The organism is Streptomyces sp. NPDC107559, from assembly GCF_055657365.1.
Map to the genome: position 1 here is coordinate 740,082 of NZ_JBVKBD010000002.1, position 57,671 is coordinate 797,752.

Genomic DNA, 57,671 nt, shown 5'->3' on the forward strand with positions numbered 1-57,671 from the left:
CGATCGGGACGGCGCCGCGGAACGCGGGCGGCATCGCGTCGGAGACGTGGACCACCCCGCGGGTCTCGTCGAGGCCGTGGATCACCACCAGGTGCGCGGCGTGCACGTCTCCGTACGCGGGCCGGAACGGCAGGTGGTAGTTGTCGACGGCCGCGATGACCAGACGGTCGTCGGCCAGCGCCTCCCGCACCTCCCGCCAGACGTCGTTCTCGTCGGCGGGCTGCCACCAGCGCGCGTGCAGTTCGTGGTGGGGTGCCAGCGCGGCACCGAGGTCGGTGCCGCCGGACGCGTCGGCGGGGCACGGGTAGTAGAACTCCTCGGACCTGACGTCGCCCGGCAGGTGCAGGAACCGCCACCCCGCGCCGAGCACGGCCAGCGGGTCGGCCCCCTCCCGGAGCAGGACCGAACCGAAGGTGGACTGCAGGCAGCTGACGAGGTCGCGGTACCACCACTCCGGTTCGGGTCCGGTGATCATGTAGGTACGTGTCGTCGTGTCGACGGTCATGTCAGGTCTCCGTCCGCTGGAGGGTGACGGCGAAGACATGCACCGCGACATTGCGGGGCAGCAGGATGCCGGTGAGGCCGGCCCGCCGGGTGACCGGCACGCGCTGCGCCCACATCACCGCCGGAACACCGCGTTGCACATGGTGCGGGTAGTGCATGACGAGGCTCTCGAACGCCTTGACCTCGCCGAACCATGCGGGTGCCGCCCAGAAGTCGGAGACCCGCAGCGGTTCCGTGTCCACGGAGCCGTCGGCGAAGCTCAGCTCCACGGTGTCCTCGCAGCGCCGTTCGGACGCCGCCAGGACGTGGATCCAGTCGTAGCGGCCCTCGGGGACCCGGATGAACTGTCCGGAGCAGCGGATGTTGTCCGGCCCGTCGCAGACCGGGGGGAACTCGAAGGGGACACCGTCCACGTGGACGAGGCTCCCGCCCGCGGGCAGGTATTCGGCCGCGAAAGAGTTTCTCCATACATTGAACGCGCCCGCCCTGGTCTCCGTCGCCGCGGAGATGGCCGTGTTGTTGCGATGACCGGAAACGTCGACCGGTTCGTAAACTGCTGTTCTGACACTCACTGAAACACCGCCTTACATTCCATACGTAGCCCGGTCGTTCACATTTTTCGTCCGCACCGTAACCACCCTGAATACCCGAATCGCCGTCACGTGCACTCGCCGGGTAATCATGGTGACTATTGCGCTCCGAGCGGTCACGGCCGGAGCGCGACGGCGCGCAGCTTCTCGTAGTACGGCTGGTGGTGGTCGCGGTGGGCGCGCAGCACCGGGTCCGCCGCGACCGCCTCGGCGCTGCCGCCGCCGCTCCGGGTGAAGCCGGCGGTCTCACTGGTCGACCTGTGCCATCTGCCGGTCGACCGCCACTCCGAGCGCATGCCCGGCTGCCAGCTCAGCGCGTCCGGCAGGAACGGGATGCCCACGGCCGCGCAGTACGCCCGTACGGTGTCGGCCGGCCGGTCCAGCAGGTCGTCGGAGTCGATCACGACCGGCGTGGTGCCGGTGGCGGCCTGCACGGCGGCGAAGATCTCGTACAGCCGGGCGAAGCCGATCTCGTCGCGGCCGAGGTCCGGGTTGAGCGCATGGTGCGAGGCGATGGCCTCGGCCGGGTCGCGGATGATGAAGGTGTGTGTCGCGACCGAGAGGAAGTCCTCGTCGGCCAGGAGCGCCGGGTAGTGGAAGTCCGTGGTGTCCTTGAAGAACACCGGCCCCTCCGTCGCGATGGCACGCAGCGCCGCGAGCACGTCCTGCTCGTCGCGCGCGATCCGGCCGCCGACCTCCACCTCACCGAAGTCGACCACTCGGGAGAACGGTTCGTGCACGACGGCGCGGTCGCCCCGCTCCGTCATCATCCGTGCGAACGCGGTGGAGCGGCAGCGCGGCGCACTCCACAGGGCGAGCACCGGGATCCGCTCCGATTCGTGTCCCACAATTCCCCCTCTTCTCTGACAGCGGTGAACTATTGCGGAAGGTATTCGAATCCGTTCAAGAGTGGCACGGCGACCGTCGCGGACAGGTAATCAGAATTCGCAGCCCCGGCGGGAGGAGCCAACACGGCGAGCACCCGTGAATAAACTTCCCGCGGACGTCCGCGAGCTCGCTCCGCCCATAGTTTCCTTTCTGTACGGAAGGCCGGTCATGCCGTCCTACCAACCACTGGTTCTCATACGGAGGTCACGTGTCAGCGACACCGGAGCGCCCAGGTGACCGCAGGATGGCGGTGCTCGCCAGCAGGGTCGGCGCGGACGAGAAGAGGCTGTTTGACGCGTTCGACCGGCGAGGTGTCCCCTTCGACCATGTCGACACGCGCCGGCAGTGGTTCCTGGCCGGCCGGCGTGAGCGGCCCTGGAGTCTCGCGCTGAACCGGGAGATCGGTCAGGTCCGGGCCGCGTACGCGGCCCGCTGCCTCACCGCCGCGGGAGTCGACGTGGTCAACAGCGCGCACGCGACCGAGGTGTGCGGCGACAAATGGCTCACCACCACCGCCCTGGAGGCGGCCGGGATACCGACTCCCCGCACCGCTCTCGCCCTCACCCCGCAGGCCGCGCTGGCCGCCCTGGACTCCATCGGCTACCCGGCGGTGATCAAACCGCTGGTCGGCTCATGGGGCCGGCTGGTGGTCCGGCTGCCCGACCGCGCCGGTGCGGAAGGGGTGCTGGAGTACGCCGCCGCGCTGCCCGGCCCGCAGTCGCACCTCGTGTACGTGCAGGAGCTGATCGAGAAACCCGACCGGGACATCAGGGTGATCGTGGTCGGCGGTCAGGTGCTGGGCGCCGTCTACCGGACCGGCGAGACCCTGCGCACCAATGTGGCCCTCGGCGGGCAGACCCGGCCGTGCGAGGTGACCCCGGAGATCGACAAGCTCTCCCTGGCCGCGGCCGCCGCCGTCGGCGCCGACATCGCCGGTGTCGATCTGATCGAGGACCGCGACGGCCGGCTGCTGGTCCTGGAGGTCAATCACCGGGTCGAGTTCTCCGGCTTCCAGTCCGCGCTCGCCGACCGGGTCGACGTCGCGGACCACATCGTCGACCACCTACTGGAACGAGCGCAACGATGAACTGGGCGTTCACTTCTTCCGGCGCCGTCACCGAGACGTACGCCGCCGGACTGCTGCGCGAGATGCTGGAGATCCCCTCCTCCTCCTACCAGGAACACCAACTGGCCGACTACCTGGCCGAGGCGATGACGGACCTGGGCTTCCGGGCGCACATCGACGGCGTCGGCAACGTGATCGGCGTGATCGAACGCGGTCCCGGCCCGACCCTGATGCTCCTCGGGCACATGGACACCGTCCCGGGCCAGTTCCCGGTCCGCTCCGAGGACGGCAGGCTCTACGGCCGCGGCGCGGTGGACGCGAAGGGACCGCTCGCGGCGATGATCTGTGCCGCGGCCGGCGCGGTGGACTTCCCCGGCCGGATCGTGGTGGTCGGCGTCGTCGAGGAGGAGACCCCGCGCTCGCGTGGCGCGATGGCGATCCGCGCCACCCATGCCCGGCCGGACGCGCTGATCATCGGCGAACCCAGCGGCTGGTCGAGCGTGGTGCTCGGCTACAAGGGCAAGCTGGACCTGCGTTACACCGTCAAGTGTCCCGCCACCCACCCGAGCAACCCGGTGCCCAAGGCGTCCGAACTGGCCGTCGCCTGTTGGGACGCGCTGGTCGAGCTGCTCGGGCCGGACGCGAGCCACGGTGTGTTCGACCGGCCCGGTGCGACCCTGTGCCGGCTCAACGGCGACCTGACCAGCGCGACGGCGGATCTCAGCATCCGCATCCCCCCGGGATTCGACGTCGACGAGCTGGTGAACGGGCTGCGTGACCGGCTCCCGGCCGGCCACCTCGACGTGCTGAACTCGGTGGCGGCCTGCCGGGTCGGCCGGGCCGACCCGGTGGTGCGCGCGCTGGTGTCCGGCATCCGGCAACTGCACGCCAGGCCGCGCCTCGTGGTGAAGACGGCCACCTCGGACATGAACACCCTCGCCGAGGTCTGGGACATCCCGATGGCGACCTACGGGCCGGGCGACAGCAGCCTCGACCACGCCGACGACGAGCACATCGTGCTCTCCGACTACCTGCGCGGCATCGACGTACTGGCCACTGCCATCTCCGAGTTGGCCCACCTGCCCGTGCGCTCGGACGACCGGACCGGCGACGCGCCGCAGCCCGTGAGGAGTCTCAGGTGACCGACATGACCCGGCGCCTCGCCGCGCTGCCCGCACCGCGCCGCGCACGGTTCCTCGCCCGGCTGCGGGAACACGCTCAGGCCGTGGCGGGGCGCGGCCCCACGGCGCGCGGCACCACCGGTCCTGCGCCGCTGACACCCGCCCAGCAGACCCTGCGGTTCCTCGACCAGGCGGCGCCGGACAGCCCCGACTCCGGCACGCCGCTGTGCCTGCGGCTGCGGGGCGCACTGGACCCGGACGCGCTGCGCTCGGCGCTGGCCGCGGTCGTGGCCAGGCACGAGGCGCTGCGGACCGCGATCGTGCCGCGCGAGGGCACCGTGCTGCAGGTCGTCGCCACCGAGGTCCCGGTCGAACTGCCGGTGGTCGAGGTGGCGGGCGGCGACCACGACCAGCGGCTGGCCGCCGCGCGGGCGCTGATCGCGGGCCGGGTCGCCGAACCCCTCGACCCGGCCCGGACGCCGATGTGGCGCGCGCTGCTCGTCCGGGTGGCGCCGGACGACCACCTGTTCCTGTTCCACGTACCCGCCGTCGTCTGCGACGCCCGCTCGCGCGGGGTGCTGCGGCGTGACCTCGCCGAGTTCTACCGGTCCTCGCGCGACGGCGACGTACCCCGGCTGCCCGCCCTCGCGGTGCAGTACCCGGACCACGCGGTGTGGCAGCGCGACCGGCTCGGCGGCGCCGAGCTGGACGAACTCGCCGCGTACTGGCGGGAGAAGCTGGCCGGGGCCGAGGTGCTGGAGTTCCCGACCGACCGGCCACGGGGCGAGATACGGACCTTCGCGGGCGACACGGTCCGTGCCACCGTCGGGCACGAGGCCCTGGAGCGGGCGGGGGAACTGGCCCGGCAGGAGGGCGTGAGCCCGTCCGACGTCCTCGTCGCCGCCTTCTTCGCGCTGCTGCACCGCTACTCGGGCCTGGACGACCTGGTGATCGGCTCGCCCGACGCGAACCGGCGGCACGACGCCGTGGACTCGGTGATCGGTCTCTTCGCCGACCTGCGGATGCTGCGCGCGGACGTCTCCGGCGACCCGACCTTCCGCGAGCTGGTCCGGCGGGTCGGGCGGGTCGCGGCCGAGGCGTCCGAGCGGGGCGGTCTGCCCTTCGACCAGCTGATCGACGCGGTGGACCCGGTCCTCGACCCCTCGCGCTCGCCGCTCTTCCAGATCGTGTTCGGGGTGGAGAGCCCCGGTGCGCAGAGCCCGGACACCACGACCGGCCTGCCCGGTGTCACCCTCTCGCACGAGGACGTCCCGACCGGCACCTCCCGGTTCGACATGAGCTGGAACCTGGTGGAGCCGGCGGCTCCCGGAGCCGACGCCCCCCTCGCCGTCGAGTTCGGCACCGACCTGTTCGACGCCGGGAGCGTCGCCCGGTTCGCCCGGCACTACGACGGGCTGCTGCACACCCTGACCGCCGCACCGGACGCCCCCCTGTCCACCGCCGAGGTACTGAGCGCGGCGGACCTGGAGTTCCTGGACGGGGCCGGCCAGGGCCCGGTGCGGCCGGTCCGCGAGTCGACGGTCGTGGCGGAGTTCGAGGCACGCGTCCAGGAGGCGCCCGACAGCGTGGCGGTCGTCGTCTCCGGCGTCGGGACCGGCTACGCCGAGCTCAACACCCGGGCGAACCGGCTCGCCGCCCTGCTGCGCGGGCGCGGCGTCGGACCGGGCGACCGGGTCGGCCTGTGCCTGCGCAGGAACGTGGACGTGCCGACCGCGATCCTCGCGGTGCTCAAGACCGGCGCGGCCTATGTGCCGCTCGACCCGGCACATCCCTGCGGGCGGGTCGCGGAGATCGCCGCCGACGCGGGCGTCCGGACGGTGATCGCGCACGCCGGGACCGGCCGGGCCCTGAGCGAGGTCGACGCGCCCGTCGTGACACTGGACGACGTCCGCGAGGAACTGGCGGCGCTGCCCGGCCACAACCCCCCGCTCGCGGCGCGGCCCGGCGACGTCGCGTACGTCATCTACACCTCCGGCAGCACCGGCAAGCCGAAGGGGGTGCTGCTGGAGCACCGGGGCGTGGTCAACTTCATCGACTCCACACGGGAGTTGTTCGACCTGACCGCGGCCGACCGGGTGCTCGGGTTCGCCTCGACGACCTTCGACGTCTCCGTGTTCGAGACGTTCTCGGCGCTGCTGACCGGCGCCCGGCTGTGCGTGGCGACCGACGACGAACGGCTGTCCGTCGAGCGGCTCCAGTCGCTGATGGAGCAGGCCGGCATCACCGTCATCGACCTGCCCCCGACCGTGATGCCGCTGCTGGCACCCGAGCGGTTCACCGACCTGCGGATCGCGTTCGTCGGCGGCGAGGCGTTCAGCGGCGAGCTGGTGAACCGGTGGAATCCGGGCAGGCGGCTGTTCAACGGCTACGGCCCGACCGAGTGCACGGTGACGATGATCGTGGAGGAGTGTCCGGGCAGCTGGGACGCCTCACCGCCGATCGGTCTGCCCATGGCCAACCATGTGGCGCACGTGCTCGACCGCGACCTGCGCCGGGTGCCCGTCGGGGTGCCGGGTGAACTGGTCATCGGAGGCGCCGGGTTGGCGCGCGGCTATCTCAACCGGGATGAGCTGACCGCGGAGAAGTTCATCGCCGACCCGTTCGGCACCGCGCCCGGCGGACGGCTGTACCGGACCGGGGACCTGGTGAAACGGCTGGCGGACGGACGGCTCGTCTTCCTCGGCCGGATCGACCAGCAGGTCAAGATCCGCGGACTGCGGATCGAACTGGGCGAGGTGGAGTCGGCGTTGACCGGCTTCGACGGCATCGGGCCGGTCAGCGTACGCGCGTGGACCGACGACAACGGGGACAAGCACCTGGTCGGCCATCTGACCGGGGTCACCGAGCAGCAGGTGCCCGCGGTGCGTGCGCATCTGGGCACGCACCTGCCGTCGTACATGATCCCGTCGTACTTCGTGGTCCTCGACGAGCTTCCGCTCACCAGCAGCGGCAAGGTCGACTGGCGCAGGCTGCCCGCACCGGACCTGAGCCGCACGGGCGAGGAGGCCGGCGACGAGACGCTCACCGCGACGGAACGCGCGCTGCTGCGCGATGTGCTCGCCCCCCTGCTGCACGACGACCGGATCGGTGTGCGCGACGACTTCTTCCTGGCCGGCGGCAACAGCCTCCAGGCCGTGCAGCTGATGTCGGCGATCAACCGCAGGTTCGGGGTGGAGATCGCACTCGGCGACTTCTTCGCCTCGCCCACCGTCGCCCATCTGGCCGCCACCGTCGACACCGTCCGCGCCGCACGCGGCGACGAGGCGGGCGATCCGCTCGACGCGCTGGAGAGCCCGTCCGGACAGAAGAGCGCGCCGGGCGGTGACCGGGCGCCGGTGGTGATGCGTGCGTCGGGTCCGGCCCAGGCGATCCTGCTGCATCCCTCGGGCGGTGAACTGTTCTGCTACATACCGCTGGCCAGGGCGCTGCGCGAGGACGTCGGGGTGAGCGGCTTCGCCGCCGATCCGCGCGACGCCCTCGTCGCTCCGCAGGACGCGCTGGCGGCGACCGCCACCAGGATCGCGCACGCGCTGCTCGAAGCCGGACCGCCCTCGTCGTACTGCCTGGCCGGCTGGTCCTACGGCGGTGTGCTCGCCTTCGAGGTCGCCCGGCAGATCGAGCACAAGACCGGGCAGCAACCGCCGTTGGTCCTGCTGGACGCCGCCTACGACGAGGACCGTGTCCCCCTCGACGAGGCGACGGTACGGCAGCGGTTCGTGCACGACGTCGCCAGGCTGACGGGACGCGACGGTCCCCGGGTGCGCGCGGTCCTCGACGACCCGGCCGTCGGTGCGGCCGACGTCAAGGAGTCACTGACCCGCCTCGGCGTCGAAACGGGGCTCACCGGGCAGGAGTTGGCCTCCCGCTTCGAGACCTTCCGGTCCTGCGCCCTGTCCATGCAGGCCTACCGCCCGCCGGGTCCGTACGGCGGACCGGTCACCGTGCTCACCGCCACGCCCCACCTCGCCATGGAGGAGCAGTGGCGGACGGTGTGCACGGGCCCGTTCCGGGCCGAGAGCGTACCCGGCGACCACTACACCCTTTTCACGGAACCGGCGTTGAGCCGGGTCGTCGCGGCGATCGAAGAGTCGCTCGCCTCTTGAGGAGACGTCCATGCGGTTCGGATTCACCGAGGATCAACAACGGTTCCGGGCACAGGTGCGCGCGGCCCTGCGCTCCGCCGAGGTGCGTGCCGCGGCGGCGGAGGCCACCGGCGCCGACGGTGTCGAGCCGGACGCCCGTCCGCTCTACCGGCTGCTCGGCAGGCTGGGCCTGCTGGCCGTGCACTGGCCCGTCGAGTTCGGCGGACAGGGCCGCCCGCTGACCGACGCGGCGATCGTCGCCGAGGAGCTGGTGCGCGCGGGAGTGCCGGACACCTTCCATGTCAACACCATCCAGATCGTCGGCCAGTTCCTGCTGATGGCGGGCAGCCACGAGCAGAAACGCCGGTACCTGCCCGCGCTGGCGCGCGGCGAGAGTTTCGCCTCGGTGCTCTACACCGAGCCGGACGCGGCCTCGGACCTCGGTGCGCTGCGGGCCGTGGCCGAACCCGACGGCGACGGCTACCGGATCACCGGCACGAAGGTGTTCAGCCTCAAGACGCGCTTCGTCGACCTGGGACTGTGCGCGGCCCGTACGACGCCCGGTGCCGGGAAGTACCAGGGAATCAGCCTGTTCCTGGTCGACATGGGCGCCCCCGGTGTGACGGTGTCGGTGATACCCGGCGTCGGCGACGAGCACTTCCACCGGGTGGACCTCGACTCGGTCCCGGTGCCGGGCGAGGACCTCCTCGGTCCGCGCGACGAGGGATGGCCGCTGCTCAACGAGGCACTGGCCATCGAACGCACCGGTCTCGACTACCACCTCAAGGCGGAGCACTGGCTCCGGGCCGCGCTGGACGCGCTGGCCGACGGCGACCCGGGCTCCGCGCACGACGACCGACTGGAACAGCTCGGCCGCTGGTACGGCGCACTGACGGCCGACCACGTCCTGGCCTGGGAGGTCCTCACCGGCCTCGCGGCGGACCGGATCGACCAGGTCTCGACGGCCGTCGCCAAGTACCACAGCAGCGAACTCGCCCAGAGCATCGCGGTGTGGGCCACCGGCATCCCCAGCCCCGGGCAGCGGGCGAACCGCAGCAGGGCCGCTCTGACCCTGGACTCCGCCTACCGGGAGGCGCCGGGGCTGACACTGTCGGCAGGTACCTCCGAGGTGATGCTCCAGATCACGGCCGCCGCGTTCGACTCCATCGAACAGGAGGAGCACTGACATGGACCTCACCCCCGATCCGCTCGCCGTCCGGCTGCGCCAGGCCCTGCGTACGGGACTGGCCGGCGTCCCCGCCCGGATGGAGCTGCACGGCGCGCCGGTGACCGACGGAGCTCTCGGGCCCACCAGGCCGGTGCTCGACGAACTGGGCGTGTCGGACTTCGAACGGCCGGCCGCCGCGGGCGGCCTCGGCCTCGGCCTGACGGCCGGGGTGCTGGTCAGCGAGGAGCTCGGCCGCGCGGCCCGCGGGAACTCCTACCGGGCCGACGCGACGGCGGCCGACCTGGGCGGCCCGGCCGGTGCGGCACTGGCGGGCTGGGAGGTGCTGCCGGCCGGCAGCGGGGTCACCGCGGCCCCGCGAGCCGGTGGCTGGGAGCTGACCGGCACGGTCACGGTCGACGACGTGAGCGCGGGGACACTTCTGGTGGCGACCAGGACGGGCGGCGAGCCGGTGGTCGTCGCGGTGGAGCGCACGGCGCCCGGCTGCACCGTCGAGAGCGGGTGCTGGCCGCCGGTCGCCCGGTTCGACGCCACACCGGTCGGCACGGCGGACGTACTCGGGCCGCTGGACGGCTCGCCCGCCGGCCCGCTCGGCCGGGCGCGTCTGCGGCAGGCCGCCTACCTGCTGGGCATCGCCGACGGCGCGCACCGGACCGCGGTGCAATACACCGGCTTCCGGCGGCAGTTCGGCACTCGGCTGCGTGATCTGCCCGCGGTCTCGTTCCCGTTGGCGCGGGCCCTGGTGACGCTGCGCGCGACCAGGGCGGCGGTGTACCGGGGGGCCTGGTCGGTCGACTCGGAGCCGGACGCCGTGGGCACCGCGCCCCTAGCGGCGCTGGCGATGGCCGCCGAGACCGCGCGCGACGTGGTGCGGCTGAGCATGCAGAGCTGCGGGGTCCGCGCGATGACGGCGGAGCTGGGCCTGCACCGGTACTTCCGGCTGGCCGCGGCCGAGTCCGTCCGGTACGGCGATCCCGCCGCGCTGTGGCGGACGGTCGGCGCCGACCTCGTGCGGACGGCGCGGCGCGCTGCGGCCGGCCCGGAACTTCCGGTCGCGGCGGCCGTCCGGCCCTGGGGGATCAACGGCCGTAGGGGATGAGCGGGCCGTAGGGGATCAGCGAGCCTTGGGGGATCAGCTGGCGCGCAGGCTCCCCGCCGACAGCATTCTCTCGTCGCCGAGGGGCCGGCCGGCCGAGTGGGTGAGGCCGGTCCGGTAGGCCAGGGACACGAGTTCGGCGCGGTCGCGGACACCGAGCTTGGTCCGCACGCGGTAGAGGTGGGTGCGGACCGTGGCCTCGCCGATGATCAGCTCGCGGGCCACCTCCTCGGTGGACATGCCGAGCGCGACCATCCTGGTCACTTCCCGTTCCCGCGGGGTCAGCTCGGTCATCTCCGGGCAGGTCGCGGCCTCCTGGGGCTCCGGCTGCGCACGGAACCAGGTGACCAGACGCTCCGCGATGTTGGGCGCGAGCATGGTCTGTCCGGCGGCTGCCGCCTGGATGGCCGTGATCAGCTCCTGCGGGCTCGCCTCCTTGCCGAGCAGACAGCTCGCGCCGGCGTGCAGCACGTCGCTCACCGTCTTGTCGGCGTCGGAGGCGGTGAACACGACGACGCTGGGCGGCTCGTCCTCCTTGCCGAGTCTGCGGATCAGCTCCAGACCGGAGATGGTCTGGAGGTCCAGATCCGTGACCACGACATCGGGCCGCATGGTGCGGACGAGGACGATGGCTTCCATGCCGTTGTGGGTGGTGCCGATCACTTCTATGTCCGGCACCGCGTCGAGGAGGGTCTTGAGACCGTCCGCGATCACGGGCAGCTGATCACAGATGAGCACCCGAATAGTCATGATTTCCCCCTGCTGAGGATTAGGTAGAAGCCTCGCTGTCACGAACGGGATCGCGGCGCCCCGTTATCGCGAGGCTCGCCCCAGAGCAGTGACTCTTCCGGGTGGCTGGACCGGGGGCCGCAACCGGTGGCTGCGGCCCGCCCGGTCAGCCGTTGCCGTTGTTGTCCGTCCCGGACAGGGGCAGGTCCGCCGAGGAGGCCAGGGCGAAGGCGACGGTGCGCTGCTGGGCCGTCGCCGGCGCGGCGGTGTCGGAGGAGGTCGTGAAACCCCCCACGAGCGCCCCGAGAGCGATGACGGAGGCGGCGGCGACAGGGGCGAAGCGCATGGGAGAACTCCTTTGGAGAGGAAGGCCGTTTCGACTCCACTGATGTTCGCGATCCGCCTTCCCGGCGCGTTCCCCTCCGGACACCCGCCCGATCCCCCTGCCCGCGAGCCGGGGGATCCGCGGGGTTCAGCGTGCGTTCTCCGGGACTTTCATGAGGGAGAAGAGGTTGTCCGCCGCGGAGCGGTGCTGCTGCGCCAGCTGCGCGTCCCCCTGGGCCTCGGCGGTACGGCCGAGGCCCCACAGCGCGCAGGCCTCCTCGTAGCGCAGCTCCATCCGGCAGGCGATCTCGTGGGCCAGCAACTGCTGCGCCTGCGCGGTCCCCAGGTCCCCCTGCGCATAGCGAACCCGTCCCACCGAGAGGTGCACGGTCGCCCGGTGGATGTCGTCGGTGCTGCTGGTGGCCTTGGCGAGTGCGTGGTCGGCGCTGTCCGCCGCCTCGTCCAGCTCCCCCATGCGCGCCAGCACGTCGGCTCTGCGGGCGAGCACCAGCGGCAGCACCGAGGGCATGCTCATGCGCTGACATCGCTCCAGCGCCGCGTCGGCCCAGGCGAGCGCCTCCTCGAAGCGGCCGAGGCGCTCGATCGCCTGGGAGAGATTGCTCAGCGCGTCCACGGAGAGCTGGATCTCCTTGATCGAGTCGAAGATGGCCACCGCCCGCTCCGCCGACGCCGCCGCCTCGTCGAACAGCCCGAGCCGCACCTGGACCAGGCTGAGCGTGCTCAGCGAGGAGCCGTCGAGCCGGGTGAAGCCGAGCTCCTGGGCCCGTACGTTGGCCTCCTGGCACAGGTGCAGCGCGCGTTCCAGCTCCCCCATGCTGTTGCAGGCCTGTCCCAACCGGGCCCGGCACTCCGCCTCGCTGTGCACGTCGTCCATCTGCCGGGAGAGGTCCACGGCTTCCTCCAGCCGGACGACGGCCTCGCTCAACTGCCCCAGCCGCCACTTGCCCATGGCCAGATTCATCAGGTTCAGCCGGGTCAGCGAGCGGTCCCCGAGCTGCCGCGACGCGCTGACCCCCGTCTCCAGCGCCGCGTTCGCGCTGGCGTCGTAGGCGCGGATGCTGGAGTGGAAGCCCAGCTCGCGCGGCAGCCGCGCGGCATGCCACAGCAGCCCCTCGTGGTACGCGGCGTCCACCGCCGCCAGCAGGCTCTCGCGGTGCTGGTCGAGCCACTGGAGCGCCTTGTCCTTGTGGTCGAACTGGGCGTGCCCCTGGCCCTGTTCACCGACGTCCTTGAAGGTCCGCCGTCCGGGGAACAGGGTGTCGCAGGCGTGTTCCGCCGCGATCAGGTAATGGTCCATCAGTCGCCGTACCGCCTGCGCGTCCTCCGGCGCCTTCTGGCTCTGCGCGACCCGCTGGACGAAACTGCGCACCAGGTCGTGCAGCGCGTACACGCCCGGCTCCCTGGCCTCCAACAGCCGTACGTCCACCAGTTCTTCGAGCACGTCCTCGGCCGTCAGCACATCGGTGTCCAGCAGTGCGGCGGCCTCCTCGGCGTCCAGATAGCGTCCGGGGTGGCGCCCCAGCAGCCGGAAGGCCGTGCGCTGTTCGTGCGGCATGGACTGGTACGACAGCAGCAGGGCGCCCGCAACTCCCCGGCCCTCGCTGGTGAGTTCGTCCAGGCGCCGGTCGTGGTCCCGCAGCCGCTCGACGAGCCGCTGGACCGTCCACTGCGGGCGGTTCGCCAGCCGGGCCGCGGCGATGCGGACCGCCAACGGCAGCCCTCCGCACAGGCGCAGCAGTTCACGGGCGGCGACCGGCTCTCTCTCGACGCGTTCGGCACCGAGGGTGTTGCGCAGGATCTGGTGGCTCTCCGGCTCCGGAAGGGCGCCCAGGGAGATCCATTCGGCTCCGTCCAGTCCGGTCAGCCGCGGACGGCTGGTGATCAGGACCAGACTGTCGGACGAGGCGGGGATCAGCTCCCGCACCTGCTCCGACGCGGCGGCGTTGTCCAGCACCAGGAGCATGCGACGGCCCCGCATGTACGACTGCCACCGCGCGGCACGTCCCGCCGGCACCGTGGGCAGCTCCTCGCTGGGGACACCGGCGGCGGCGAGCAGGTCCCCCTGCGCCTGGAACGCGCTGAGCGGCGTCTGCCCCGGCGTGAAGCCGTGCAGGTCGATGAAGAGACTGCCGTCCGGATACTGCTCGGCCAGCTGGTGGGCGGCGCGGATGGCCAGCGCCGTCTTGCCGCCGCCGCCCATGCCGTCCAGGGCCAGGACCGTCGGCGCCCCCTCCTGGGCCTTCCCGGCCGCGTCGCAGACCCACTCCAGCTCCGCGCTGCGGCCGGAGAAGTCGGGCACGTCGAACGGCAGTGCGTGCGGGACCTCCGCCGCCTGGCGCGGGGCACGGGACACCACCGCGCGTTCCGGGCGGGCGAGGGACGGGTCCTGGCGCAGGATGCGCTCGTGCAGTCCGGTCAGCTCCGCGCCGGGGTCGATGCCCAGTTCGTCCGCGAGGTGTTCCCGGGTGCGGGCGAACTCGTCGAGTGCGGCCGCCTGTTGGCCGGAGTGGTAGAGGGCGAGCATCAGCCGGCCGCGCAGCGTCTCGCGCAGCGGATGCTCGTCGACGAGGACCCGCAGCTCGCCCGTGATCTCGGCGGCCTCGCCCGCGTCGATGGACAGGTCGTAGAGCTGCTCGGCGGCGGTCAGCCGCTGCTCCTCCAGAGCCGTCGAGGCGGCGTCGACCACCCGGCCGCCGGAACCGGACAGCACCGGCCCTCGCCACAGGGCCAGCGCCTCACGCAGCCGGGCCGCGGCCCGATCGGGCTCCGCCGCCTCCAGTGCCACCCTGGCCTGCCTCAACAGCCCCTGGTAGCACAGCAGATCGAGTTGATCCGGTTCGACGTCCGCGCGGTACCCGGGCCCGTCGGTGACGATGATGTCGGGGCCGTGGGGGATGCGGCTGCGCAGTTTGGCGACCGTCTTGCGCACCTGGTGCTCGGCGCTGTCCGGCGGTTCGTCGTTCCATGCGGCCGCCACCAGACGGGAGACGGGCACGACGCGCCCCGCTTCCAGGAGCAGCATCGCGAGAACGCGCCGTTGCAGCGCCCCGTTGACCGATATGAGTTCGCGGCCGCAACGGACTTCCAGAGATCCCAGAACGGCGAATTCCGGTCTGGGACCTGTGTCGCCTTCAATGTGATCCGATGTCGCGGCCCGCACCTTATCCTCCCCCGTCAGCGATGAGATGGGACATACGCCCCCAGAGGGTAGATCATCGCGCTGAGCACACGCACCAGGCATGTCGGCTCCCGCGCTCCCGTCCCTCCGTGCCTTCGCCTCGTGCAGAAGGAAAACACAACTACCCTGCGCGCGTCACCGGGCAACCTGCCGGATATCGGCCACGAGATCCTGCCGCGCCTTGGCGACGCGTTCGCGGGTGACCTCCGGTGTACTCCCCTCCACGACCACATAGGCGCGCCGGGTGCGCGGATCGCCGACCGGCTCTATCCGGTCGCCGGCCGTGTAGGGGAAGCGGGCTCCGCGGACCCAGGGGGTCACGGCGATCTCCTCCGTGCCGGTGTACGTCTCCAGCCGCCCCTCGGGCAGCAGGAAGAAGCCGGTCTCCGCGTACTGGGAGGCCTTCGGCACGACCGGGGGGTTGCCCAGCAGACCCGTGAAGACCGCCGCCTCCAGGTCGAATCCCCGCGCGATCTCGACGAGCAGGGGGATGCGGTCACCGCCCAGGTGCGCGCGGCAGGACACGATCCGCGGCCCGTAGGGCAGCAGCGCCACCTCCGTGTGGGCCGGGCCGAAGCGGTATCCGCTCGCCGTCAGCCGCTCCTCGACCACCGCCGAGATGAACTTCTGTTCGTCATCGGTCAGGGGCGCCGGGTGGAGCCAGCCGGTGACGAGGAAGTCCGGTGGGCCCGTGGTGCGTTGGGCCGTCATCCCCACGACGTGATGGATCCCGTCGACGGTCAGCGTCTCGACGCCGACCCGGGGAGCCTCGGCGGGGACCTGTCCTTCCCCGTCGCCGGACCGGAGCCGTTCGTACACCGCCGGGGGGTTCATGGACAGCCCCAGCTGCCACGCCTCCCGGACCACCGGCAGGACGGAACTGCCGTGTCCGCAGTGCAGCACGGCGTCGATGCGGTTGCGCCGCGCGGTCCGCGCGATGGTCTCGCGCAGTGCGGTCTCGTCGGAGAAGTCGGTGAGCAGCAGTTCCTCGGAGGCCTCTTCGAGGCGCGGCGCGAAGTCGGCCTCCAACTGCGACGGATCCCATACCGACCAGATACGGAACCCCCGCTCGGCTCCCTTTCTCACGAGTTGGTGACTGGGCATCACCATGAGCAGTCTGGACTGCGAGCTTCTAGGGGCGTATGCGCACATACACGTCACTGTGCAGTGCGGTCTTCCCTCCCCGGTCCCCTTCCCTTCCCCCGTGGGCGGCCTCCGCCGTCAGCGGCGGCCCGGCGCCCGGCCCCGGGTAAGCGGGATGCGCAGCCGCGGGGCCGGAAGGTCGACGCCGTGTGTACCGGCGGCTGATCCCTGCGCGGACGCGCGGAGCGCGGGGGTGTCCGTAGCGTCGTCGTACCCGCCGGTGCGGCCGGCGCAATTCGCCCCGATATCACCGGTGATGACACACCGGCCGATTTACAGAACCTGGCGGTGAGATGTCCGAAAAACAGTGGAGCAGTGTCGTCGTGAATCACTACCATCCTGGCGAACCCAGCCGTCTAGTCAGGGACATGCCGTTGTACACCTCGTGAGACCTCCCAAGCGCTAATTCGTCGCGCGTCACGCATTTGTGTCGCGCTGCTTTTTGCTGCGAGCTTCTCACTGAAATCAGGTGTACTTCTGTGCTCGAAAACTGGGTAGTCGAACCTGTCCGTCTGCCGCTAATTCGCCGTCGTTGCCATGTGTGCGCGTCCGACAGTTTCCGCACGAGCGGCAAATTCCGCGTCAACGCGAACCACAAACTCATAGACGTCTGGCTCCTCGCGCTGTGCACCGGCTGCGGGGAGACCACGAAGCTCACGGTCATGGAGCGGATGAACGTGCGCTCCGTACGACCCGAGCTGCTGGACCGGCTGCATGACAACGACCCCTCCCTGGCGGCGGAACTGCTCCAGGACCCGGCCGTGCGGCGCCGCAACCACGTCTCCCTCGACTGGGACGACGCCTGGCGCCTGGACACCGGCGGATCGGATCACCTGGACCGCGAGGTGATCGACGTCTCGGTCCGCTTCGCGGCGCGGATACCCGTCCGGCCGGTGCGGCTGATCGCCGAGGGCTGCGGTCTGTCACGGGCCGAGGTCGAGAGACTGATCACGGACGGCAGACTCGTCTCGGCGGTCCGGCTGAGCGGCAGGCTCTCCGGCGACTTCACCTTCACGCTCAAACGCTGAGCCCCTGCCGGAACCAGGGTCTGTGCGGCGGGATCCGCCGGACAGACCCTGGGGGGCCGATGAACGAACTCTTGTCGTGCCGGGCCCCGTCGAGGGAGCGCGGCGGTCAGGACCGGGCGCAGTCCTGACCGTTGAGGGTGAAGCCGTACGGCGCCGAGTTGGTGCCCTGCCAGGTGCCGAGGAAGCCGAAGGCGAAGGTGCCGTTCGCGGCGACGGACTTGTTGTAGTCGGCCGCGGTCGCGGTGACGCGGGAGCCGCTCTGGGCGACGCTCGCGTCCCACATCTGGCCGACCCGCTGGCCGTCGCGGAAGGACCAGGCGACCTGCCAGGTGTCGAGGGCCCGCACGGTGGTGACGGTGACCCTGGCCTGGAAGCCGTCGGTCCATTCGCTGTCGAGGTCGTAGTGGACGTGGCAGACGGGCGCGCCGGTCTGCGCGGGAGCCGACGGGTGGTCCGCGGCGGCCGCGGTGGTGGAGGCGGTGCCCTGGGGTTCGGGGTCGGGGTCGTCGTGGCTGGGGGTGGCCGACGCGCTGTCGGCGGTGGGCCGCGGGGCCTCGTGGGTGACCGGCGCGGACCGGGTGGCGGTGCCGGACGGCACGGGAGGGTGAAGGTCGGCCACCGGCTGACGGTCGTCGCCGACGGCCGCGGTGTCGGCGCCGTCGTCACCGAAGGGCATCATCGACACGGCGAGGGCGAGCATCGAGACCAGGACCGCGGTGACGAGGAGTCCGTTGCGCACGGCGCGCGCCTTGTGGGTGCCGCCCTGGGTCTGGTCGCCGTCCGCGTCCTTGTCCTCGGGCGGGGGCGTGCCGAGCCGCACCTCGACGGCGCGGCGGCGGCGCTCCAGGTAGGCGAGGCCGCCCCAGCCGATCACGCCGCCGGCGAGTGCGGCGGGCAGTCCGCCGCCCTGGAGTCGCAGACAGGCCGCGGCCTCGGCGCACTCCACGCAGGTGGCGAGATGCCGGGACAGGTCCTCGGGGGTGTCGGCGACGGGCGAGCGGGTGACCGCGTCCAGCAGCCGGCGGTAGCTGCGGCACTCCCCGTCGAGCGGTGTGTCGAGGTGGTTGCGGTGGCAGCGGTCCCGGAACAGGCCGCGCACCTGGTCGAGTTCCTCGCCGGCGGCGGCCGGGTCGAGGCCGAGCCTGCGGGCCACCGCCCGCAGCGGCATTGCCTCGACCTCGGCGAGCCACAGCAGTGCCGCGTCCGGCTCCTGCATGTCGCGCAGGCCGCGCAGCGCGATGGGGCGGTGCAGGGGCGGTCCGGTGTAGCGGGCGGCCTTGTCCGAGTTGAGCCACAGGCGCAGGTCGGGGTCGAGCCTGTGCCCGTGGCCCGCGGCCTCCCAGGCGGCCGCCGTGGTGCGTACGGCGGTCAGCAGCAGGGGGATCCTGGGCAGCCCGGAGGGGCGCCGGCCGGCGCCGCGCCGACCGTTCGTCTCGGCCTCGCGGGCTTCGCGTATACCGAGTGCGAAGGCGTCCCTGGCCAGTTGCTGGGCGGCCGCGGAACCGGCCGTGCACAGATCCGCGTAGGAAAGCACCGCGTCCCAGCATTCCGAGAACAGTGCGGCCTCGGCGGCGTCCCGAGGGGTCGGCAGGTCGGGCATGGTTCTCCTGCATCCAGGATCGAGGTCAACTCGCCGTATTCGGCGAAGGAGTTGGGGGGTACCTCGCGGCAGGGCCCGACCCTTTCACGTCCCTGTCACAACTGACAAGCGCCGTTTTCAGATGTCATGGCGTGACGGTCGCGCGGGCGGCAGGCCTGACACGAAAGCCCCCTCGGCTCCGCCCTACTGTACGGACTGCGACGGTACTTGTACTCACCGCGTGCATCACGCGTCACACCGCCGCGGTCCCGTCCGCCCCGTCCGCCTGGTTCGCGGCCCCGCTCACACCTCGTTCACGGTCCCGCTCACGCCTTGTCCACGGCCTCCTTCGCCGTGTCGTTCGCCGTGTCGTTCGCCGTGTCGTTCGCCGGGAGGCTGTCCATGAAGGAGCTCACGGAGAAGACGGCGTTGCCGGGGCCGGGCGGGCCGTATCCGGGCGGGGAGGAGAGGCCGAAGTCGTCCATCGTGGCCCGGTAGGCCTCCAGGAGCCGGATGTGGTACTCCAGCGGAGCGCCCTGCGGGTTGGCCTTGCCCAGCGGGGTCGTGGGCTCGGGGCACCAGGTGGTGAAGCGGGGCGTGATGCCCTGCGACATGAAGAAGCGCAGGCCCTCGGTGGTGGAGGCGATGGCCTCGTCGACGGTCTTGAACCCGAACGGCTCGGCCATCTCCACACCGGCCACGAAGTTGGGGATCACGTTGCGGGCGCCGAAGATCTCGGCCGAGTCCAGGATCCGCTTGTGCCACTCGTCCCGGCCGACGTACCGCTCCTTGCCCGGGCAGTACATCTTGAACAGGTACTCGTCCCACACCTCGTAGTTGGGGTGGTAGATCTGCACGCCGTAGTCCTTGAACCGCTGGACGTCGTCCTTGGGCAGGGCCTGGGCGACGACCTTGCCGATCCAGCGGCCGGGGAAGCGCTCCTCGATGGCCTTGGCGTAGTGGCCGTAGAAGTCGGCCTCGTCGCGGCCGGAGACCGTCTTGGTGATCGCTCCGCCGGTCAGCGTGTAGGCGGTGGAGGTCTTCGCGGTGTCGTACCGGTCGATGATCTCCAGCGCCTCCAGCACCTCCTCCACGTCCTTGACACCCGTGTACGGCCGCCCGGCGGCCTTGTGCTGGCGCCAGTTGTGGTTGATGTCGCAGTACTGGCACTCCTCCTTGGCGCCGAAGTACTGGCAGACCCGGAAGACGGTCAGGTAGATCAGGTAGCCCCACTGGATGGTGGGGGCCACCTCCATGACGGACTTCCCGTTGGAGAGCTTGTGCCGGTAGTACTCGGGCATGGGCGGCACGCCGACGTCGGCGATCCGCCTGCCGTCGAGGTAGAGCCCTAGCAGGCCCTCCGCGTCGGCGGCGACACGGTAGGGCGAGGTCGGGTTCACGCGCACCGAGACGACGGTCCGGCGCAGGTCGTAAGGCCCTCCGGTGAGGATGATCTCCTCCGGCGGGCGCCTGAGCGCGGCCTCGCCGAGCTCGGGCAGGGTGCCGTGGTCGAAGGAGAAGATGAAGTACGACTTCGGCTTGACCTCACCGGCCTCGTTGTCGCTCAGGGCCGACGGGTCGAAGGCCACGCCGCCCCGGAGCAGGTCCTCCTTGAAGACCGCCTCCCGCGGCACATGCGGAAAGCGCTCCATCAGATCCTCGACCAGCGCGGTACGGCTGCCCATCCCGACTTCTCCTCCGCCTCGGGTGTACGACTCCTCACGGTATGCCCACGGTCCCGCGCGGGTGCGGGCGGGGCCTCCGCGTGGCGCGAGACCCGTACAAAACGCCCGTACCGGGAGACGTTCGGCCGCCGGTCGGGACGAGGTAGGTTCAACGGGGATGTTCCGATCTCGATCCTCCCGGAGGGACGACCGCATGGCCGAGCTGGTGAGCAACTGGGCGGGTAACGTCACATACGCCGCCAAGGAGGTGCACCGGCCGCGCTCGGCGGACGCGCTGCGCTCGGTCGTGGCGGGGAACGCGCGGGTGCGGGCGCTGGGCAGCGGTCACTCGTTCAACGAGATCGCGGAGCCCGGCGGCGAGGGGGTGCTGGTCTCGCTCGACGCGCTGCCGGCCGAGATCGACGTCGACACGGACGCCCGTACGGTACGGGTCGGCGGCGGCGTCCGGTACGCGGAGCTCGCCCGGCAGGTGGACCGGCACGGGCTCGCGCTGCCCAACATGGCGTCCCTGCCGCACATCTCCGTGGCCGGGTCGGTGGCGACCGGCACCCACGGGTCGGGGGTCGGCAACGGGTCGCTCGCGGCGCCCGTGCGGGAGGTGGAGATCGTCACCGCCGACGGGTCGACGCTCGTCCTCGGGCGCGGGGACGACCGGTTCGGCGGGGCGGTCACCTCGCTCGGCGCGCTCGGTGTGGTCACCGCGCTCACCCTCGACCTGGAGCCCTCCTTCACCGTCGAGCAGCAGGTGTTCACCGAACTCCCGCTCGCGGGGCTGGACTTCGAGTCGGTGATGGCGGCCGCGTACAGCGTGAGCCTGTTCACCGACTGGCGTGCGCCGGGCTTCCGGCAGGTGTGGCTCAAGCGGCGCACCGACCAGCCGCCCGCCGCCCGGCCGCCGGCCACGCCCGCCACCGAGGCGCTGCACCCGGTGCCGGGGATGCCCGCGGCCAACTGCACCCGGCAGCTCGGGGCGCCGGGGCCCTGGCACGAGCGGCTGCCGCACTTCCGGGCGGAGTTCACGCCCAGCAGCGGTGCCGAGCTCCAGTCGGAGTACCTGATCGAGCGGTCCCGCGCCCTGGACGCACTGCACGCGATCGACGCGGTCCGGGCGGCCGTCGCGCCCGTGCTCCAGATCTGCGAGGTGCGCACCGTGGCCGCGGACGAGCAGTGGCTGAGCCCGTCGTACGGGCGGGACACCGTGGCCCTGCACTTCACCTGGACCGACGACACGGACGCCGTCCTTCCGGTGGTGCGGCGGGTGGAGGGGGCGCTGGACGCCTTCGACCCGCGGCCGCACTGGGGCAAGGTGTTCACCGTGCCGGCCGAGCGGCTGCGCGGGCGCTACCCGCGGCTGGACGACTTCCGCGCGCTGGTCCGGGAAGTGGATCCGACCGGGAAGTTCACCAACGCGTTCGTCCGGGACGTGCTGGTCGGCTGACTTTGTACACCCCCTTTCCTAACCCCTTGTCGAAAGCCCCGGCCGCCCCATAGCCTGACGCCGCGCCGGTGCCGACGTGGCTCCGGCCGGGACCGGAAGGAACGAGGGCTTTCGGTGAAGCGCACGTCACGCGACATCCGCACCGCCAACCGCTACGAGGTGCTGCGCCAGATCATCGCCGCGTCGCCCACCTCCCGGCAGGAACTGGCGGTGGCCACCGGCCTCAGTCTCGCCACGGTCGCCACGCTGGTCGGCGAGCTGCTCGACCTGCACATGATCACGGAGGTCGGCTTCGAGGACTCGGCCGGCGGGCGCCCCCGGGGCCTGGTGGCCGTCGACTCCTCCGGCGGCGCGCTGATCGGTGTCGACATCGCGGAGACGTACGTCCATGTGGAGCTGTTCGACCTCGCGCTGAACGTGCTGGCCCGCGCGGAGGAGGACGTACGCCCCGGCGAGAGCCTGCCGGAGCAGGTGGTCGGCCATGTGGCGGCCGCCGTCGGCTCGGTGGTCGCGCAGGCCGGGGTCGAGGCGGCCCGGGTCCTCGGGGTCGGGGTGAGCGTGCCGGGGCAGGTGGACCGCGACAGCGGGCTCTCGGAGTACGCGCCGAACTGGGACTGGCACGACGTGCCGCTGCTCGACCTGCTCGCCGAGCACATCGCCTATCCGCTCTATCTGGACAATCCGCTGCGCGCCTGCGCGGTCGCCGAGCTGTGGTTCGGGGCCGCGCGGGGCCGCGAGGACGCGGTGGTGGTCAATCTCGGCACCGGCGTGGGCGCCGGGCTCGTCCTGGGCGGCGGGCTGCACCGGGGGGTGAGCAACAGCGCCGGCGAGTGGGGCCACACCACGCTGGTGCTGGACGGGCGGCCGTGCCACTGCGGCAACCACGGCTGTGTGGAGACGTACGTCGGTGCGCCCGGAATCATGCTGAACCTGCGGGAGCTGAGCCCGCGCAGCGCCCTGCTGCATCCGGGGGACCAGACGGCCACCATCGACGCGCTGGCGCGGGGCATGGCGGCCGGCGACCCGGTGGCGGTCGGGGTGGTCCGCGACACCGCCCGCTATCTCGGCGCCGCCGTCGCCGACCTGGTCAACCTCCTCAACCCCGAAGTGGTCGTGCTGAGCAGCTGGGTCGCCTCCCGGCTCGGCGAGCCGCTGGTCCTCGAAGTGCGCGAGGCCGTCGCCCGGCACGCGCTGCGGCGTCCGCTGGCCGCCACCGAGATCGTCCTCTCGCCCATCCCCACCGACCCGGTGTGCCTGGGCGCGGCGACCTTCGCCCTGGAAGGCGCCCTCCAGTCGGTGGGGCAGCGCGGCCCCAGGCGGGCGACGCCCGCGCGCAGCCGTACCGCACCGGCTTCCTGACGTTCGCAGCCGCGGAGCGGGCCCGGACCGGGCCGCAGCCGCCCCTGGACCGAGGACCGCCGGTTACCTGAGCCGGCGGTCCTCAACTCCCGTACGTCTGAGTCTTGTTCGTGATTCCGAACCGGAGGCAACGCTTCGGGCGGACTTCGTCCAACCCCTTGCCGAAGCCTTAGCCGAAGGTTAACGTCCCGCACCGCAACGCAAATGTCCGCCAGGCGGCGGCGCAGCCGTGGAGCCACAGCCGTACTCAAGACAAGGACGTCACCATGTCGGCATCGAGCAACAGCAACTGGTCCCGCCGATCGCTCTTCCGGGCCGCTGCGGGCATGGCGGCCGCGGGCACGCTGGCCGCCTGCGGCAGCAACAACGGCCGTGGCGGCGGGTCGGGTTCGGGCGACCGCCTCGTGCAGTACTTCCACGCCTACGGCGAGGCGGGCACCGAGCAGGCCATCAAGAAGTACGCGAAGGCGTACACGAAGGCCGACGTCAGCACGCAGTGGATCACCGGCTCCGACTTCGAGAGCAAGCTGTTCGCGACCCTGCTCACCGCGAACGCGCCCGACCTGTTCGAGTTCCACCCGCAGATCCAGCTCGTCAAGAGCGGCCAGGTGGCGGACCTGACCGACATCATCGACCCGGTCAAGTCCGACTTCAACCAGGCCGACATCGCCTCGCACACGGTCGACGGCAAGACGTACGGCGTCCGGATGATCGACGACCCGCAGTTCTTCTTCTACCGCAAGTCGATGCTGGAGAAGGCGAAGGTCGCGGTGCCGCAGACCCTCGACGAACTGATCGAGGCCGCCGCCAAGCTCACCACCGGCAAGGTCAAGGGCGCCTTCCTCGGCAACGACCTGCACGCGGTCATCAACCCGCTGATCTGGTCCTCCGGCGCCGACACCCTCGACGCCGGCAACAAGCCCGCCTTCAACACCGACGGGGTCGCCGAGGGCCTGACGAAGATGCGCAAGCTGTTCACCAGCGGCAGCCTGCTGCTGGGCGCCCCGGCCGACTACTGGGACCCGTCCGCCATCAACCAGGGTCTGTGCGCGATCCAGTTCTGCGGCATGTGGGCCATGCCGGCCATGCAGCAGGCTCTCGGCGACGACCTCGGCGTCTTCCCCTTCCCGAAGGCCACCGACGCGGGCAAGCCCTCGGTCTACAACGGCGGCTGGTCGATGTTCGTCAACGCCAAGGGCAAGAACGTCGACGCGGCCAAGGAGTACGTGAAGTGGCTGTGGATCGAGCAGAAGAAGTACCAGGAGGACTGGTCCCTGTCCTACGGCTTCCACATCCCGCCGCGCTCCTCGATCGCCGCGTCCGCCACCAAGCTCAAGTCCGGTCTGCCCGCCGACGGCGTCAGACTCTTCGACGAGTACGGGCACTTCGACAACATCGGCTGGACCCAGGCCATGATCACCGCCACCGAGAACGTCTTCGCCGACTGCGTCCGCAAGAACGGCGACCCGAAGGCCTCGCTCGACACGGCCGAGAAGACGGTGTCCGCCGAGCTCGAGAAGCTCTTCGGATAGGCCGGCGGACCGACCCCGACATGTCGACGACGAGCAGGCTCGACCGCACCCGTCCCGCCCCGGCCGAGGCCGCCACGGCCCGGCCGCGGCGGGGCCCGCGGTCCAGCCCCACCCTCAACTTCTGGCTCTTCACCGGCCCCTTCCTCATCGGCCTGGTGATCTTCGTCTACGTGCCCATCGGCTGGAGTGTCTGGCTCAGCTTCTTCGAGGCGCGTTTCACCGTCACCCCCGACAAGTTCACCGGGTTCGCCAACTACCGGCAGATGCTGGACAACGGCAACTTCACCGGCGCGCTGCTCACCTTCACCGTGTTCGCCGCGCTCATCGTCCCCACCACCTGGGCGCTCTCGCTGGGCCTGGCGCTGCTGGTGAACCGGATGCGCTTCATGCGGGCGTTCTTCCGCTCGGTGTTCTTCCTGCCGACCGCGTGCAGCTATGTCGCCGCCTCGCTGATCTGGAAGATGTCCCTCTTCAACGGCGTCCGCTTCGGCCTGGCCAACACCGTCATCGGCTGGTTCGGCGTGGACAACATCGCCTGGCTCGCCGACCCCGACCCGCCGTGGTACTGGCTGGTCGTCGTGACCGCCCGTCTGTGGCTCCAGTCCGGCTTCTACATGATCCTGTTCCTGGCGGCCCTCCAGAACATCCCGCAGGAGCTGTACGAGGCCGCCGCGATCGACGGGGCGAAGCGGGGCTGGCAGACCTTCCGGCACATCACGCTCCCGCAGCTGCGCGCGACCTCGACCGCCGTGGTCCTGCTGCTGCTGGTGGCCGCCTACCAGGCCTTCGACGAATTCTTCAACCTGCTGTCGAAGACCACCTGGGGCCGGCCGCCGCTCGTCGAGCTCTACTACATGGCCCTCGGCCAGAACCAGGACTACGGCGCGGGCAGCGCGGGCGCGGTCATGCTGACCCTGCTGATCTGCGTGGTCACCCTGTTCCAGGGCAGGCTCATGGGATTCGGGCGGGGAGAGGAGTCCAGGTGAGCACCACCGCACCCCGCACCGGCCGCCCGCGCCGGGTCCGGCGCACCGGCCCGATGAGCTCCACCGGTCTGTACCTCGCCATCGGCGTCGCCGCCGTGCTCTTCCTGATCCCGTTCTACCTGCTGGTGCGCAACGCGCTGTCCACGGACCCTGAGATCACCGGCGAGAACTGGAAGTTCTTCCCCACCGACATCCAGTGGGGCAACATCACCGAACCCTTCCGCGACCCGACGGTCGACTTCGGCAGATCGATGGTGAACTCGCTGATCGTCGGCGTCCTGCACACGGCCGGCACCCTGCTGGTCTGCTCGCTCGCCGGCTACGGCCTGGCCCGCATCCCCTACCGGCACGCCAACAAGATCTTCTACGCCGTCCTGTTCACCCTGATGGTGCCGACCGCCGTCACCTTCGTCCCGAGCTTCGTGCTGGTCTCGTCGCTCGGCTGGGTGGACAGCTACCGCGGTCTGATCATCCCGGGGCTTTTCAGTGGTTTCACGTGCTTTCTGTTCCGGCAGTACTTCCTGGGGTTCCCCAAGGAGCTGGAGGAGGCGGCACGCGTGGACGGGCTCGGCTACTGGGGCGCGTACTGGCGGGTCGTCGTACCCAACTCGCTGAACTTCTTCGCGGCGCTGGCGACGATCACCTTCATCAACGGCTGGAACTCCTTCCTGTGGCCGCTGGTCATCGGCCAGGACCCGGGCGCCTGGACGGTCCAGGTCGCGCTGTCGTCGTACATGACCAACCAGACCGTCAACTACCACCTGATCTTCATGGCGACCGCCATCTCCCTGCTGCCGCTGCTCCTCGTGTTCCTCTTCCTCCAGCGCTGGCTGGTGCAGGGGATCGCGCAGACCGGCATCAAGGGCTGACGCCTTCCACCCAGGATCTGGAGACCGATGTCTGCTCGCACCTCCGTCACCGCAACCGACTACGTCGAGGACGTCTCCCCCGGCAGCGGAGCCCTGCCACCGCGCGCCTGGTACGCGTCCTCGGACGCCGCGTCCCTCTCCCTCAACGGCAGCTGGCGCTTCCGGCTGTCGCCGACCGCGGACGCGCAGGACGACTCCTTCGCCGAGGAGGGGTACGACGCCGGGGACTGGGCGCAGGTGACGGTCCCGGGGCACTGGGTGCTCCAGGGGCACGGTTCGCCCGTCTACACCAACCATCTCTACCCCTTCCCGGTCGACCCGCCGCGCGTCCCGACGGACAACCCGACCGGCGACCACCTGCGCTCCTTCGACCTGCCCGAGGACTGGCCCGACCTCGCCGAGGGCGGCGCGGTGCTGCGCTTCGACGGTGTGGAGTCCTGCGCCCGGGTCTGGCTGAACGGCACGGACATCGGCGAGTTCAAGGGCTCCCGACTGGCGCACGAGTTCGCGGTCGGGCATCTGCTCAGGCCCGCCGGGAACGTGCTCGCGGTCCGCGTCCACCAGTGGTCGGCCGGCTCCTACCTCGAGGACCAGGACCAGTGGTGGCTGCCGGGCGTCTTCCGTGACGTGACCCTGCTGCACCGCCCGGCGGGCGGCGCCCTCGACTTCTTCGTGCACGCCTCCTACGACCACACCGCGGGCGAAGGCACCCTGCGCGTCGACTCCGACGTCGACGGCCGGGTGACGGTGCCCGCCCTCGGCGTCGACGTCGCCACCGGCGAACCGGTCACCGTCCCCGTCGAGCCGTGGACCGCGGAGACCCCGCGCCTGTACGACGGGGTGCTCACCACCGAGGGCGAGCGGATCCCGCTGCGGATCGGCTTCCGTACCGTGCGGCTCGCGGACGGGCTGATCCAGGTCAACGGCAGGCCGCTGCTGTTCAAGGGCGTCAACCGGCACGAGTGGCACCCGGAGCGGGGCCGCGCCCTCGACCCGGCGACCATGCTGGCGGACGTGCTGCTGATGAAACGGCACAACATCAACGCCGTGCGCACCTCGCACTACCCGCCGCACCCGGCCTTCCTCGACCTGTGCGACGAGTACGGCCTGTGGGTGATCGACGAGTGCGACCTGGAGACCCACGGCTTCACCGAACAGGGCTGGCGGGACAATCCCGTCGACGACGACCGCTGGACCCCGGCGCTGCTGGACCGGGCCGCCCGCATGGTCGAACGGGACAAGAACCACCCGTCCGTCGTCGTCTGGTCCCTCGGCAACGAGGCAGGCACCGGCCGCGGACTGACCGCGATGGCCGAGTGGATCCACGCCCGGGACACCTCACGGCTCGTCCACTACGAGGGCGACCCCGACTGCCGTGACACCGACATGTACACGCGGATGTACGCCTCCCACGCCGAGGTCGAGCGGATCGGACAGGGGCTGGACGGCGGAACCCGCAGGCGCCGCCAACTGCCTTTCATCCTCTGCGAGTACGCGCACGCGATGGGCAACGGACCCGGCGGACTCGCCGACTACCAGCGGATCTTCGAGGCCCACGACCGGCTCCAGGGCGGATTCGTCTGGGAGTGGATCGACCACGGCATCCGGCACCCGGAGCTGGGCTACGCCTACGGCGGCGACTTCGGCGAGGAGCTGCACGACTCCAACTTCGTCTGCGACGGCCTGCTGTTCCCCGACCGGGAGCCGTCGCCCGGACTCGTCGAGTACAAGAAGGTGATCGAGCCGGTGCGCATCGAGGGCGGCCCGTACGGCACCGTCCGGGTGACCAACCGCTACGACTTCGCCGACCTCTCCGCCCTCGCCTTCACCTGGTCGTACGAACGCGACGGCGAGAGCGTCGAGTCGGGCACCCTGTCCGTCCCCGCGCTGGCGGCGGGCGAGTCGGCCGACGTGAAGCTGCCGCAGCCGCCCGAGGACCGGGGGGACGCGGAGACCCGGTGCACGGTACGGGCGCTGCTGGCGGCCGACACCGCGTGGGCGCCGCGCGGACATGTGGTCGGCTGGGGCCAGTTCCCCGTCACACCCCGCATCCCGGTGCCGGTGGCCCCGGCCGAGCGGCCCGTGCGCACGGACGGCCGGATCGCCCTCGGGCCCGCCGTGTTCGACGCCCGCACCGGCCGGCTCACCTCGATCGGCGGCGTGCAGCTCATCGGGCCGCGCCTGGACGTGTGGCGGGCGATCACCGACAACGACGACGGCGCCCCCTGGCAGTCGGACACCCGCCACGGCGTGCTGTGGCGCCAGTTGGGGCTGCACCGGATGCAACACCGGCTGGACGCGGTGGAGCCGGGCGACGACACGCTGACGGTACGCACCCGGGTGGCACCGGCCGCCCGCGAGGTGGGCCTGAACACGGTGTACCGCTGGACCTCGGACGGCCGCCGGCTGCGGCTGACGGTGTCCGTGACCCCCGAGGGCGAGTGGCGGCTGCCGCTGCCCCGGCTCGGCGTCCGCCTCGGCCTGCCCGCCTCGGCCGACCTGGTGCGCTGGTACGGCGGCGGTCCGGGCGAGGCTTATCCGGACACCAAGTCGGCTTCAATGGTGGCCCGTTGGCAGTCCCGGGTGGACGGGATGCAGACGCCGTACGTCCGCCCGCAGGAGAACGGCGCCCGCGCCGACGTCCGCTGGGTGGAGCTCGGCGGCCTGCGGATCGAGGGGGAGCCGGAGTTCTGGTTCACCGCCCGGCGCTGGACCGCCGAACAACTGGACACGGCCGCGCACCTGACGGACCTCACGCCCGGCGACACGGTGTGGGTCAACCTCGACCACGGCCAGCACGGCATCGGCTCGCAGTCCTGCGGCCCGGGCCCGCTCCCGCAGTACTTCCTGCACGCCCGACCCGCGGAGTTCTCCTTCGTCTTCTCCGCGACGGACTGACCGGGCCGGAGTCCGTCACCGCGCGGTCCGGTCCGCCGTGGACCGGTCTGCCGCGGTCCGGTCGGCCGTGGACCGCTCCGCCGCGGTCCGGTCAGCCGTGAACCGGTCCGCCGCGGTCCGGTCCGCGCAGCGGCGTGAACAGCGCGGCGACCGCGACCAGGACACAGGCCGTGCCGGCCGCCAGCCCGACGGGCGCCGTGCCCCACCGCTGCGCCGCCCCGGTCAGGACGACCGCGCCGACCGGGGCGGCCGCGTACTGAAGGGTCCAGAAGGCGGAGGTGACCCGGCCCAGCAGAAGTTCAGGGGTGACCTCCTGGCGCAGCGACATCGAGCAGGTGCCGGCCACGGCCACACAGGCCATGAAGGCCGCGCTCAGGGCCGCGACGACGGGTACCTCCGCCGCCCGGCCCAGCCCGGTGAAGGCGAGCCCGGACAGCGCCACCGCGCCGGTCCAGGTCGGGCCGAAGCCGAACCGGCCGCGGACCCGGGCGACCAGCAGCGAACCGGTGATCGTGCCGAGCGCGCCGACGGCCAGCACGCTGCCGACCGTGCCGTCGTCGTGCCGCAGATCGTGCTTCACGTGGTAGATGACCAGGTCGGTCAGGCCCAGGGTGAGGAAGCTGAAGACGAAGAGGAGGACGGTGAGCGCGCGCAGCACCGGGTGGCCGTACAGGAAGGAGACCCCGGTCCGCAGGTCGCGCCAGAGCCCGGCCCGCTCGTCCGGCCGGTCCGCGCCGCCCCCGGCCCGCCCCCGGAACCGTACGAGGACCATGCAGGCGGCCGACACCCCGAAGCTGGCCGCGTCCACGCCGACGGCCGCCGCCGGGCCCGTCCAGGCGGCCACCAGCCCGGCGCCCAGCGGGCCGAGCACACCGGCCGCGGCGGCGGTCGCGTTCAGCCGCCCGTTGGCCTCGGTCAGCCTGGCGCCCCGCACCAGACTCCGCACGACGGTGACATAGCCGACGGCGAACAGCATGCCGACGGCCTCGCACAACGGCAGGATCGCGTACAGCAGCCAGACCTGCGGGCCGAACAGCCACACCACCGGGATCACCCCGTAGAGCACCATCCGTACGAGGTCGCAGCCGATGAGCAGCCGGCGGCGGTCGACCCGGTCCACCACCGCCCCCGCGAACAGCGCCGCCACCACCGAGGCCGCGCCGCCCACCGCCGTCAGCAGCCCCATCCGCGCGAGGGATCCGGTGGCCTGGAGCACCAGCAGGGGCAGGGCGATCAGCGCGAAGGAGTCGCCGAGGACGGAGAGGGTCTGCGCGGCCCAGAAGATCCCGAAGTCCCGCTGCCGCCACAGCGGACGCACGGCGGCGGGCGGCGGATCGTGCGGCCCGCCGTACGCGGGCCCGGACGGCCCGCCGTGCGGTCCGCCGTGCGTGACCTCGGGCGGTCCGCCGTGTGCCGGCTCGTGCGGTGCGGCTCTGTCGTGCTTGCCGCCGTCGCGGTCCCGCTCGTGTGCCATCCGGCCCCCTGTGCCTCGAAGTCGTCGACCACCGTACGTCCGCCGGCTGCCGGGTCCGCGGGTCGGGCGGTACGGCACGATGAGACCATGCACCGGTTTCCGCCCCGCCGCCGTCCCCTCCCCGACTTCGACCCGCGCCCCGTGCCGACCGGCACGTACCCGCTGTGGGAGGAGGCGCTGGCCGTGGTCAACAGGGACCTGGCCGCGACCCTGCCGGAGCAGGGGGAACTGCGGCTGATGGCGCTGCCCGGTCCGGAGGAGGACGAACCGGAGCAGGTGTACGTGGCGGTGGCCGACGGCAGCTGGCACGGGAACCCGCTGGACCACGACCACGACCGGGACGACCCGGCCGATGTGCTCGCGGACGTCGTCGACGCGGCCCAGGAGTCGGTCGTCGAGCGCCTGTGGCAGGCCTGGCCGCTGTGCGCCGAGCACGGCCTCGGCATGCACCCGCGGGACGTGGACGACCGGATCGTGTGGTGGTGCGCGGGCGGCGGCCGGACCGGGGAGCAGGCCCACCTGCGCGCGGCGGTGGGGGAACTGGGAACGATGTGACGTCCGCGCCGGCGGCATGCCCCACCGTGCCCGGCACGACGTTCACAGTTTCCCCAACTACCCTTGTTCGTCACACTGGTTGACCGCACGCTGAGAACCGTCGCTCCGCGCACCTCGCTCCCCCGGGTGCGCCCCCCATTCCCGGGTGCATCCTCCCCCCACCTCCGACCGGAGACACCCCACCATGAGACGACTCATCGGCACCCTCGCGGCCGCCGCGCTCGCCCTCACCGGCCTGGTCACCGCCGGCTCGGCTCCCGCGGCGGCGGCCGGCACCGGCACCTTCAACGTCCTCACCTACAACGTCGCGGGCCTTCCGGAGGGGCTGAGCTCCGGCCACCCGGCGACCAACACCCCGCTGATCTCGCCGCGGCTGGGCGCGTACGACATCGTGAACGTCCAGGAGGACTTCAACTACCACGCGGCGCTGTACGCGGGCGACAACCACGCCTACCGCACCGCGACCAGTGGCGGGGCCGGGATAGGCGACGGCCTCAACACCCTCTCGGACTACCCGTTCGAGGACTTCCAGCGGGTCAGGTGGAGCGACTGCACCGGCACCAACTGCCTGACCCCGAAGGGCTTCACGCTCGCCCGGGTCCGGCTCGCCGAGGGCGTCTTCGTGGACCTCTACAACGTCCACACCAACGCGGACGACACCGACGACGCGCTGGCCGCCCGCCGCGCCAACATCACCCAGCTGTCCGCCTTCATCCAGGCGAACTCCGCGGGCAACGCCGTGATCGTCATGGGCGACACGAACACCCGGTACACCCGCGGCGGCGACAACATCCGCACGCTGGCCGACGCCAACGGCCTGACGGACGCATGGGTGAAGCTGGTCAAGGGCGGCACCCGGCCGACGCAGGGCGCGGACGCGCTGCTGTGCCCGCCCACGGCGCCGACCGACGACTGCGAGGTGGTGGACAAGATCCTCTACCGGGGCAGCAGGCTGGTGACCCTCGACGCGACCCGCTACCACGACGAGTGGGCGTCGTTCCTCGACTCGGCGGGCGGCAACCTCTCCGACCACTTCCCGCACACGGTCGACTTCTCGTACACCCTGAACTCCGCGCTGAGGGCCAGTGACTTCTTCGGCGGCACGGGCGGCACGGCCTTCGACGACGCCGACGACCTGCCGGCCGCCCTCGCCCCGCGCACGCTGACCCTGCGCGGCGCCGCCCGGCTGGACGCGGTGTCGCTGACGCACGACGGCGGTACGACGCTGGCCCACGGGGGCACCGGCGGCACGGCGGTCGCCCTGACCCTGGCGTCCGGCGAGCACCTCACCTCCGTGACACTGACAGAGGGTCAGAAGAACGGTCAGACACGGATCTTCTCGGCCGCCTTCGGCACGGACAAGGGCCGCGGTCTGACGGCCGGCACGGCCACGTCCGACACGAAGACGTTCACCGCGCCGTCCGGCTGGCAGATCGTCGGCTTCACCGGCCGCTCGGGCGACGAGATCGACAAGCTGGGCGTGGTGTACGCACCGATCGGCTGACCGGCGGCGGCGTGCGGACTGCCTACACTGGGCTGCACCCTGGAGGCTCCGGGTTGCAGCCCAGTGATACGGAGGCAGTACCGCATGGCCCGTGCCGGCCTCACGACCGAGCGGGTCGTCGCAGCCGCCGCCGACCTCGCCGACGAGGCCGGTTTCGAGAACGTGACCGTGTCCGCGCTGGCCCGGCACTTCGGGGTGAAGGACGCGAGCCTGTACTCGCACATCAAGAGCCTCCAGGACCTGCGGACCCGGCTCGCGCTGGCCGCGGGCGGCGAACTGATCGACCGGATCGCGGCGGCCGTCGCCGGGCGCGCGGGCAAGGACGCCCTGACCGCCTTCGCGAACGCCTACCGGGAGTACGCCCTGACCCACCCGGGCCGGTACGCCGCCACCCAGAGCCGCATAGACCAGACCACCGTCGCCGGCTCCCCGGCGCTGCTGCGCACCGCCGAGATCACCTACGGCATGCTCCGCGCCTACGGCCTCGACGAACCCGACCTCACCGACGCCGTACGGCTGCTGCGCAGCACCTTCCACGGCTACTGCGCCCTGGAGGCCGGCGGCGGCTTCGGCGCCCCTCGTGACGTACAGAAGTCCTGGGACCGCGCGATCGACGCCCTGCACGTGGCGCTGGAGCACTGGCCGCACGAGGCGGGCACCCGTCCGACGGGGACCCCGCGCTCCGAGGCCTAGGCGCGGCTCCGCGGCGCCGGGGTGCCGGGTCGCCCCCCGGCGCGGATCCGTACCGGCGTCTCAGGCCGTGCGCTCCGCCGCGCTGCGCTCCACGCAGAACTCGTTGTCCTCCGGGTCGGCCAGCACCGCCCATCCCGTGCCGTCCTCGTTGCGGCGGTCGTCGACCAGCCGGGCGCCCAGCGCGAGCAGCCGCTCGACCTCCTCGTCACGGGTGCGGTCCTGCGGCTGGAGGTCGAAGTGGACGCGGTTCTTGACCGCCTTGGCCTCCGGCACGGTGACGAACAGCAGGCCCGCGCCCTCGATCAGCGCCTCCGGGTCGCCGGGGTGGTCGTCGTCGTGCAGAGGTTGGCCGAGAACCTGGGACCAGAAGCTGCCGAGGGCGTAGGCGTCGGCGCAGTCGACGGTCACATGACGGATCGAGGAAGACATACGGGGATTCTCGTGCCCGCCCGGGAACGGGGCAACGCAGTTAGGGGGCAGCGCTGTTCACTCCCGCACGCGGACCTCCACCCCGCACCCGTCGAGCCGCGCCCGCAGCCGGGGCCCCTGGCTCCAGTCGACGTCCAGCTCCCCTGCCGTGCCGGCCCGTACGGACACCAGCTGCTCCAGTGGTCCGGGGTCCGGCGCGCCGGTCAGCCGGGCCAGCGCCACGAAGAGCGTGTCCCCGTCGCCGGTGACCCCCACGAGCCCGGCGCCGTCCGCCGACCCCCCGGAACCCGCCGGGTCCACGAGGCCCACGGCGGGCAGCAGTTCGGCGCTGATCCCGTCCGGCGCCGCCCATCCGGTCACCCGTACCGGGGTGCCGGGGGCCGCGCCCGTCACCAGATGGGCCCGCACCTCCGCGGCTCCATGGGCGAGCACCAGGCTCGTCACCCGGGCGCCGGAGGCGGTGGTGTGCCGCGAGGCGGCCCAGCCGTCGCCCACGCCCAGCGGTTCGATCCCGGTGCGGCCCGGATCGCCGCCGACGCTCACGCTGTTGTCGTACGACGCCGAGGGCGCCGTCAGCGTCGAGTAGGCGAGGCGGGTGTAGTACGGGTCGTAGCGCACGTCCTCGCTGCCGTGGTTGTGCAGTCGTACCAGTCCGTCCGAACGGGTCGACTGGAGAAGCCAGTTGGGGGCCCGGACCGGGGTGAGCGCGTCGGCGCGCTCGGCCGGGCCGGGTTCCTCGGGCGCCGTCCACACCGGGTGCTCCGGCGGGAGCAGCAGGCCGAGGAAGCCCTTGCTCGCCCAGTACGGGGACGCCGGTCCCGAGTAGCCCTGGAGGACGGACTCGTCGGGGCCGTGCCAGCCGAGCGTGAGCAGCCCGCGCTCGTCGACCGCGCCCCGGTCGAGGAAGTACGTCAGCGCCCCGGAGGCCAGCCTGCGGGTCTCGCCCGGGGTCAGCGGGGTGCGTCCGGTGAGGGCGCCCAGCCAAAGGGGTGCGGCGGTCGCGAAGCGGTAGGTCAGCGACCGGCCCTGGCGCAGCGGCGCGCCGTCGGCGCCGAACAGGCGGGCGTAGTCGGCGAGATGACGTTCGAGCCGGCCTCCGTACAGGTCGAGCAGGCGGGGGTCGTCCGCCAGCCAGGCGTGCAGCACCGGGTAGAGGTGCATGGCCCAGCCGTTGTAGTAGTCGAACTTGCGCCCGTCGCCGTCGGTGTACCAGCCGCCGCCCAGGTACCACTTCTCGATGCGCTCCAGCCCGTGGTCGACCGCCTTGCGGGCGGCGTCCGGCTCGTGGCCGATCTCCTGGAGGAAGCCGCCGACCGTCACCGGGAACAACTCCCAGTTGCAGGGCCAGGGTTCGGCGGTCAGCGCGTCGGCCAGCCACTCAGCGGCCCGCCCGCGCACGGTGTCGTCGAGGCGGTCCCACAGCAGTGGCCGGGTCAGCCGCAGGGCGAGCGCGATCGACGCGGCCTCGACGAGCGGCTGGCCGCGGTCCTCGATCCGGGGCCAGACCCCCGCGACCCCGGCGGCGAGGCCCTCGGCGTAGCGTCCGAGGACGGTCTCGTCCCGGCGGAAGGCGGCCAGCAGCAGCGTACGGGCGTACCCCTCCAGGCCGTCGGAGAGGCGGCCGGACCAGCTCTGGTGGGTGCCGGGCAGGTGGTAGAGGGCGCGGTCCCCGGTGGCGTACGGCTCGACCGCGGCGAGCAGGGTGTCCGCGGCCGCTTCCCAGTGGGCGCGGGTGCAGCCGGTGGCGGGGCTGAGGGTGTGGTCGGGCGGAGGCAGGCGCATCAGGGGTCGGTCTCCTTCCGGCAGGGTCCTGGGGCGCCCCGGTTCCGGTCGGGACACCCCAGGAATTCGGGGCGGGTCGGCGGATCTCATCCCACCCGCACTCTGCCCTGCGGCACCAGATGCTGTGCGCGCAGTTCGTCGCGGACCAGGGCCGCATACACCGTGGCGCCGTAGGCCGAGGTGTGGGTGTTGTCGCGTTTCTCGTCGTAGAGGTACAGCGCCTTGGAGCCCTCGACGCCCAGGGACTCCACCAGTGCCTTCGTCTTCGCCGTCAGGTCGATCAGCGGCACCCCCTCGGCGGCGGCGACCTCGCGGATCACCGCGGGGTGGTTCACGCCGAGGCCGTTGACCAGGAGGGCGATGTCGTTGTCGAGGGTGCCGTCGGAGTTGAACCAGCGCCGGACGACCGGCGTGACGAGGACGGGCCGCCCGCCCTTCTCCCGGATGCCCGCGACCAGGGTCTCCAGGTTGGCCCGGTAGGTCGCCTCGTCGGTGGTCTTGTCGTTGTGGGCGAGCTGGACCAGGACCAGGTCGCCGGGGCGGATCAGCTGCTGGACGGTGGCCCACAGCCGCGGGTCCTCCAGATAGGTGACCGTACTCTCCCCGGAGTCCGCGTAGTTGGCGATGGAGATGCCCGTGCGCAGGTACTGCGGGAGCTGCTGGCCCCAGCCGGTGTAGGGCTCGGCCGGCTGGTCGCAGACGGTGGAGTCGCCGACCAGAAGGATCTGGCGGGGGTGGCGGGCCGGGACGACCCGGATGCCGGCCAGCGCGGGCGCCGTGCCGCCGATCGCCAGGTCGAGCCCCGCGGTGCCGTCGGGGCCGGTCGGTTCGCCCTCGGGGGTGCGGACGTCGACCGTGAAGCCGCTGACGGTCCGGGCGCCGGGCGCCGCCGCCGTCTCCGGGAGGAGGGCGCGCCGGGTCTCGCCGCCGACGCTCGTGCTCGACGCGCTGTCGCCGCCGAGCAGCACCGTCACGTCGTACGTGCCGGGCGGGACGTCGAAGTGACAGGCGGTGGCGGTGCAGTGGTCGAGGCCGAACGGTCGTGGCCCGGCGTGCGCCTGGGCCGGTACGGCGGGCAGGGCGGCGGCCAGCGTCATCGCCGCCGTCACGGCGAGCTTGAAACGTCTCACTTGCGGCTCCTCCGTCTGGGGACAAGGCCTGGCGGCTGGACGGTACCGCTACTGGCAAGCGCTTTCTAGTCCATGGCCAGATTTCGCGCGACCACCAACTGGAGCCATGTGAAAGCCCTTTCGCCAAGTCGATTCAACTGTCACTCTGCCAACCGCACCCGCACCCCCACACCTCCCGGAGGAGGCACCCCCATGCCCGGATCACCGAACGGATCCGTAGGACGCCGTACCTTCGTACTCGGCACCGCGGCCGCCGCCGGCTCGGCCGCCCTCGCCGGACCGCTCGCCGGCACCGCCTCGGCGGCGGGCTTCGGCTGGAGCGACAACGGCTCCGAGTACGTCGTCGACACCGGCGCCAGTCTGGTCTTCAAGGTCAGCAAGACCAACGGCGACCTGACCTCGCTCGTCTACCGCGGCACCGAGTACCAGGGCTACGGCGGCAAGAACTCGCACGTGGAATCCGGCCTCGGCACCTCCACGGTCGGCATCGCCCAGTCCGGCACCACGATCCTGATCTCGGTCACGTACGGCACGCTGAAGCACTACTACGCGGCCCGCAGCGGCGAGAACAACGTCTACGTGTGGACCAACAAGGCCGACACCTCGGTCTCCGCGACCCGGTACATCGTCCGTGTCAGGGCCGGCCTGTTCCTCAACGACGAGCCGGACTCCTACACCTACGCGCCCACCGTCATCGAGTCCGCGGACGTCTTCGCGAAGTCCGACGGCCAGACCCGCGCCAAGCACTACTCCAGGCTGCGCGTGACGGACTACGACTACATCGGCTGGACCACCGGTGGCGTGGGGCTGTGGATCGTGCGCAGCAACCACGAGAAGGCCTCCGGTGGTCCATTCTACCGCTCGCTGCTGCGCCACCAGAGCGCGGACGGCGGCGGCCTGTACGAGATCCTGTACTACGGGGAGAACCAGACCGAGTCCGAGCGCTTCGGCCTCCAGGGCCCGTACGTCATCGCCTTCACGGACGGCGGGGCCCCCTCCTCGTCGCTCTACCCCGGCACCCTGACCACCTCGTGGGCGGACTCGCTGGGCATCTCCGGATACGTCTCCGCGAGCGGCCGTGGCCGGGTCGCGGGCGTCGGCATCACCGGGCGCAACACCGCCTACGCGTACACCGTGGGCCTGGCCAACTCCGCGGCCCAGTACTGGGGTTCGGCGCGTTCGTCGGACGGCTGGTTCTCGATCGCGGGGGTGCTGCCGGGGTCGTACACGCTGACCGTGTTCAAGGGCGAACTCGCCGTGTACACCACGTCGGTGACGGTGACGGCGGGCGGCACGACCACCCTGAACACGATCGCGATCCCGTCCTCCAACGATCCGTCCAACGCGAGCGCGATCTGGCGGATCGGCGACTGGACCGGCTCCCCGGGCGGCTTCAAGAACGCGGACCTGATGACGTACGCGCATCCGTCCGACGTCCGGGCCGCCGCCTGGACCGGGAACGTGGTGATCGGCAGCGGCACGGAGACCTCGGCCTTCCCCTGCTATCTGTGGAAGGACGTCAACAGCGGGATCATCGTGTACTTCAGGCTGACCGCCGCCCAGGCCGCCGCCGCGCACACTCTGCGCATCGGCGTGACGACGGCCTACGCCAACGGCCGGCCGCAGGTCGTCGTCAACGACACCTGGACCTCGGCCGTTCCTTCGCCGCCCACCCAGCCGAGCACCCGTTCGCTGACCGTGGGCTCGTACCGGGGCAACAACCACACGTTCACCTACAGCGTCCCGGCGTCCGCCTGGCTGACGGACACCGGCGCCTACAACACGCTGAAGATCTACGTGGCGAGCGGCTCGGGGACGACGTCCTATCTCAGCGCTGGCACCTCGGTCGACGCGATCGATCTGCTCGCCTGACGTGACCTCATGTCCCGCGTGTCCACTGCTGGTTGCTCGCCCCGTTGCAGGTGTACGTGATGACGGCGGCGGAGTTGGCGGTGGACGCGCCGGACACGTCGAGGCATTCGCCGGTGGCGCGGGCCTTGACCAGGACGTAGCTGCCGGAGGCGGTCACCGACCACTGCTGGGTGGTCGCGCCGGTGCAGTTCTCCTGGGTGACCGTGGTGGCGTTCTCCGTCAGGCACAGGGAACTGCCGCGCCCCACCAGCGCGTAGTAGCCGCCGCCCAGGTCCTTGAACCACCACTTCTGGTTGGTGCCGCCGTTGCAGGTGTACTGGCTGATCGCGGCGCCCTGCCAGAGCGACTGGTTCGGCACGTCGGCGCACTTGGCGCTGTGCCGGGCGACCAGGGTGTTGTACGTGGCGCCGGTGCCGGTCACCGTCCCGGCGGCCGTGTCGACCGTCACCTCCGGGTACCAGGACAGGGACAGCGAGGTCGAGGTCGGGAAGGCCAGCGGCAGCCAGACGTAGCGGGAGTCGTTGACGGTGCCGCCGAAGGAGTCGCCCCAGCGGTCGCCCAGGTAGAGGTAGGCGGTGCCCGAAGTCCCCTGGACGGGAAGGACGTACGCGGTCTGCGAGCCGAACGCCGTGGAGTCGCCGACGTTCGTCATGGCCGTCCAGGGGCCGGACAGCGAGCTCGCGGTGGCGTACTGCTGCTGGTTGGGGCTCCAGCCGGTCGCGCCCGAGGTCAGCATGAAGTAGACACCGCCCCGCTTGAACAGGGCCGGGGCCTCCCGGTGGCCGCCCGCCCAGGGGTTGGCGACCAGGGCGGCGATGCCGGTGTAGTCGGCGGTCAGCCGGTAGATGTGCAGGTCGTAGTTCTCGTTGGCGGCCGAGACCATATAGCCGGTGCCGTCGGTGTCGACGAAGGTGGTGAGGTCACGGGACATGTACGAGCCGAGCGGCTGGAAGCTTCCCTGGTAGGTGTAGCTGCCGTCGACGGTGCTGGAGACGGCGACCGCGGCACGGGCCTGGCTGTAGTCGGTGCCGTTCTCCTTGTGCATCCACATCACGAACTTGCCGGTGGACGCGTTGTAGATCACCTTGGGCCGTTCGATGTAGGCGGTGGCCAGTTCGGCGGCGCTGGACTGGGTGAGGACATGACCGCGGAACTCCCAGTTCTTCAGGTCGGTGGAGCGGTAGGCGTCCACGTACCTGAAGGTGTTGTCGGCGTTGCGGTCCTCGCCGAACCAGTAGTAGGAGGAGCCGACCTTGACGACCCCGCCGCCGTGGGCGTGCACGGCGGCGCCCGAAGTGTCCGTGAACTGGGTGCCGTTGGCGATCGTCTGGGCGGCGGCCCGGGCGTTCGCGGCGGCCCCGAGGACACCGGGGAGGGCACAGCACAGGGCGAGCAGGACAGCGTGGACGCGTCTCATGGGGACTGCCTCTCGGTGGGGGGAACACACGAGACCGTTCGAGATGACGAACGGCATGTGGCATGACGAACGCCGAAAAGGTAAGGGTGGGCTCCGGGGAGGTCAACGGGTCACGCGGGGCGAAAAACGTGGGGGGAATCGGTCGGGGGAATCGGTGGGCGGCCCGGTCCGGGGTGTGGGGCCGGGCCCGTCGGCTAGCGTCGTCCCATGAGCAGCGACCTTCCTGCCCGCACCCTCGCCGAAGCCCTCGCCGCGGGCGCGGTCGTCCTCGACGGCGGGATGTCCAACCAGCTGAGGGCCGCGGGACACGACCTCGGCGGCGCGCTGTGGTCGGCCCGGCTGCTCGCCGAACGGCCCGAGGCGCTCACCGAGGCCCATCTCTCCTACTTCGAGGCGGGCGCCGACGTGGCGATCACTGGCAGCTACCAGGCCACCTTCGAGGGCTTCGCGCGGCACGGCATCGGCCACGAGGAGACCGTCCGGCTGCTCGGACTGAGCGTGGAGCTGGCCCGCGAGGCAGCCCGGCAGGCCCGCGCCCGGGGCGTCGGGCGCCCGCTGTGGGTGGCCGCGTCGGCCGGTCCGTACGGGGCGATGCTCGCGGACGGCTCCGAGTACCGGGGCCGCTACGGCCTGAGCGTCGGCGCGCTGGAACGTTTCCACCGGCCCCGGCTGGAGGCGCTGGCCGCCGCCCGCCCCGACGTCCTGGCCCTGGAGACCGTCCCCGACACCGACGAGGCGACGGCACTGCTGCGGACGGTGCGCGGGCTCGGGGTGCCGGCCTGGCTGTCGTACTCCGTCGCGGGCGACCGCACCCGGGCCGGGCAGCCGCTCGCGGAGGCGTTCGCCCTGGCCGCGGAGGCGGACGAGGTGATCGCCGTCGGCGTGAACTGCTGTGCGCCGCAGGATGCGGACGCCGCCGTCGTCACCGCGGCGCGCGTCACCGGCAAGCCGGTGGTCGTCTACCCCAACAGCGGCGAGACCTGGGACGCCGAGGCCCGCGACTGGACGGGCCGCCCCTCCTTCACCGCCGAACAGGTCCGTGGGTGGCGGGAGTCGGGCGCCCGGCTGATCGGCGGCTGCTGCCGGGTCGGCCCCGAGCAGATCGCCGCGATCGCGCGCACCCTGCATCCCGCGGCCTGGTAGAGCAAGGCGTCGAGCGGGGGGCAGGGCACGGGGGGTCAGTTCCGGCGGACTCCGACCGAGCGACGCAACCTCCGTACGGCCGACCGCAGTTCCGTGCCGCGCGTGAGCCGGCCGGACGGCGGGTCCGCCTCGGGCGCGGATTCCGGAGCGCCGGCATCGGCGGCCCACAGGGCCAGTTCGGCGTCCCGTGGACCGTGGACGACATGGGGGTCGCCGTCGCCGAACAGCTGCACCGGGTGCGTGGCGTCCCAGGCCTGCCACCCCGGATCGCCCTCGACGGCGAACCGCACCCACGCCCGGTGCATCGCGTCGGCCAGTTCCCGCGGCGCGCCCTCGCCCGCGAGCTTGCGTGCCTCCGGGACCTCGCCGGTGTCGAACACGAAGCCGAGCTCCAGGGCGTGACAGGCGCCGAGGCCGGTCCGGCCCGACGGCCACGCGAACTCGTAGACGTACGACGATCCGGGCCGGGCGTCGGCCAGCCGGTGCAGCGGGATCCGCAGCAGGTGGTCGGTGACGAGCTGGCCGACGATCTCGGCGGTGCCCGCTTCGGGGCGCAGGGCGCGGTAGCCGCGCACCACCTCGCCGCCGCAGTGGCAGCGGGCCATGGCGCCGGCCAGGGCGACCGGGCCGAGCCGGTCGACGCGTTCCAGCAGACCGCCCGGCACCAGCCACAGCCGGTACTCGTCCCGGGTCCAGCCCATCAGCAGGTCGGTGTCCCGGGCGACGGTGCCCTCGACCAGGGCCTCCAGGGGATCGCGGGGCACGAGATCGCCGTCGACGACGATGCCGAAGGCGGGTCCGCCGAGCACCGGGCTGCTGAGGCGGCCGGTCTCGGCCTGGGCCCTGAGCAGCACCGCCGGGTCGACGGCGGCGAAGGCCTCGGCGGTCGCGTGGATCTTCAGCCGGGTCGCCATCCGGCGCACCATGCGCCGCACCTTGTCCCGGTCGAGGGCCTCCGGGGGCCCGCTCTGGAGCACGGCCCGCCGGAACAGCCCCTGCGCCTGCGGGGCCGCGATCAGCGCGCCGACGCTGATCGCGCCCGCCGACTGCCCGCACAGGGTCACCCTCCCGGGGTCCCCGCCGAACGCCTCGATCGACTCGTGCACCCAGCGCAGGGCGGCCAGCTGGTCGTGCAGGCCCGGGTTGGCGGGGGCGTCCGGGAACAGTCCGTAGCCCTCGACGCCCAGTCGGTAGTTGACCGAGACGAACACGAGCCCGTCCCGGGCGAAGGGCTGCCCGTCGTACACGGGCACGGCGGAGGAACCGCGGGTCAGCGCGCCGCCGTGCAGCCACACCAGGACCGGCAGCCGGGCGCCGGGGCCGGGCTCCGGTGTCCAGACGTTCAGGTTGAGCCAGCCCTCGCCCGCCACCACCGGATCGGACAGGTACTCCGCGAAGGCCTCCGAGTACGGGGGTTTCGGCGCCGTCGGCCCGAAGGCTCCCGCGTCCCGCACGCCGTCCCAGGGCTCGGGCGGCACGGGCGGCCGGAACCGGAGGAGGCCGACCGGCGGGGCCGCGTACGGAATGCCCCGGAACACCGCGACACCCCGCTCGTATCTGCCGCGTATCGCCCCATGCGGGGTTCTGACCACGGGGTTCGTCCGGTCTGCCGTCATCTGCCCACCAGCCCTTCGCCGCGCTCAGCTCTGTGGAAAGAGCATCACACCGGCGCGCGGTATTCCGCCGCACGAGCCCGTCGCTGGGCCGTTCGGCGTACGTCCTCCCGTACGGGCCCCACCCGGCACACCGGCCACGCGCCGCAGCCGCGGAGCCGCGCGGGACCAGCCCTCGGGGCCTGATCCCGCCGATTGACCCGCCTGCCGCCCGGATCTACGTTGGAGGGCGCTTTTCGGAAAGCGTTTCCTACGAGCCACAGGAGGATCATGCCCAACTCCCAGCCGCCCATGGCCGTGTTCGCCATGGACCCGGTGCACCTCCCGCAGCTCTTCCCGGCATCCCTGCTGGCCCGGCTCCGGCGGACGGCCGTGATCGACCCCGGGCTGGTGGTGCGCGACTTCGCCGATCCCGCCGCCGCGCGGGCCCTGGCGGGGGCCGACGTCCTGATCACAGGCTGGGGCTGCCCCCGGCTGGACGGCGGCGCGCTGGCCGCCGCGCCCCGGCTGCGCACCGTGCTGCACTGCGCGGGCTCGGTGCGCCCGGTGGCCGGGGAGGCCGTGTGGGAACGCGGGATCGCCGTCTCCAGCGCGGCCGGCGCCAACGCGCTGCCGGTCGCCGAGTACACGTTGGCGATGATCCTGCTGGCCGGGAAGGACGCCTTCGCCCGGCGCGAGCGCTACCGCGAGACCCACGCCAAGCCGTCCCCCGCCGAGACCGCGGGCACCGGCAACCTGGGCCGCCGGGTGGGGATCGTAGGCGCCTCGCGGGTCGGCCGCAGGCTGCTGGAGCTGCTGCGCCCGTTCGACTTCGAGGTCCTCCTCCACGACCCGTACGTCGACGCCGCCGAAGCCCGCGCGCTGGGCGCGCAGCCGCTGGGGCTGACGGATCTGCTGCGCCGCAGCGACATCGTCAGCCTGCACGCCCCCGACCTGCCCGAGACCCGGCATCTGCTCGACCGCGAGCGGCTGGCCCTGATCCGCGACGGCGGCATGCTGATCAACACCTCCCGGGGCGCGCTGGTCGCCCCGGACGCCCTCGCCGACGAACTGGTCTCCGGCCGGCTGCACGCGGTCCTGGACGTCACCGACCCCGAGCCGCCGCCCGCCGACTCCCCCCTCTACCGGCTGCCCAACGTGTTCCTCACCCCGCACATCGCGGGCTCGCTCGGCAACGAGCTGGAGCGGCTCGGCCGGGTCGTCGTCGCGGAGCTGGAACGCCTGGCCGCCGGCCTGCCCCTGGCCCACGAGGTGCGCCGGACGGACCTGACCAGGGCCGCCTGACGGCAGCCTCTGCACGGAAGCCGCACGGAGGCCGCACGCGGCGCCGTGCCGGAGGCCGTACGGACGCCGTACGGCGTTCCGGGCGCTCCACGGCCGGGGCGGGCGATTTTCGGCGCAGCCCTTGATCCCTGTCGAGACACACCTAGGATAGCAAGCGCTTTCTGCACACTGGTGTCCAGAGAGGTGGTTCCCGATGGTCCGTACGGGGTCTGCGAGTGCGACGGCCGGACCGACGCTGGCGGTCGTGGCCCGTGAGGCAGGGGTGTCGGTGCCGACCGCGTCCAAGGTGGTCAACGGCCGCGACGACGTCGCCCCCGAGACGCGCCGCCGGGTCACGGAGGCGCTGGACCGGCTCGGCTACGTCCGCCGGCCCCGGTTCGACACCGTCAGGACGCCCCGGCTGGTCGATCTCGTCGTGCCCGCGCTGGACGGTCCACGGGCGGGCGCGGTGCTGCACGGAGTGGAGGAGGCGGCCCAGGACACCGGCCTGGACGTGGTCGTCTCGGCCGACGCCCCCCGGCCGGGGGGCGCGCGGGCGCAGCACGGCTGGCTGGACCGGCTCACCGCGCGCGGCTCGGCCGGCGCGCTGCTCAATCTGGCCGAGCCGACGCCGTCCCAGTACGCCCGGCTCGACCAGCTCCGCATCCCGTACGTGTTGATCGACCCGGCGGCCGAACCACCGCCCGGCGTGGTGTCGGTGGGGGCGGCGAACTGGCAGGGCGGGGTCACGGCGACCGAGCATCTGCTCGCGCTCGGGCACGAGCGGATCGCCGTCATCGCCGGTCCGCGGCGGGCGCTGTACGCCGGCGCCCGGATCGCCGGCTACCGCTCGGCCCTCGTCTCCGCCGGAGTGCGCCAGCGGCCCGAGTACCTGCGCCACGGTCGCTCCGACGAGGCCGGCGCCCGGATCCGGATGCGGGAACTGCTGGAGCTGTCCGAGCCGCCCACGGCCGTCTTCGTCTGCTCGGACCGCATGGCACTCGGGGTCTACCAGGCGCTGGCCGAACGGGACTTGACGGTCCCGTACGACGTCAGCGTGGTCGGCTTCGACGACCTCCCGGAGGCCCGCTGGGCCAGCCCGTCCCTGACCACCGTCCGCCAGCCGGTGGCGGAGATGGCGGCGACGGCACTGCGCCTGCTGGTACGGATGATGGACGGCCACCGTCCGGAGGGCACGCGTACGGAGCTGTCGACGCGCCTGGTGGAGCGGTCGAGCACGGCCCCGCCGCGGAGTTGAGGCCCCGGGTGCGCCGCAGCGGCTGAACAGGTCCGAGCGGGTGGACTCTTGAGTGAGCGGCAGCCGAACGAGCGGCGATCCGGAGGGGCGCGACGGCTGCGTCACGCTCCGTGGCGCCCAGGGCGCGGCATCGCTCACCGGCCGCGGTGCGCCGTCCGGCTCCGGCCTCGCCTCCGGTCGACTCACGAATCCGCTCGGCATACGCTGGATCTGCCGAGGGCGGCCGTGCGGGCCGCCGAACCGACCCCTTTCGGTACCGACGGCCCCGGGCCGTCCTACGAGCCGGCCCCGCGGCCGCTTCCGACGGCCGTGGTCCCGTGCCGGTACATTCCAGCAGGCTTTTCGTCGCCCAAGGCGCCCACGTCGCTCGGGCCGCTCGGGCTGCCCTGCCCCCAGGGAGTCACCATGAAGAATTCCCGTACACACCGCCGTGCCACGGCCGCCGTCGCGGCGGCGCTGATGTGCGCGGGCGCGGTCCTGGCCACAGGCGCCACCGCCCACGCCGCGGGACTGCCCGCCGACATCGGTTCCGGCGACCAGAGCACCATCCTCTCGCAGACGAACACGGTCCGTCAGAACGCAGGCCAGGGAGCCCTGTCCTGGGACGCCGGGCTCGCCCAGGGTGCCCAGGCCTGGGCCGACGACCCCGCGTCCCTGGCGGGCGGCAGCCTGCGGCACGACCTGTCCTTCAACAACGGCGCCGAGAACATATCCGGCTCCGGGCCTACCTCGGCCACCGGTCAGTGGGCCGGCGAGAAGGCCGCCTACGACGCCACGACCGACCACAACACCGACAGCGACGGATACAAGTTCCAGTGGGGGCACTACTACAACATGATCGTGCCGGGATACTCGAGAATCGGCTGCGGCGCGGCCAACGGCATCACGGTGTGCCGGTACGCCTGAACCGCCCGGCCGGACAGGCCGTCGGGCGCCATCGGGGACGGCCGTGCCCCGCCGCGGTGCGGGGCACGGCCGTCCCCGTCGTGAGGCCGCGGGTTCCGTCGGTCAGCCGTCGTGGCCGACAGCCTCGGAACCGGTGCCGGCATCGTGGCCGGCAGCTCCGGAACCGGGGCCGGCGTCGTGGCCGCCGAGCCGTTGCGCCCCGACCAGGGCCTCCACCATGTCCACGGCGCTGCCCTCGTGGTCGCTGCCGGCGGTGCCGCTGCCCTGCTGGACGTTGCCGGACCGGTCGACCTCCAGGATCGAGTCGGCGTGGGAGTTGTCGAGCACGGTGATCAGACTGCCGTCCGCGGCGGCGGGCGCCGTCACCGCGGCCAGCAGGGCCGCCGCGAGAGCGGTGGCCGTGCGCAGCCGCGCACCCGCAGGGCTCACACGCCCACGCCCTGGGGCTCGTCCCGCAGCCGGGCGATGTTGCGCTCCAGCAGTTCCGTGGCGGCCCTGACGCCGACCCCGGTCGCGGTGTCGACCTCGGGCAGCCGGCCGTCCGCCGCCCTGAGGTCGGCCAGCGCGGAGTGCATCGCCTCGTGCGCGGCGAACAGGCACGGCGTGCTGTAGATCGCCACGTCGACGCCCAGTTCGGCGAGTTCGGTCAGCGAGAGCCTCGGGGACTTGCCGCCCGCGATCTGGTTGAACAGCAGCGGCTTGTCCCCCACCACGTCCCGGATCCGGCGGATCCACTCCACGCTGCGGACCCCGTCGACCAGGACCACGTCCGCGTCCGTCGCCGCCAGGGTCTTGGCCCGGTTCAGGATGTCGTGCTCGTCCGTGGCATCGGTACGGGCCACCACGACCAGGTCGCGGCGGGTCGCCAGCACCATCTCCAGCTTGGCGAGGTACTCGTGCAGCGGCAGGACCTGCTTGCCGTCGGCGTGCCCGCAGCGGCGCGGCCGCTTCTGGTCCTCCAGGATCACCCCCGAGGCCCCGATCCGCTCCAGACCCTCCACCACATGGCAGGCGACCTCGGGATCGACGTACCCGTCGTCGATGTCCACCAGGAGGTGGTGCCGCGGGAACGCGCCGCGCAGCCGCTGGACGAACGCCATCATGTCCGGCCAGGCGATGAATCCGATGTCGGGCAGCCCGTAGTGCGAGGCCGCGAAACCGAAGCCCGAGACGAACATCCCGTCGTAGTGGTCGGCGGCGATGGACGCCGAGTACATGTCGTACACGCCGATCAGCGGAGTTGTTCCGGGCCCGGCGATCTGTTCGCGCAACTTCTTGCCGTACGTCAAGGTCCGATTCCTCTCGGGAGTTGGGCACGCTGCCGCGTGCGGGCCGTCGCGACACGACACCCTTTGCCAGGACGAGAGGATCTCTAGGACGGCCCCGAACTCTTCCCTTGGACGGGCTTTGCTCACTCCATCGGCGCAGACGGTTCACCGGAGAAACGTCACTCGTACGCCGACTCGCCGACGCGGGCCGAGGGCGGAGCGGACGGCCGCGCCCGGCCGCAAGGGCCTCGCGCATACGGGGTTGCCGGGCGGAACGGGAAGCGTAGTCTCGGGCGGGATGAACGCCGACGCCCTCGTACCGCTGCTGGACCACCTCGTCCTCGCGACCCCCGATCTGGCGGCGACCGTAGCCGACTTCACCCGGCGCACCGGTGTGACGCCCGCCCCCGGCGGTGTCCATGTCGGGCTCGGCACCCGCAACCACCTCGTCGGGCTGGGCGGCACGAGGTATCTGGAGATCATCGGGCCGGACCCGGAACAGCCCGACGTCCCCGGTCCGCGCCCCTTCGGCGTGGACGCTCTGGCCGCCCCGCGGACGGTCACCTGGGCCATCAGCCCGCCCGACCTGGACGCGACGGTCGCGGCCGCGCGGGCCCATGGCCACGACCCCGGCCCGGTACGGGCGATGAGCCGCCGCCGTCCCGACGGGGCGCTGCTCGAGTGGCGCCTGACCGACGGGACCGCACACCCCTCGGGTCTGGTGCCGTTCCTCATCGACTGGGGCGCCTCGGCCCACCCCTCGGCGTCGGGTCTGCCGGTGACCCCCTTGCTCGCCCTGTCCGCGACCGCCCCCTACCCGGACGCGATCAGACCGCTGCTGACCCTCCTCGGCACGGACCTCGCCGTCGCGCAGGGCCCGGTGGGGATCTCGTTCACGGTGGGGACACCCAAGGGGCCGGTCACCTTCGGCTGAGGCGGTGGGCCGACGGTACGCACGGGGTGCGGGTGTCCGAAGCGTGCGGGTGTCCGAGGCGTGCGGGTGTCCGATTCGTTCAAGACCGGCGTCCGGACCGCCGCCTACGGTTGCCCCATGAGTCCACGATTCGATGCCATCGGGCTGGTCGTCTCCGACATGGCCGCCTCCGTCGCCTTCTACCGCCGGCTCGGTTTCACCATCCTCGAGGGGGCCGAGCGCGAACCGCACGTCGAGATCGGACTGCCGGGCGGGCTGCGGCTGTTGCTGGACACGGAGGACACCGTCCGGTCCTTCCGTCCGCAGTGGCGGGCGCCGTCCGGCGAGGGCCGGGCCGCGCTGGCCCTGCGGTGCGAGGGGCCGGGCGAGGTCGACTCCGTGTACGAGGAGCTGGTGGACGCCGGGTACCACGGCGAGCTGAAGCCGTGGAACGCCTTCTGGGGACAGCGGTACGCCGTGGTGCTCGACCCCGACGGCAACGGCGTCGACCTGTTCGCTCCGCTGGAGGCGGGGTGAGCGGGCCGGACGGGCCGAACGGGCCACGGGGACGCGCTCAGCGCAGCAGTGCGCCCAGCGTCGTACCGGTCAGCTGCCGCACGTCGCGGGCCAGGTGGGCCTGGTCGGCGTAGCCCGCCCGGATCGCCGTCCCGGCCCCGGGGACGCCGTCGCGGGCCAGGGCGAGGGCGCGTTGCAGCCGCAGGATGCGCGCCAGCGTCTTGGGGCCGTAGCCGAAGGCGGCCAGCGAGCGGCGGTGCAGCAGCCGGACCCCCAGACCCAGTTCGTCGGCGGTCGCGGCGACCGTGCGGCCCGCGGCCAGTGCGGCCACCAGACTCGCCGTGACGGGGTCGGGCGGGTCCGTGGCCTCGGCCCGCACCCGCGCGATCTCCTCCAGCGCGGCCCCGGGGTCGGCCGCCGCGTCGACCCGCTCGCACAGTCGCCGTACCGGCGCGGCGGGCCACAGGTCGTCGAGCGCCACCCGCCGGTCGCGCAGTTCGTACGCCGGTACGCCGAGGAGCGCGGGCGCGGTGCCGGGGAAGAAGCGGATGCCCGCCCAGCGCGCGGGCGCGCCCTCGGGGCGGTGGGGCCGGGTGTCGGGACCGGCCACCAGCAGCCGGCCCTCGGTCCACAGCAGGTCCATGCAGCCGTCGGGCAGCACCGGGCGGGCTTCCGACGCCGAGGGGGTGAGGGTCCACACCACCGCGCCGCTCAGCGAGGAGGACCGCCGCTCCACGTACACGGGGGTCAGGCTACGCCGCTCGGTGGGCGCGGGCGGGCGCACCGGCCCGACGTCTGTGCGCGCCGGGCGCACAAACGGTCGTACGAGGCGCACCAGGCACGCCAGGCGCACACACGTACGTGCGAGGCGCTGCCGCCGCGCCCTGACCGGTGGGCCGCGCCAGGCGCGCGGAGTACGCGGCCCGGCGTACGGGCGCATGCGAACAGCGCGCGATCAGGTTCGCGCCCCCGGCTCACCCGGTCCCCTGCGCCGGTCCGCGCCCGCCCCGGCCGTCACTGCGGCGTCGGCGGTTCCTCTCCGTTCCCGTTGCCGCCGTTCGTACCGTTGCCGCCCGTGCCGTTGCCCCCGGTGCCGTTGGTGCCGTTGGTGCCGTTGGTGCCGTTGACGCCGTTGCCCTTCGGGGAGCTCTTCGTGTGGGTGCGCAGGCGTCCCGTGACGTCGTCCGGCGGCAGGAAGCGGGACCAGCGCTCGGGGAACTCGGAGGGCATGTCGGCGTCGTAGAGATCGTCGTCGTCGGGGTCGTCCGGGTCGTGCGTCCGCGCGGCCGACCTGCGGGCGACGTACTCCGCGGCCACCTCCTCCCGCATCCGCTCGTTGGCCGCGCGGGCGGCGGCGGTCGCGGCGGCCGGCCAGACGCGGTCGATGGCGGCGTTGACCGCGGCCCCGACCAGCACGGCGAACGCGGACACACCGATCCACAGCAGGACGGCGACGGCCGCGGCGAGGGATCCGTAGATCGTCGCGCCCTCGATGGTGTTCTGGAGGTAGATCCGCAGCAGGAAGCTGCCGAGCACCCACATGGCGAGCGCCACCAGGGCCCCGGGCACGTCCTCGATCCAGGGCGAGCGCACGGGTACGGACACGTGGTAGAGCGTCGTCAGGAAGGCGACGGACAGCACGATCACCACCGGCCAGTACAGGACCTGCACCACCGTCGTCGACCAGGGCACGACCCGTACCACCGCGTCGGGGCCCGCGACCATCAGCGGCAGCGCGACCGAGCCGATCAGCAGCGCCACGATGAAGAGCAGGAAGGCCATCAGCCGGGTCTTGACGATCCCGCGGACGCCGTCGAGCCCGTACATCACGGTGATGGTGTCGACGAAGACGTTCACCGCCCGCGAGCCGGACCAGAGCGCGAACAGGAAGCCGATGGAGATGACGTCGGGGCGGCCGCCCTTCATCACGTCGTCCAGGATCGGCTGCGCGATCTCCCTGACGCCCCGGTCCGACAGGACGGTGCGCGAGGCTTCCAGGAGATTGCTCTCCAGGCTGCTGATGCTGTCGGTGCCGGTCCAGTCGTCGACGTAGCCGAGCAGTCCGATGAGGCTCAGCAGCAGCGGCGGTACGGACAGCAGCGAGAAGAACGCCGCCTCGGCCGCGAGACCGAGGATGCGGTACTCGATGCAGGAGTTGACGGTGTCCTTCAGAAGCAGCCAGGCGGTCCTGCGCTTGGAGACGTTCCGGTAGAGGGCACGGGCCCGGTGGAGACGCCCGGACGGGCTCTCGGGCTGCTCGGGAGACTGACTTGCTGGCTGCACCCCCTAACGGTATCCGCCGCACACGCATGAGATCACCCCTGGTGTGACGGGCGGACCGGCCGGACCACGACGCCGCTGGGCCCCCTCGCGCCGCGCAACCGGGCAGCAATTCATGGGCAACCCAGAAGAAACCACCGGTAAAATCGAACCATTTTTCTGTCATGTCCGCGTTGGCCGGTTTTATACGTCCGAAAGAACCGGAATCCTTCGGAGCAGTTGCACTGTCCGTTCGGTGAGTTCCCCGGTGGGACGGGTGATCGAGAGAACTCCGAGGTTCGCACGGCGAATGGATGGCCGTTGCGAACGGGTCAATGACCGAAATGCCCTTGACCCGTTCCTGAGTGGCTCGAAAGAATTCTGATTGCATTCGTTGCGCGCTCCGAGGAGGGCTCGGCGCACACGACACGGGGGACAACAGGGGTCTCTGACCAAGACCCGATCCAGCCGCGTTACCCGTGATCCGCGTGGTTCCACGTGGGTCATGCCGTGCTGCACCACGCCATTTTCTGCACGCCAAACATTCACGCGGCCACTCATACATTCTTTCGAACGAATTCCACTCGAACATCTCGGGTCACTTCTGCGCCCAAACACCGGAACCCAGCGCCGCCGCATGCCGGCCGGCGCCATTCCGCCCTTCGCCATTCCACCCTTCGCCATTGCGCCCTTCATTCCGTGCTTACGCCCGTCCTCACGTCCGTCCTGACGTCCGTCCTGACGTCCGTCATTCCTGTCCGGAGAACCGACATGCCGGTATCGCGCTCATTGACGCCCGCGCCGTCACCGCCCCTGGTCGACGGCCGGAACCCCGCCGCGCCGCGGCCGGCCCGGGTCGGGCCGGCCGCCGTGGTCCGGCAGCGGTGGGACGTCACAGGCGTATCGGGGAGCTCCCCCGCTTCGTTGTACGCAGTACCGGCCGCGGCCTCACCGCTCCTCGCCGTCGTGTGGCGCCACTCCCGGGACCGGGGGCCGCTGGAACGCGTGGTCACCGCCGCGACCCGGCGGGCGCGTACCGCGACCACTCCCCCCGTCGTCGACCCGCACCACCAGTCAAACCGCAACAAGGAGCGCACGTGGTGAGCAAGCCCACCGTCAAGGGCACCGTCACCGTCCCGGGCACCGGCCCGGACCCAGGCCTCGCCGTCACCGGCACCAGCACCAGCTTGGAGAGCGCTCTCGCCGAGGTCCTCGCGGGCGTCGTCCGTCGCGACGACGTCCCCGCCGACAGCAACTTCTTCGACGATCTCGGCGCAAACTCCCTGGTCATGGCGCAGTTCTGCGCCCGGGTGCGCAAGCACCCCGATCTGCCCGCGGTGTCCATGAAGGACGTCTACGGCCATCCGACGATCCGCGGACTGGCCGCCGCACTGGCCGACGAGCCCGCCGACGTCCCCGCCCCGGTCGAGGTCCCCGCGCCCCCGCCCGGCAGCACCGTCCGCTACGTCCTGTGCGGCGCCCTCCAGCTCCTGGTCTTCGTCGGGTACTGCCTGCTGACCGGGCTCGTCACCGCCCGCGGCTACTCCTGGATCTCCGACGCCGGCTCCGTGGCCGAGGTCTATGTGCGCTCGGTGGTCTTCGGCAGCGCGGTGTTCACCGGGGTCTGCACCGTGCCGGTGGTGGCCAAGTGGGTGCTCGTCGGCCGCTGGAAGGAGACCGAGTTCCCGGTCTGGGGCCTCGCCTACGTCCGGTTCTGGATCGTCAAGGCGCTGCTGCACGCCAACCCGATGGTCCTGTTCGCCGGCAGCCCGCTGTACGTCCTGTATCTGCGGGCCCTGGGCGCCCGGATCGGCCGGGGCGTCACGATCCTGTCGCACTCCGTCCCGGTCTGCACCGACCTGCTGACCATCGGCTCCGGCACGGTGATCCGCAAAGAGAGCTTCTTCCTCTGCTACCGGGCGCACGCGGGGCGCATCAGGACCGGCCCGGTCACCCTCGGCAAGGACGTGTACGTCGGCGAGAAGACCGTGCTCGACATCGGCACCTCGATGGGCGACGGCGCCCAGCTCGGCCACGCCTCCGCGCTCTACGACGGCGTCGCGGTCCCGGCCGGCGAACACCGGCACGGCTCGCCCGCCCAGCCCACCGACGTCGACTACGTCCGGGTGCCGTCCGCGCCCTGCGGGACCCTGCGCCGCGCCGTCTACGGTCTGGGCGGACTCCTGCAGCTGCTCCTGGTGTACGTACCCGTCGCCGTGGGCGGTACCTATCTGGTGCTCCCCCTGGTGCCCGCGCTCGACCGGCTGACCGACCCGAACAGCCAGGACCTGGACAACCCCCGGTTCTACGTCGAGGCGCTCGGCCTGTCCCTGGTGCTCTTCGTGGGCTTCGTCGGGCTCGGCCTCGCCACCGTGTGCCTGGTGCCGAGGCTGCTGCACCCGCTGGTGCGCCCGGACCGGACCTATCCGCTCTACGGCCTGCACCACTCGGTCCAGCGAGCGATCGCCCGGCTGTCCAACATCCACTTCTTCACCTGGCTGTTCGGCGACAGCTCGTACATCACCGGCTATCTGCGGGCCATCGGCTACGACCTGGGCGAGGTGGAGCAGACCGGCTCCAACTTCGGTTCGGCGGTCGCGCACGAGTCGCCCCACCTGGCCACCGTGGGAAGCGGCACGATGGTCGCCGACGGACTGTCGATCGTCAACGCCGACTTCTCCGCCACGTCCTTCCGTCTGTCGAGCACCGTCATCGGGGCGCACAACTTCCTCGGCAACCACATCGCGTACCCGGCCGGCGGCCGCACCGGCGACAACTGCCTGCTCGCGACGAAGGTGATGGTCCCGCTCGACGGCGAGATCCGCGAAGGCGTGGGGCTGCTCGGCTCGCCGCCCTTCGAGATCCCGCGCACCGTGGAGCGCGACACCCGCTTCGACCACCTCCGCGAGGGCGACGAGCTGCGCCGTCGGCTGACCGCGAAGAACCGCCACAACCTGCGCACGATGGGGCTGTTCCTGTTCCTGCGCTGGCTGCACTGGTGCCTGCTCACCGTGCTCGGCTTCGGTGCCGTCGACCTGTCCGGGCCCCAGGGCACGGCGGGCGGTCTGCTGATCGGGGCCGCCATGATCGTGGCGCTGCCGTTCACCACCGGCTACTGGGCGCTGGTGGAACGCGTGATCGGCCGGTTCCGGCCGCTGCGGCCGAAGCTGTGCTCGATCTACGACCCGTACTTCTGGTGGCACGAGCGGCTGTGGAAGGTGCCGGACCACCACCTCGCGGTGTTCAACGGAACGCCGTTCAAGAACGTCGTCTGGCGGCTGCTGGGCGTCCGGATCGGCCGCCGTGTCTTCGACGACGGCTGCTACATCACCGAGCGCACCCTGACCGCGATCGGCGACGACTGCACGCTCGGCGCCCACACCAAGGTGCAGTCGCACTCGCAGGAGGACGGCACCTTCAAGTCCGAGCACATCACGATCGGCGCCGGCTGCACGCTCGGCACCGGCGCACTCGTGCACTACGGCGTCTCGCTCGGCGACGGCGCCGTGCTCGCCCCCGACTCCTTCCTGATGAAGGGCGAGGAAGTACCGCCGCGGGCGCACTGGGGCGGCAATCCCGCGACGGCCCTGCGCCGCGCGTGACGGAGACGGAGAAGGAAACAACGATGGAGACGATCCCCAGGTGGACCACGGCCCCGGTGCCGGGCGTGGCGACCTACGAAGTGCCGCTGCCCCGGCCGGTGCCGCGGTCCACGCACGTGCCGCCGTCCGAGCAGGTGCCGCCGTCGGAGCACGTGCCGTCGGAGCACGTGCCGTCCGAGCGTGTGCCGTCCGAGCGCGTGCTGCTGGCCGCGCACGCCAAGGTGCTCGCCGCGCTGTCCGGCGAGCACGAGGTGACGACCCGGTTCGTCCCGGCGAAGGGCGAGGAGCCGGTCGCCCACCGGCTGTCCGCCGGTCCCGGCTCGTGGCGGGCGCTGATGGAGAGCGCGGCCCCGGGCGGCGACCCGGCGGCCGAGACGGTGCTCGACCCGTACGGCGTCCACGACGGCGCCGACGACGCCGTACTGCATGTGAGCGTGCACGACGGCCGGCTGCGGCTGCGCTATCGCACAGACGTCCTGGACGACCGGGCCGCCGAGCGCATCGCCGGCTACCACCTCACCGCGCTCGCCCTGATCGACGCCGGCCCCGAGGCCGACCACACCACGCAGAGCCTGCTGTCCGAGAGCGAACTCCATTACCAGCTCACCGAGTTGGCGGGCCCGTCGCGCGAGCTGCCGGACCGCCGGGTGCACGAGCTGTTCGAGGAGCGGGTGGCGCTGCACCCGGACGCGATCGCCGCCGTCGAGGGCGACCGGCAGTGGACGTACCGGGAGCTGGACTCCCGCGCCAACCGGATCGGCCGGGCGCTGCTGGCCCGGGGCCTGCGCCGGGAGGGCGTGGTCGCCGTCGTCATGGAGCGCGACCTGGAATGGATGGCGGCCGTCCTCGGGGTGCTCAAGGCGGGCGGGGTCTACCTGCCCGTCGAGCCGCACTTCCCGGCCGAGCGGATCGCGGCCGTCCTGTCCCGGGCCGGCTGCGAACTCGTCGTCGGCGAGCGGGGCAGCACGGACACGCTCGACCGGGCGGCGGTGGACGCCCGGACCGTCCTGGTCGACACCGTGTGGGCCGAGGTCCACGACGACAGCGCCCTCGGCGTCGAGGTCGACGCCGGCCAGCTCGCGTACATCTACTTCACGTCCGGCTCCACCGGCGAGCCCAAGGGCGCCATGTGCGAGCACGCGGGCTTCCTCAACCATCTCCTCGCCAAGATCGACGACCTGGGGATCGAGGCCGGGCAGACGGTCGCGCAGACCGCGCCGCAGTGCTTCGACATCTCGCTGTGGCAACTGCTGGCGGGGCCGGTGGCCGGCGGGCGGACACTGCTGGTCGGCCAGGAGACGATCCTGGACGTGCCGCTGTTCGTGGACACCCTCCAGCGGGCCGGGGTCCATGTGCTCCAGGTCGTGCCGTCGTATCTTGACGCGGTGCTGGCCGAGTTGGAGCAGCGGCCGCGCGAACTGGCCGACCTGCACTGCGTGTCGGTCACCGGGGAGGCGGTCAAGAAGGAGCTGGTGCAGCGCTGGTTCGCGGCGCGGCCGGGGATCCGGCTGGTCAACGCGTACGGGCTGACGGAGACCTCGGACGACACCAACCACGAGGTCATGCGCGCGGTGCCGGAGCAGACGCGGGTCCCGCTCGGGCGGCCGATCGCGAACGTGCGCGCGTACGTCGTCGACGCCGGGCTGGCGCCGGTGCCGCTCGGGGCGCCCGGCGAGATCGTGTTCTCCGGTGTGTGCGTGGGACGGGGGTACGTCAACGATCCCGAGCGCACCGCCGCCGCGTTCACCGCGGACCCGTACCGCCCGGGCGAGCGGCTGTACCGCAGCGGCGACCACGGGCGCTGGCTGCCCGACGGGAAGCTGGAGTTCCTCGGGCGGCGCGACAGCCAGGTGAAGGTGCGCGGCTTCCGGATCGAGCTCGGCGAGGTCGAGAGCGCGCTGCTGCGGGTGCCCGGGGTCCGCGACGGCGCGGTGGTGGTCGTCCGGGGTACCCGCCTGGTGGCGTTCTGCACCGGTGCGTCGCCGGTCGAGGCGCGGGCCGTCCGGGAGCGGCTGGCCGCGTCGCTGCCCGCCTACATGGTCCCCTCGGCCGTCCACTGGCGGGAGCGGCTGCCGCTGACGGCGAACGGCAAGATCGACCGCCGGACGCTGGGCGTGCTCGCCGAGCAGCTCGGCACGGTCGAGGGCGGCCCCGACACCCCGGACGAGCACCGGATGGCCACCGCCTGGTCGCAGGTGCTCGGCATCCCCGCCGACCGGATCGGCCGTCTGGACGACTTCTTCGACCGCGGCGGCACCTCGCTGGCCGCGGTACGGCTGGTGATCGCGCTGGACCGGGCGGTCACCCTCAAGGACGTGACCCGCCATCCGGTCCTCGCGGATCTGGCGGTCCTGCTCGGCCCCACGGCGTGAGCAGCGGTGACCGCCCGCCGCGCCCCCTGTCCACCCCCGCACAACCGCTCATTCGCACCACCGAAAGGAACCACGAGATGACGTCCTCATCTCCCCTCGTCCTGCCGGGCCTGTCGCAGGCCCCGGGCAGTCCGCCGCTGCTGCACGCCGACCCCGGCGGCGACCCGGTCGCCTGGGCGGAGGCACACTGTGACGCGCTGCGGGCGGTCGTCGCCGGGCAGGGACGCGTGCTGGTGCGCGGTCTCGGCCTGGGCGACCCGGACACCTGCGCGGCCGTCTTCCGGCGGCTGACCGACACGTTGATGCAGGACCGGGAGCCGTTCGCGCCGCGCCGGACGTACGGGGACGGCGTGTACTCCTCCACCAAGTGGCCGCCGAA

The 57,671-nt window shown here is 72.1% G+C and carries 45 protein-coding genes (2 of these 45 cut by a window edge); 26 read left to right on the plus strand and 19 right to left on the minus strand.

Going from position 1 to position 57,671, the window contains the following annotated elements:
• From ACZ7OY_RS09765 to ACZ7OY_RS09775, 3 genes are all read right to left on the minus strand, one after another.
• Positions 1–505 carry the beginning of a BtrH N-terminal domain-containing protein gene (locus tag ACZ7OY_RS09765; RefSeq protein WP_471910900.1) on the minus strand. 548 nt of this gene lie to the left of the window's left edge, so 505 of the gene's 1,053 nt are visible here — the first part of the coding sequence; its start codon is at positions 503–505; its stop codon lies off the left edge, out of view.
• 1 nt (position 506) lies between these two features.
• Positions 507–1,076 carry a hypothetical protein gene (locus ACZ7OY_RS09770; RefSeq protein ID WP_351602660.1) on the minus strand — a complete coding sequence of 190 codons (570 nt, stop codon included), beginning with the start codon at positions 1,074–1,076 and terminating at the stop codon, positions 507–509.
• 134 nt (positions 1,077–1,210) lie between these two features.
• Entirely contained in the window at positions 1,211–1,942 is a 732-nt protein-coding gene (locus tag ACZ7OY_RS09775; RefSeq protein WP_471910901.1) for a sulfotransferase-like domain-containing protein, read from the minus strand.
• A 248-nt stretch (positions 1,943–2,190) separates the two neighbouring features.
• Here ACZ7OY_RS09775 and lysX point away from each other — a divergent pair, with 248 nt between their 5' ends.
• Genes lysX through ACZ7OY_RS09800 form a run of 5 tightly spaced genes read left to right on the plus strand, consistent with a single transcriptional unit; the run spans position 2,191 to position 10,557 of the window.
• Entirely contained in the window at positions 2,191–3,069 is an 879-nt protein-coding gene (gene lysX, locus ACZ7OY_RS09780) for a lysine biosynthesis protein LysX (RefSeq protein WP_471910902.1), read from the plus strand.
• Positions 3,066–4,190: a M20/M25/M40 family metallo-hydrolase gene (locus ACZ7OY_RS09785; protein WP_471910903.1), complete on the plus strand. Its 1,125-nt coding sequence runs from the start codon at positions 3,066–3,068 to the stop codon at positions 4,188–4,190. Before lysX ends, ACZ7OY_RS09785 begins: the two co-directional genes overlap by 4 nt.
• A gap of 5 nt (positions 4,191–4,195) precedes the next feature.
• Positions 4,196–8,293, plus strand: coding sequence for a non-ribosomal peptide synthetase (locus ACZ7OY_RS09790; protein WP_471911205.1), 4,098 nt, complete (start codon positions 4,196–4,198; stop codon positions 8,291–8,293).
• 10 nt (positions 8,294–8,303) lie between these two features.
• The gene (locus ACZ7OY_RS09795) at positions 8,304–9,458 is read left to right on the plus strand and encodes an acyl-CoA dehydrogenase family protein (RefSeq protein WP_471910904.1); all 1,155 of its coding nucleotides are present in this window, start codon (positions 8,304–8,306) and stop codon (positions 9,456–9,458) included.
• A 1-nt stretch (position 9,459) separates the two neighbouring features.
• The gene (locus ACZ7OY_RS09800) at positions 9,460–10,557 is read left to right on the plus strand and encodes an acyl-CoA dehydrogenase family protein (RefSeq protein ID WP_471910905.1); all 1,098 of its coding nucleotides are present in this window, start codon (positions 9,460–9,462) and stop codon (positions 10,555–10,557) included.
• A 33-nt stretch (positions 10,558–10,590) separates the two neighbouring features.
• On the opposite strand, the gene ACZ7OY_RS09805 is transcribed toward ACZ7OY_RS09800, so the two are convergent.
• From ACZ7OY_RS09805 to ACZ7OY_RS09820, 4 genes are all read right to left on the minus strand, one after another.
• Entirely contained in the window at positions 10,591–11,304 is a 714-nt protein-coding gene (locus tag ACZ7OY_RS09805) for a response regulator (RefSeq protein WP_471910906.1), read from the minus strand.
• A 145-nt stretch (positions 11,305–11,449) separates the two neighbouring features.
• Positions 11,450–11,629 carry a hypothetical protein gene (locus ACZ7OY_RS09810; RefSeq protein ID WP_471910907.1) on the minus strand — a complete coding sequence of 60 codons (180 nt, stop codon included), beginning with the start codon at positions 11,627–11,629 and terminating at the stop codon, positions 11,450–11,452.
• 126 nt (positions 11,630–11,755) lie between these two features.
• Entirely contained in the window at positions 11,756–14,788 is a 3,033-nt protein-coding gene (locus ACZ7OY_RS09815; RefSeq protein WP_471910908.1) for an AfsR/SARP family transcriptional regulator, read from the minus strand.
• 153 nt (positions 14,789–14,941) lie between these two features.
• Complete coding sequence (locus tag ACZ7OY_RS09820) at positions 14,942–15,892, minus strand: phosphoribosylglycinamide synthetase (protein ID WP_471910909.1); 951 nt, start codon at positions 15,890–15,892, stop codon at positions 14,942–14,944.
• A 536-nt stretch (positions 15,893–16,428) separates the two neighbouring features.
• Here ACZ7OY_RS09820 and ACZ7OY_RS09825 point away from each other — a divergent pair.
• On the plus strand, positions 16,429–16,977 hold the full coding sequence (locus ACZ7OY_RS09825; RefSeq protein WP_471910910.1) for a DUF1062 domain-containing protein: 549 nt from the start codon (positions 16,429–16,431) through the stop codon (positions 16,975–16,977).
• A gap of 106 nt (positions 16,978–17,083) precedes the next feature.
• On the opposite strand, the gene ACZ7OY_RS09830 is transcribed toward ACZ7OY_RS09825, so the two are convergent.
• Positions 17,084–18,577: a cellulose binding domain-containing protein gene (locus ACZ7OY_RS09830; RefSeq protein WP_471910911.1), complete on the minus strand. Its 1,494-nt coding sequence runs from the start codon at positions 18,575–18,577 to the stop codon at positions 17,084–17,086.
• A 305-nt stretch (positions 18,578–18,882) separates the two neighbouring features.
• Positions 18,883–20,241 carry a radical SAM protein gene (locus ACZ7OY_RS09835; protein WP_471910912.1) on the minus strand — a complete coding sequence of 453 codons (1,359 nt, stop codon included), beginning with the start codon at positions 20,239–20,241 and terminating at the stop codon, positions 18,883–18,885.
• A 193-nt stretch (positions 20,242–20,434) separates the two neighbouring features.
• Here ACZ7OY_RS09835 and ACZ7OY_RS09840 point away from each other — a divergent pair, with 193 nt between their 5' ends.
• From ACZ7OY_RS09840 to ACZ7OY_RS09865, 6 genes are all read left to right on the plus strand, one after another.
• The gene (locus ACZ7OY_RS09840; protein WP_471910913.1) at positions 20,435–21,679 is read left to right on the plus strand and encodes an FAD-binding protein; all 1,245 of its coding nucleotides are present in this window, start codon (positions 20,435–20,437) and stop codon (positions 21,677–21,679) included.
• A 114-nt stretch (positions 21,680–21,793) separates the two neighbouring features.
• Positions 21,794–23,038 carry an ROK family protein gene (locus ACZ7OY_RS09845; RefSeq protein ID WP_471910914.1) on the plus strand — a complete coding sequence of 415 codons (1,245 nt, stop codon included), beginning with the start codon at positions 21,794–21,796 and terminating at the stop codon, positions 23,036–23,038.
• A 266-nt stretch (positions 23,039–23,304) separates the two neighbouring features.
• A complete protein-coding gene (locus ACZ7OY_RS09850; RefSeq protein ID WP_471910915.1) occupies positions 23,305–24,570 on the plus strand; it encodes an ABC transporter substrate-binding protein in 1,266 nt (421 codons plus the stop codon).
• A 20-nt stretch (positions 24,571–24,590) separates the two neighbouring features.
• Positions 24,591–25,556, plus strand: coding sequence for a carbohydrate ABC transporter permease (locus ACZ7OY_RS09855; protein ID WP_471910916.1), 966 nt, complete (start codon positions 24,591–24,593; stop codon positions 25,554–25,556).
• The gene (locus tag ACZ7OY_RS09860) at positions 25,553–26,425 is read left to right on the plus strand and encodes a carbohydrate ABC transporter permease (RefSeq protein WP_471910917.1); all 873 of its coding nucleotides are present in this window, start codon (positions 25,553–25,555) and stop codon (positions 26,423–26,425) included. Before ACZ7OY_RS09855 ends, ACZ7OY_RS09860 begins: the two co-directional genes overlap by 4 nt.
• 27 nt (positions 26,426–26,452) lie before the next feature.
• Positions 26,453–29,323 carry a glycoside hydrolase family 2 TIM barrel-domain containing protein gene (locus ACZ7OY_RS09865; RefSeq protein ID WP_471910918.1) on the plus strand — a complete coding sequence of 957 codons (2,871 nt, stop codon included), beginning with the start codon at positions 26,453–26,455 and terminating at the stop codon, positions 29,321–29,323.
• Positions 29,324–29,414: 91 nt separating this feature from the next.
• On the opposite strand, the gene ACZ7OY_RS09870 is transcribed toward ACZ7OY_RS09865, so the two are convergent.
• Positions 29,415–30,797 carry an MFS transporter gene (locus ACZ7OY_RS09870; RefSeq protein ID WP_471910919.1) on the minus strand — a complete coding sequence of 461 codons (1,383 nt, stop codon included), beginning with the start codon at positions 30,795–30,797 and terminating at the stop codon, positions 29,415–29,417.
• Between the two features lie 87 nt (positions 30,798–30,884).
• On the opposite strand from ACZ7OY_RS09870, the gene ACZ7OY_RS09875 reads away from it, so the two are divergent.
• The 3 genes from ACZ7OY_RS09875 (at position 30,885) to ACZ7OY_RS09885 (ending at position 33,549) form a co-directional block, all read left to right on the plus strand.
• Positions 30,885–31,352, plus strand: a complete 468-nt coding sequence (locus ACZ7OY_RS09875; RefSeq protein WP_471910920.1) for a hypothetical protein — start codon at positions 30,885–30,887, stop codon at positions 31,350–31,352.
• 184 nt (positions 31,353–31,536) lie between these two features.
• Complete coding sequence (locus ACZ7OY_RS09880; protein WP_471910921.1) at positions 31,537–32,856, plus strand: jacalin-like lectin; 1,320 nt, start codon at positions 31,537–31,539, stop codon at positions 32,854–32,856.
• Positions 32,857–32,940: 84 nt separating this feature from the next.
• Complete coding sequence (locus ACZ7OY_RS09885; RefSeq protein WP_471910922.1) at positions 32,941–33,549, plus strand: TetR/AcrR family transcriptional regulator; 609 nt, start codon at positions 32,941–32,943, stop codon at positions 33,547–33,549.
• A gap of 60 nt (positions 33,550–33,609) precedes the next feature.
• Here the strand turns inward: ACZ7OY_RS09885 and ACZ7OY_RS09890 are convergent, their stop codons facing one another.
• The 3 genes from ACZ7OY_RS09890 to ACZ7OY_RS09900 all read right to left on the minus strand — a co-directional run bounded on the left by ACZ7OY_RS09890 (position 33,610) and on the right by ACZ7OY_RS09900 (position 36,890).
• On the minus strand, positions 33,610–33,978 hold the full coding sequence (locus ACZ7OY_RS09890) for a VOC family protein (protein ID WP_471910923.1): 369 nt from the start codon (positions 33,976–33,978) through the stop codon (positions 33,610–33,612).
• Positions 33,979–34,035: 57 nt separating this feature from the next.
• Positions 34,036–35,760, minus strand: coding sequence for a DUF2264 domain-containing protein (locus ACZ7OY_RS09895; RefSeq protein ID WP_471910924.1), 1,725 nt, complete (start codon positions 35,758–35,760; stop codon positions 34,036–34,038).
• A gap of 86 nt (positions 35,761–35,846) precedes the next feature.
• Positions 35,847–36,890, minus strand: coding sequence for a rhamnogalacturonan acetylesterase (locus ACZ7OY_RS09900; protein ID WP_471910925.1), 1,044 nt, complete (start codon positions 36,888–36,890; stop codon positions 35,847–35,849).
• A 192-nt stretch (positions 36,891–37,082) separates the two neighbouring features.
• Between ACZ7OY_RS09900 and ACZ7OY_RS09905 the strand changes: the two genes are divergently transcribed.
• Positions 37,083–38,762 carry a rhamnogalacturonan lyase B N-terminal domain-containing protein gene (locus ACZ7OY_RS09905; RefSeq protein ID WP_471910926.1) on the plus strand — a complete coding sequence of 560 codons (1,680 nt, stop codon included), beginning with the start codon at positions 37,083–37,085 and terminating at the stop codon, positions 38,760–38,762.
• Between the two features lie 7 nt (positions 38,763–38,769).
• On the opposite strand, the gene ACZ7OY_RS09910 is transcribed toward ACZ7OY_RS09905, so the two are convergent.
• Positions 38,770–40,179 (minus strand): RICIN domain-containing protein, encoded by a 1,410-nt coding sequence (locus ACZ7OY_RS09910; RefSeq protein WP_471910927.1) that lies wholly within the window; start codon positions 40,177–40,179, stop codon positions 38,770–38,772.
• Positions 40,180–40,386: 207 nt separating this feature from the next.
• Here ACZ7OY_RS09910 and mmuM point away from each other — a divergent pair, with 207 nt between their 5' ends.
• Positions 40,387–41,322 (plus strand): homocysteine S-methyltransferase, encoded by a 936-nt coding sequence (gene mmuM, locus ACZ7OY_RS09915; RefSeq protein WP_471910928.1) that lies wholly within the window; start codon positions 40,387–40,389, stop codon positions 41,320–41,322.
• Positions 41,323–41,357: 35 nt separating this feature from the next.
• On the opposite strand, the gene ACZ7OY_RS09920 is transcribed toward mmuM, so the two are convergent.
• Positions 41,358–42,938, minus strand: a complete 1,581-nt coding sequence (locus ACZ7OY_RS09920) for a carboxylesterase/lipase family protein (RefSeq protein WP_471910929.1) — start codon at positions 42,936–42,938, stop codon at positions 41,358–41,360.
• 267 nt (positions 42,939–43,205) lie between these two features.
• Here ACZ7OY_RS09920 and ACZ7OY_RS09925 point away from each other — a divergent pair, with 267 nt between their 5' ends.
• The 3 genes from ACZ7OY_RS09925 to ACZ7OY_RS09935 all read left to right on the plus strand — a co-directional run bounded on the left by ACZ7OY_RS09925 (position 43,206) and on the right by ACZ7OY_RS09935 (position 46,362).
• On the plus strand, positions 43,206–44,219 hold the full coding sequence (locus ACZ7OY_RS09925) for a hydroxyacid dehydrogenase (RefSeq protein ID WP_471910930.1): 1,014 nt from the start codon (positions 43,206–43,208) through the stop codon (positions 44,217–44,219).
• A 193-nt stretch (positions 44,220–44,412) separates the two neighbouring features.
• Positions 44,413–45,456, plus strand: a complete 1,044-nt coding sequence (locus ACZ7OY_RS09930) for a LacI family DNA-binding transcriptional regulator (RefSeq protein ID WP_471910931.1) — start codon at positions 44,413–44,415, stop codon at positions 45,454–45,456.
• Positions 45,457–45,861: 405 nt separating this feature from the next.
• Positions 45,862–46,362: a CAP domain-containing protein gene (locus ACZ7OY_RS09935; protein ID WP_471910932.1), complete on the plus strand. Its 501-nt coding sequence runs from the start codon at positions 45,862–45,864 to the stop codon at positions 46,360–46,362.
• Between the two features lie 102 nt (positions 46,363–46,464).
• Here the strand turns inward: ACZ7OY_RS09935 and ACZ7OY_RS09940 are convergent, their stop codons facing one another.
• Both ACZ7OY_RS09940 and ACZ7OY_RS09945 read right to left on the minus strand, forming a co-directional pair.
• Entirely contained in the window at positions 46,465–46,791 is a 327-nt protein-coding gene (locus ACZ7OY_RS09940) for a hypothetical protein (protein WP_471910933.1), read from the minus strand.
• Positions 46,788–47,651, minus strand: a complete 864-nt coding sequence (locus ACZ7OY_RS09945; RefSeq protein WP_471910934.1) for an isocitrate lyase/PEP mutase family protein — start codon at positions 47,649–47,651, stop codon at positions 46,788–46,790. The genes ACZ7OY_RS09940 and ACZ7OY_RS09945 overlap by 4 nt, the downstream gene beginning before the upstream one ends.
• Positions 47,652–47,928: 277 nt before the next feature.
• On the opposite strand from ACZ7OY_RS09945, the gene ACZ7OY_RS09950 reads away from it, so the two are divergent.
• Positions 47,929–48,564, plus strand: a complete 636-nt coding sequence (locus ACZ7OY_RS09950; protein WP_471910935.1) for a VOC family protein — start codon at positions 47,929–47,931, stop codon at positions 48,562–48,564.
• 117 nt (positions 48,565–48,681) lie between these two features.
• On the plus strand, positions 48,682–49,080 hold the full coding sequence (locus tag ACZ7OY_RS09955; protein ID WP_471910936.1) for a VOC family protein: 399 nt from the start codon (positions 48,682–48,684) through the stop codon (positions 49,078–49,080).
• A 37-nt stretch (positions 49,081–49,117) separates the two neighbouring features.
• Here ACZ7OY_RS09955 and ACZ7OY_RS09960 read toward each other — a convergent pair whose 3' ends face one another.
• Both ACZ7OY_RS09960 and ACZ7OY_RS09965 read right to left on the minus strand, forming a co-directional pair.
• Positions 49,118–49,801 (minus strand): helix-turn-helix domain-containing protein, encoded by a 684-nt coding sequence (locus ACZ7OY_RS09960; protein WP_471910937.1) that lies wholly within the window; start codon positions 49,799–49,801, stop codon positions 49,118–49,120.
• A gap of 272 nt (positions 49,802–50,073) precedes the next feature.
• Positions 50,074–51,342 carry a YihY/virulence factor BrkB family protein gene (locus tag ACZ7OY_RS09965; RefSeq protein ID WP_471910938.1) on the minus strand — a complete coding sequence of 423 codons (1,269 nt, stop codon included), beginning with the start codon at positions 51,340–51,342 and terminating at the stop codon, positions 50,074–50,076.
• 900 nt (positions 51,343–52,242) lie between these two features.
• Between ACZ7OY_RS09965 and ACZ7OY_RS09970 the strand changes: the two genes are divergently transcribed.
• The 4 genes from ACZ7OY_RS09970 to ACZ7OY_RS09985 all read left to right on the plus strand — a co-directional run.
• Entirely contained in the window at positions 52,243–52,422 is a 180-nt protein-coding gene (locus ACZ7OY_RS09970; RefSeq protein ID WP_471910939.1) for a hypothetical protein, read from the plus strand.
• Positions 52,423–52,505: 83 nt separating this feature from the next.
• Complete coding sequence (locus tag ACZ7OY_RS09975) at positions 52,506–54,920, plus strand: Pls/PosA family non-ribosomal peptide synthetase (RefSeq protein ID WP_471911206.1); 2,415 nt, start codon at positions 52,506–52,508, stop codon at positions 54,918–54,920.
• A 23-nt stretch (positions 54,921–54,943) separates the two neighbouring features.
• Positions 54,944–57,292 carry a non-ribosomal peptide synthetase gene (locus ACZ7OY_RS09980; protein WP_471910940.1) on the plus strand — a complete coding sequence of 783 codons (2,349 nt, stop codon included), beginning with the start codon at positions 54,944–54,946 and terminating at the stop codon, positions 57,290–57,292.
• Positions 57,293–57,369: 77 nt separating this feature from the next.
• Positions 57,370–57,671 carry the beginning of a TauD/TfdA family dioxygenase gene (locus ACZ7OY_RS09985; protein ID WP_471910941.1) on the plus strand. It continues 712 nt past the right edge of the window, so only the first 302 of its 1,014 coding nucleotides appear in the window; it begins with the start codon at positions 57,370–57,372; the stop codon falls past the right edge of the window.

Coding starts and splice junctions, on each gene's coding strand:
- ACZ7OY_RS09955 (WP_471910936.1), top strand. CDS start 48,682: ATGAGTCCACGATTCGATGCCATCGGGCTGGTCGTCTCCGACATGGCC.
- ACZ7OY_RS09925 (WP_471910930.1), top strand. CDS start 43,206: ATGCCCAACTCCCAGCCGCCCATGGCCGTGTTCGCCATGGACCCGGTG.
- ACZ7OY_RS09800 (WP_471910905.1), top strand. CDS start 9,460: ATGGACCTCACCCCCGATCCGCTCGCCGTCCGGCTGCGCCAGGCCCTG.
- ACZ7OY_RS09795 (WP_471910904.1), top strand. CDS start 8,304: ATGCGGTTCGGATTCACCGAGGATCAACAACGGTTCCGGGCACAGGTG.
- ACZ7OY_RS09910 (WP_471910927.1), bottom strand. CDS start 40,179: ATGAGACGCGTCCACGCTGTCCTGCTCGCCCTGTGCTGTGCCCTCCCC.
- ACZ7OY_RS09810 (WP_471910907.1), bottom strand. CDS start 11,629: ATGCGCTTCGCCCCTGTCGCCGCCGCCTCCGTCATCGCTCTCGGGGCG.
- ACZ7OY_RS09895 (WP_471910924.1), bottom strand. CDS start 35,760: ATGCGCCTGCCTCCGCCCGACCACACCCTCAGCCCCGCCACCGGCTGC.
- ACZ7OY_RS09920 (WP_471910929.1), bottom strand. CDS start 42,938: ATGACGGCAGACCGGACGAACCCCGTGGTCAGAACCCCGCATGGGGCG.
- ACZ7OY_RS09885 (WP_471910922.1), top strand. CDS start 32,941: ATGGCCCGTGCCGGCCTCACGACCGAGCGGGTCGTCGCAGCCGCCGCC.
- ACZ7OY_RS09980 (WP_471910940.1), top strand. CDS start 54,944: ATGGAGACGATCCCCAGGTGGACCACGGCCCCGGTGCCGGGCGTGGCG.
- ACZ7OY_RS09805 (WP_471910906.1), bottom strand. CDS start 11,304: ATGACTATTCGGGTGCTCATCTGTGATCAGCTGCCCGTGATCGCGGAC.
- ACZ7OY_RS09855 (WP_471910916.1), top strand. CDS start 24,591: ATGTCGACGACGAGCAGGCTCGACCGCACCCGTCCCGCCCCGGCCGAG.
- ACZ7OY_RS09840 (WP_471910913.1), top strand. CDS start 20,435: ATGGCCGAGCTGGTGAGCAACTGGGCGGGTAACGTCACATACGCCGCC.
- ACZ7OY_RS09835 (WP_471910912.1), bottom strand. CDS start 20,241: ATGGGCAGCCGTACCGCGCTGGTCGAGGATCTGATGGAGCGCTTTCCG.
- ACZ7OY_RS09875 (WP_471910920.1), top strand. CDS start 30,885: ATGCACCGGTTTCCGCCCCGCCGCCGTCCCCTCCCCGACTTCGACCCG.
- ACZ7OY_RS09870 (WP_471910919.1), bottom strand. CDS start 30,797: ATGGCACACGAGCGGGACCGCGACGGCGGCAAGCACGACAGAGCCGCA.
- ACZ7OY_RS09785 (WP_471910903.1), top strand. CDS start 3,066: ATGAACTGGGCGTTCACTTCTTCCGGCGCCGTCACCGAGACGTACGCC.
- ACZ7OY_RS09880 (WP_471910921.1), top strand. CDS start 31,537: ATGAGACGACTCATCGGCACCCTCGCGGCCGCCGCGCTCGCCCTCACC.
- ACZ7OY_RS09830 (WP_471910911.1), bottom strand. CDS start 18,577: ATGCCCGACCTGCCGACCCCTCGGGACGCCGCCGAGGCCGCACTGTTC.
- ACZ7OY_RS09950 (WP_471910935.1), top strand. CDS start 47,929: ATGAACGCCGACGCCCTCGTACCGCTGCTGGACCACCTCGTCCTCGCG.
- ACZ7OY_RS09930 (WP_471910931.1), top strand. CDS start 44,413: ATGGTCCGTACGGGGTCTGCGAGTGCGACGGCCGGACCGACGCTGGCG.
- ACZ7OY_RS09935 (WP_471910932.1), top strand. CDS start 45,862: ATGAAGAATTCCCGTACACACCGCCGTGCCACGGCCGCCGTCGCGGCG.
- ACZ7OY_RS09790 (WP_471911205.1), top strand. CDS start 4,196: ATGACCCGGCGCCTCGCCGCGCTGCCCGCACCGCGCCGCGCACGGTTC.
- ACZ7OY_RS09850 (WP_471910915.1), top strand. CDS start 23,305: ATGTCGGCATCGAGCAACAGCAACTGGTCCCGCCGATCGCTCTTCCGG.
- ACZ7OY_RS09890 (WP_471910923.1), bottom strand. CDS start 33,978: ATGTCTTCCTCGATCCGTCATGTGACCGTCGACTGCGCCGACGCCTAC.
- ACZ7OY_RS09865 (WP_471910918.1), top strand. CDS start 26,453: ATGTCTGCTCGCACCTCCGTCACCGCAACCGACTACGTCGAGGACGTC.
- mmuM (WP_471910928.1), top strand. CDS start 40,387: ATGAGCAGCGACCTTCCTGCCCGCACCCTCGCCGAAGCCCTCGCCGCG.
- ACZ7OY_RS09905 (WP_471910926.1), top strand. CDS start 37,083: ATGCCCGGATCACCGAACGGATCCGTAGGACGCCGTACCTTCGTACTC.